Consider the following 57,671-nt stretch of genomic DNA (forward strand, 5'->3'; position numbering starts at 1 on the left):
GGCTGCACACTACATAAGGGGTATCACTGATGATATGAAATCAGTGCAAATGTAGAGAATTATTTTTGCTTACGAAAGACAGATGTAAACTCATCTTGTAATCTCCATCTATCAATAATTTTAGCATAGTGCTTTTCTGTCATTGCTATTGATTTATGTCCCATTAAACGAGACACCGTATGAATAGTAATCCCACTATTGAGAAAGAAAGCTCCTGCCGTAGTACGCCCTAAATGAGAGTGTAAATACTTATCTATCCCTGCACGATAAGCACAGATACGTAAGTTTCGGTTGTATCTATGATTTGGAGGTACTTCTAGCTTAAAATTATATTTCTCTAAAATTGATATAGGTTGAGGAAGTAACGGAATTTGTTGTAAAGCATTAGTCTTTCCTCTTGTTATACTTATCCAATCCCACTCTTCATTTTCATCAATTTCAATATTACTTTTAAAATCTAAGTTTTTGATTTCATTAAAGGCAAGAGTAGTATAACATTGTAGTAAGAATAAATCTCTGTCTCTTTCTAGTATTTTTTCTTTACTTGAAAAAGTTAGTTTTTCTAACTTATCTAGTTCTTCTATTTCTAAGTATATGTATTCTTTTTTCTGATTTGGACGATGAAATAACACATACCCAGCAAGGTAATTTTGTGGAATTTTACCTAGTGAAAATCCTAAGTTTAAAGCTGCTTTTACTTTAGAAGTTGATTTTCTTACAAACTCTTCTTTACAGCTTTGACGCATAAATGTACAAAGTTGTTCTAAATGTTTAGGTCTGAATAAGTCGGCATAAAATGGATTACCTATTTTTTGACAAAATGGAACTAACCATACATCACGAAATGATGTATAGCTTTTTATAGTACCTTCTGTCCAGTTTTCAGATTTTTTACGTGCTACTAAAGAATCATATAGTTCAATAACAGTAGGTCTATCTAAACCTTCATTATGAACTCTTGCTACTTCTTGAATATGAGTAATTGAATCCTTCATTTGATTAAAAACATCTGTCAAATCTGCTCTAATATCACTTAGTGCATCATTAATAGGCTTTGCATTCTTTCCAGTAGCATGGTTTCTTTTCCAAAATCTAGCATCTACACGTACACCAGTAGAGTATTTTTTGGAACGTTGTCCTTTATAAGAGACATACCAGTAAATTACGGCTAGTCTATTTGAGTTTTTTTGGTCTTTACGAATTGAAAAAACAACATTCATAAAACGATTTTTTTTGGCATATATCTAGTGTTTAGTTAAAAAAAATGAGCTACAAACTTAGTGTAAACTATATTTTAAAGAGTAAACTATACAGTAGATTACATACATAAATAATAAAAAAAGAAAAAAGGCTAATAGGATTATCCTACTAGCCTTTTTTTATATATTTGCTACTAAAAAGTATTTTTTATATTCTTTAAAAATGGACAGACACCTCACCTATGTGCCTGTCCGTAATGAAAGTGGGATTCGAACCCACGTCCCTCTATTTATCAGATAAATGCTCTACCGACTGAGCTATTTCATTGATTGTAATGGTTTTACTCATTACCCAAATTTTTATAATGACTAATTTTCTACTCAAATGATAACTCTTGCTCTGCCACTGAGCTACGTTCGCATAGTTAGAAAGAGTTATTGTGCGAACGAGGAGATTCGAACTCCTGCACTAAGTTATATATACCGAAAATCAGAATTATAAAAGTTTGTTTTAAAACTTACACTATGAACAAGACGCTTACGCTAAAGAAGCAAACCTATTAAGTCCTGCCTCCGAAATGTGTTGCTCGGGACTGTCTGCTTTTTCATACTGAAGCTAAGTCTTAGGCTGTGTTCATTTCTTTTATGTTGTCTCTATTAGTAACCATAAACGAGGTTCGAAACTGTTGTTTAGGGAATATAGAGAAAAATAATCTCTTTTATCTAAGTACTTCAACCCAAATGTTTTTAGAAAAGTTCGGACAGGAGAAAATAAATTTAATAATTCCCATCTCGTTTTTGAAGCTGAATAACAATTTTTTTCAACTCTTTTAAAGTGCGATGTAGTGCTACTCTAACAGCATTCACAGTAGCATAGTCTTGTTCTTTTGCAACTTCTGAATATGATTTGTTTTCCATAAAACATTCTGCTACAAGCATATAGCTTCTTGGGGGAAGTTTTGAAAGAGCTTCATTAAGTTGTTGAATCTGTAACTCTGAAAGCCATTCATCACCATCATCATCATATTCTATATTTTCTATTTCCTTTAAATTTTTATCTAAAGAAGAATGTAGATTGTTGTATTTTGATTGTTTTCTTCCTTGTTCTAAGATCATATTTCTACCAATGCCAAAAATCATAGTTTTGATGCTAGAAGTTATTTGTCGTATTGTAATTTTCTTAGCTTCAATTTTTTCATACATACAAATACAAGCATCATCAAAAATGGCTTGAATTTGGTGTTCACTAAGTAACTTTAATTTATCTTGTTTTTTACAAAAGAAATAAAACGATTCTGAAAAGCTATTGAAATATTTCAATACAGGACGATAGTTGCCATCATTGATATAATCGAAAATGTCTTGATTGGTCATTTTAGGAAAGGCTCAGGTAAGGGAAATAGGGGAATTAGAAGTAAGGGAATAATAGTTTTTTAAGAACAAGCAGAATATTTTATTTAAAAGTAACGAATTAGAATGTGTAATGATATTCCTACTAATTTTCTAAGACGATATAAAACTTGCTTTTTTTTATAATTTGAAGTTATATTGAGATATAGGTCAATAAAAATCTTGAATAAGTTCAATAAATGCGTTTGTATTCTAAAAAAAACACTTATGTTTTTTGTTGAAATATACTTTAATTAAGAAATAATTGTATGTAAAAAAATATTATGTTTTAATTTGTGTTTTAGTTATTATGTGTGAGGTTAAATATGTTTTAGTAGTAAATAAAAAAAACAGATAAGTTGTTTTTTTGTAGAACTATCTGTTTTAGAGTAAATTATAAAATTAATCTTAGTTTACCAAAGTTTTTGAATCAAATCTTCTACTGTAATATTTTCGGCTTCAGCTTTGAAGTTTCGCACAATTCTATGCCTCAAGACAGCAATCGCAATTGCTTTTACATCTTCAATATCTGGCGAATATTTTCCATTCAAAAGAGCATGACATTTTGCTCCCAAAACTAAATATTGTGAAGCTCTTGGTCCTGCTCCCCAATCTAAATAATTATTAGTATCATCTGTCGAACGTTCTGTTCTTGGACGAGTTTTATGAACCAAGTTTACAGCATACTCAATCACATTTTGAGCAACTGGTGCACGGCGAATAAGCTGCTGAAAATAGATAATCTGTTCTGCTGAAATGATTTTGTTGAGTGTAGGCTTTTCGCTCGTCGTAGTATTGGTAACAACCTGTACTTCTTCTTCAAAAGACGGATAACCCAAATAAACACTACACATAAAACGGTCTAACTGTGCTTCTGGTAGTGGATATGTTCCTTCTTGTTCGATAGGGTTTTGAGTTGCCAATACAAAAAATGGACGTGGCAAATCGTGTTTTACACCAGCAATCGTAACAGCATATTCTTGCATGGATTCTAAAAGAGCAGCCTGCGTTTTGGGAGGTGTACGATTTATCTCATCTGCTAAAATAATATTTGAAAAAATTGCTCCCTTTACAAACTTCAAATTACGGTCTTTGTCTAGCGTTTCTGCGCCTACAATATCAGAAGGCATAAGGTCTGGCGTAAACTGAATACGACTAAAATCTAAATCCAAAACTTGTGAAAGTGTACTGATAAGAAGGGTTTTGGCAAGCCCTGGCACACCAATCAAGAGACAATGCCCTTGTGAAAAAATACTGGTAAGGAGTAGCTCAACAGTTTCGTGTTGTCCGACAATTACTTTCGAAATTTCTTGTTTTAATTCTTTGTAATACTGGCTTAGTGCGTCGGCTGCTTCTTTGTCGGAATTATACATCTTTTTTATGAATGGTAAATGATAAATGAAGTTTAAACCCTAAGGGTCTCCGAAAACCCTTAGGGTTTGGATAGAACTACTAACTTACAAAGTTACTACGAAAAATGCACCTCTACAATCGTAAAGTTTGTGAAATGTTTTTATTACAAATCTATTCCTATATATTCAAAATAATTTTTAATCTTAACTTCCAATCATGTATTTTGCAAGACAAGAACCCCTGCAACCTATCTGCTCCGTAAATGAAACTGATAACTAACAAAATTATTGAAAATAATCTGAAATTCAAAGTAAATACTTTTTGTTTGTTGGGTTTTGTTTTGATGTTTTCTTGTGGGTGGCTAAAGGCACAGCCGTTTATAAAAGATGTAGATACAGAACGTTTGCTGGTTTTAGATTCGCTAGAGGAAAAATATGAACTAGAAAACTACTTTGATGTTTTTAAAGATAAAAACAGCAGTTTTACCTTTGAAGCTCTCAATCCTTACAACTTTTCGCCTTATCAACTCCATGATATTTCGGAGCAAGTGCCTACTTATTGGTTACGCCTTTCTATTAAAAACCCTCATTATTCTACTCAAAAACTCCTTGTTCCGACTGGGTTTATAGATTCGGTAATGCTTTTTTTTGAAGAGACAGAAGGTATTTTTTCTACACAACTGGGAGGTTCATTAGTGCCTCGCTCAAAACGCAATGTAAAGCGTGGTGGAATTTCCGTTTCTGCTTTAGAGATTCCTGCATTGAGTACAAAAACATTTTATTTTCGTTTGCATAGCAGTACCAAATTATCAGAACAAGACACTCGTTATTCGCTTCGTCGGTGGTTTACAGCCTATACGTTAGATGGTTATGAGAAGGAATTTCTGACAGCTCGTAGTTTTCATAACTTTTTTTATGGTGCAATTTGGGTGATGCTCATTTATAATTTGCTTGTCTTTATTGCGCTTCGTGATAGACAATATTTGTTTTATGTACTTTATAATTTCTTCATTTTTATCTACATTTTTAGCAATATTGGACAGCTAGGCGAACTTTTTTTGATGGAGTTTCCTCGTCTGGATGTAGGTGTACGACTTTTTAGTGGAATTTTGTCAGTTTTTGCACTTCTGATGTTTGGAAAAGACCATCTCAAAACAGTTATTTTTGCGCCTCGTTGGCACCGTTTTTTGCAAGTGTTGGTGTATCTGACATTAGGAATTACGATTATGTATTTCTTACGCTATTGGCATTTAGGGCGAGTCTTGACAACGATTATTTTGCCTGTTTCGCTAATTTCTCTCTTGATAGCTGCTTTTAAAAGTTTGAAAGAAGGACACCAAAATGTAAAATATTTCCTTTGGGCAAATTCATTTTTTGCTGTTGCCATTACCATTTATTCTTTAGAATTACTACTGATTATTGATGCTTCTCGCTATTTGGAAACCGTAGTTTTGGCAAGTATTACGCTACAAATGGCTCTTTTTTCTTATGGATTGGCTGCTACATTTAATCAAACAAGAAAACAACTTATTCATAACAAACTCAAACAAGAAAGAGAAAAACAAGCTCTCATAGAAGCAAAAAATAAAGAACTAGAAGAAAAAGTAGTGGAGCGAACCAATGATTTAACAGAAAAAACTATTCTCTTAGAAGAAAAACAAGTAGAGATTTTATCACAAAGTGAAAAGCTGCAAGAACAGGCTGACGAAATTTCACACCAGCATAAGCAAATGACAGATTCTATTCGTTATGCTGAAAAAATTCAACAAGCAATTTTACCCTCACAAGAAAAGCTACATCAAACTTTTGAAAAGCATTTTGTTATTTTTCGTCCGAAAGATATTGTGAGTGGCGATTTTTATTGGACGGCTACTATACAAACGGCTGCACCTTCTAACTTGCCTCGTCGTTCTCCGATTGAGTTGCAGCGTGGAGAGGTTACCAAGAAAATTATTGCTGCCGTAGATTGTACAGGACACGGCGTTCCGGGGGCATTTATGTCGGTGATTGGAATTATTTTGCTGAATGAAATTGTACATTTAAAGCATACTTACAATTCAGATAAAATATTAGAAATTCTGCATCAAGAAATCAAAAAAGCATTGCGCCAAGAAGAAAAAGCGAATGCTGATGGAATGGATGTGGCACTTTGTATCGTGGAAGAATCAACAGAAAATGAACAACGAACAGTCTATTTTACAGGAGCAAAACGTCCTTTGTATTATGCTGATAAAGATAATGTTTTGAAGTCTGTACAAGGCACACGAAAATCTATTGGAGGAATAAAAAAGAAAGAAAAAGATTTTGTTTGTGAGAAAATAGAACTTCAAAAAGGTGCAAAAATCTATCTTACTAGCGATGGATTGATAGACCAACCCAATGCAGGAGGTAAAAAAATAGGGTCAGTAAAATTTGAAGAGACATTACAAAAGATTACTGACCTTCCAATGAAAGAGCAATATGTAGAGCTTATAACGATGTTAGACCAACACCAACAAGACACTCCACAGCGAGACGACATTACTGTAATTGGAATTGAATTGTAGATGAAAAACGGTAGGGATAATACCTGCATTATCCCTACATATTATTTTACAAATTCTCTTTCTTGTGCCAAAAGGTTCAAAAGATATGAACCATATCCACTTTTTACCAATGGCTTGGCAAGTTCTTCTAGTTTTTCAGCCGAAATAAAACCTTCTCTATAGGCAATCTCTTCAATACAACCAATTTTCAAATCTTGCCTTGCTTCAATAACTTCTACAAACTGCCCTGCTTGCATCAGCGAACGGAATGTTCCTGTGTCTAACCACGCTGTGCCTCTGTCCATAATTTCAACAGATAGTTTTCCAGTCTTTAAATAATGTTTATTGACGTCAGTAATCTCATATTCCCCTCTTGCAGAAGGTGTAAGTCCTTTTGCAATTTCTATCACGTCATTATCATAAAAATAAAGCCCTGGAACGGCAAAGTTAGATTTTGGTTTGAGTGGTTTTTCTTCAATGGAAATTGCTTTTTTATTTGCATCAAACTCTACCACGCCATAACGTTCTGGGTCAGCTATGTGATAGGCAAAAACGATTCCTCCGTTTGGATTTTGGCTTTTCTTTAGTGTTTCTTGTAAGCCTGTACCATAAAAAATATTATCTCCCAAAATAAGAGCCACACTATCATCTCCAATAAATTCTTCTCCAATAACGAACGCCTGTGCCAGTCCATTTGGAACTTCTTGGATAGCATATTGAAAATTACACCCAAACTGTGAACCATCTCCCAAGAGATTGACAAAATTAGGGTTGTCGTGTGGTGTTGTGATGATTAGAATATCCTTAATTCCTGCTTGCATCAAGACAGAGAGTGGATAATAAATCATTGGTTTGTCATAAACAGGCAAAAGTTGCTTGCTCATGACAAGTGTTAGTGGATGAAGTCGTGTGCCAGAACCTCCAGCTAAAATTATTCCTTTCATATTTTCAGTTAGCAGTAAACAGTAATCAGTTACCAGTATTACAATTTTCGTTTCTTCGAATTGGAGTATAAAGGTAAAGTTACTCTCTGTTTTATAAATATTTTTTAGTTAGAGCTATCAATAAACACTACCTTCATAAAAAGCTGTTTTGTATTTAACTGATTACTGGTAACTGCATTACTGATAACTGATTTTTTACATATCGCTTATCAAAGAAAATGCTCTATCCCAACGAATACGACTAAAGAAACCTCCTTTATTGAAATCTGGGTCAATAGACATAAATACTAAGGTGGCTTTACCTACTACATGGTCTTCTGGAACAAATCCCCACGAACGAGAATCAGCAGAAGAATGACGGTTATCACCCATCATAAAGTAATAGTTTTGCTTAAATGTATATTCAGAAAGAGTATTACCATCTATTTTGAGTGTTCCATTTGATATTTCTACATTTTCATTTCCTTCATAATCTTGAATATACTTTCCATATAGAGCCATATTTTCAGCCGTTACAGGCATTTTCCAACCTTCTTTTGGTACTTTCAATGCTCCAAAATTATCGACCGTCCAGTTGAAAGCAGATTCTTTTACTCCTGCTTTTGTCAAGTTCCAGTTAGGGAAAAACATGTTATTGTGTGGAAATAAATTTCCTTGAGTACTTAATAGAGGAGTAACTTCTTTGAAGAGTTTTGGGTAGGTTTTCATTTTTTCGATTTCTCCTTGGCTCAAATCCATAACATAAGCAAAACCGTCTTGCTTGAGATATTCCTCTAAATTGTCATAGCTACCTAAATAACGTTGCTTTAAACGCATTTTCATATCCTCTTTCAATTCTTCTTGCTTTCCAAAAATATCTATATCTCTATAATGATACGGTGTTGGATAAACAGCACCTGTTTGGTCGTCTATTGGTATGCCTAATTGATAAAATGTTTTTTCTTCTAAGTATTGTGAAGTAATAACTAAATATTTATGTTGAGATTGTTTTGGAAACTCTACCTTGCTTCCATTGACATACACTACTCGGTCTTTTACTTCAATCTCATCGCCTGCAATAGCAATACATCGTTTTATATAATTGGTTCTTAAGTCGCTTGGATGTTGCTCTTCACTTGGGAAGTTGAAAACTACTACATCGTTGCGTTCAATATCTGAAAATCCAGGAAGGCGAAACTGAGGAAGTTGAATCCAGTCCAAATAAGATTTTGTAGATTCTGTACCCCAAATAGTCTGGTGTGTGAGTGGAATTTGTAAAGGCGTTTTTGTTGTTCTTGCACCATAATGAACCTTACTTACAAACAAAAAATCGCCTACCAAAAGTGAGTTTTCCATCGAAGAGGTAGGAATTTGAAAGGGTTCAAATAAGAGCCAACGTATTAAACTAGCTGCAATAACAGCAAAGAGAATAGAGTCAAACCACTCTCTAGCTGCACTTTTTTTCTTCTTAGGAGTTTTGTTTTTGTCTTCCTCTTCTACTTGATTTTTTTTAAAAAATGCCATAATCTATATTTTTAATTATTGTCTTTAGTTTTTTTAGGAAACGAAATTTCTAAAGGCTTAGATACATTATTGGTAGTTAAGAAAGAGTAATTATTACAGACCTATAGTTTTAATAAGTCTTTCATTCCAAAAACTCCTTTTTTATCTTTCAAAAATTCGGCTGCCAACACTGCACCTTTTGCAAAACCTTCTCTTGAATGCGCCTCATGCGTAAGTGAAATATCATCTACTTTTGAAGTATAAAGTGTAGTATGCGTTCCTTTAACATCTTCTTCTCTAACTGCAAAAATAGGAATAGTATTTTTAGAATCGCCTTTTGAAGCATTATTTTCTACAAGTTTCCACTTACTTTTGCCTTCGTAATTTTCTAAAATAGCTTCTGCTAATGTAATCGCTGTTCCACTTGGAGCATCTTTTTTTTCTGTATGATGAATTTCTGTAACTTCTAAATCGTATTCTTTATACTTACTCATCAGTTGGGCTGCATATTTATTTATTTCTAAAAAAATATTTACGCCAATGCTAAAGTTAGAAGCCCAAAAGAAGCCTATTTTTTGATTAGAACTTTCAACAAAACTTTCAATTTCTTTTTTCTGCTCATTCCAACCTGTTGAACCACATACTACCGAAACTCCTTTTTCTAAGCAATATTTTACATTTTCGAAGGCACTTTTTGGAGAGGTAAATTCAATAACAATATCTGTATTTTGAGTTGATATTTTATGAATGTCATCTTTATTTTCTTTTGAAATTTTGAAGGAAATAGAATGCCCTTTTTGAAGTGCGATTTTTTCTATTTCTTTTCCCATTTTGCCGTAGCCCAAGAGTGCAATTTTCATTTTCAGTAACCAGTTATCGGTTATCAGTAACCAGTTTTTAATGACCAGTTACCAATAAGGAGTTATAAAATTTTTAATTTATCACTAATCATTTATTAAAACGTCATGACTAAAGAAACACCACTTACTGTATTTCTATGCATTCCTACATTTTCAATGTGAGGCTTAAACTTAAATGAAATATCATCATCAATATCAAAATTATTGAAGTGTGCTGTGGTGGTGGCTTCTCCAATATTTAAAAGATACATAAGCCCAGTGATAATCATATAAAAATCTCGGTCTCTTCGGTAACTATCACGTTGGCGTTGTACTTGGTCTGCCGAACGATTTACAAAAGAAGGGTCTGGAACAGTTGCAGGATTTTCATCTTGCATATACAAATAATTTTCTCTAAAAAGACGATAATTGGCGTGATTGGTAATAGAAAGATAAGCAGGAACAGCTAACGCTGTATAAACCAATGGCACTTTTATAGCCCATGCTTTTTTATTGTAATATTGTCCAGCTCCAGGAAGAGCAGCCGAAAGAAGAGCTGCACGAGCAGGAGGACGAAGTTTGAACTTTGGCTCTAGCTTTACTTGTAGCTTTTCATTGTTTTTAGTAGAATCTTGTAGTGTTTCTTTGACAATTATTTTAGAAACAGAATCTGCTTTAGTATCTTGACCAAAAACAGAAAAAGATAAAAATACACAAAACACAGATAAGAAAAATAGCCTATTCATTAGAAATTATAGATTATCATTATTAAGTTATCTTGCAAAATAACGAAAAATAAGCCACTTTAAATTTGTACAGAAATGATTTTTAGATAAAATTCAGAATACTTTAACATAAAATACCAAATCACTTCCCTTCATGTTCTCTAGGTTTTTGTGGCAAGGTAGGCGCTGCCTGTCCTTCGGCAGGTTCTAGCTCTTTCATTTCTTTATCTAGTTGTTCTTTTGCTTTTTCAGAAAGCAGTAATTTGTTGAGGTCGGGCTGTCCTGCATCTATCCAACAGGTAAGCCAAAAGTCTCCAACTGTTTTGATAGATTGTCTCATTCTTCGCTCTACCTGTCCATCAAGCATATCGTGATACGCTTTTGAGAAAGGTCTGGAGTAGAGTTTTTGTGTGATTTTTCCACGAGTTTCATAACTCCATTTTTGGTCTGCTCCCATTTGTTCAGTAAGTTGTTTTTCAAAACGAAGAACAGAATCTAATGCTATGTGTGCTGTGATGACAGCCTCCCACGCTCTTTCTTGTGTATTTTCTATGTATTCAGCCTTTCCTACAAAAAAATCATATTGTAAGGCATACAGCTCTGGCAAACGAGATTCCCAAAAGCCGTGTATTCCATATTGCCCTGTAAGTTGTCCGTTATAATTTTCAGTAGTATGAAGTGGAACATGAGAGTCTCCAATGTAATGCCCTAAGTCTGCCGAAAGACGGATAATAGCCTCTGCATCGCCTCTTTCCATCGCATTTGTGAGCTTCCAGCGAAACTGTTCTACTGTCCAAGGAACAATTCCATACGCCATAAGTGTGTCTTCTGAATATTTTTCTACGGCATCTTTCCAACGATGAGGTAGTTTTGTCCAAGCACTATCTCCATAAATATCCATATCCAAATAATGACGAGGAGCTTCTCCTTCTACAGCATATCTACGACGGTCTGGATTGACGGCATTTTCTGTGATGTATTGAATATGAGCTTTATAAAACCCAAACATTTCTGGAGGTAACGTATAAACAGCCATTCTATTGATGATACGATGTCCATAAAATCCCCAAGAAAAGGCTTGTGTCGTACAAAAAACACACAATACAAAAGATAAAGAGAGGAAACAGATGAGTTTTTTCATAACTTATAAAATAGTAAACTCTTGTGTGTTTTGGTTATACTCTAACACGTGGGTCAAGCAAAGCATAAATTAAATCTACGGCAATAGTAATAACAACAAACACAGCAGCTACGACAATTATTGCTCCCATAATCACAGGGAAATCTCGTTCAGAAATGGCATTAATAGTTGTCAGACCTAATCCAGACCAACTAAAAACATATTCTACGAAAAAAGCTCCTGCAATAAGTGTTGCCAACCAGTTAGAAATAGCTGTTATGACAGGATTAATAGCATTTTTTAAAGTATGTTTGAAGATAACAATATACTGTGGCAATCCTTTAGCTCTTGCTGTTCTGACATAGTCTTTTGATAGTTCTTCTATCATAGCAGAGCGTGTAAGTTGTGTAATAATGGCTAGAGGACGCAAACCAAGTGTAAGAGCAGGCAATATTATATTCTTGAGGGCTATTTGTTTTCCATCATACACAGAGCTTGTCCAAAGAGAGCCTGTCATATTTAAGCCTGTATATTCACTTAAATAATAACCAAAAATTAGAGCAATAAAGATAGCTGCTACAAAAGAAGGTGTAGAAATGCCCAAAACGGAAATAGAGACAAGCGCATGGTCTAAGGCAGAGTGCTGTTTTAGAGCGCAGATAATTCCTAAAACTACGCCGAATAAGGTAGCGAAAATCATGGCAGAAACTGCTAAAACAATAGTGGCACTTACTTTGTCAAAAAGGATGCTATCTACGTCTTTATTTCTAAAATAAGAATAGCCTAAGTAGGGTTTCTTGAGGACAAGAGCAGTGTTGGAGATACTAAACAAACGCACATAATTATACCTAGCTTCATTTTTTGGAGTGTCTTTATGCACTGAAACAACAGACAAATCATTAATATAGTAGGCAAGTTGTGTAGCTACAGGCTTGTCTAAGCCTAACTCCTTTCTAATCATCTCTATCGTTTCAGGTGTTGCTCTAGGACCAGCAATGAGTTTGGCTGGGTCACCAGGTAGGGTGTATGTAATAAGAAACCCAACTATTGCTACTCCAAAGACAACTAAACAGCCATACCCTATCTTTTTTAATAAATATGCAACCATGGTTAATTTTCTGTAAGCTAAATTCCTAAAATGTTATATTGTATTTGTTTTCAAAACTAACAATGGAATATCAGTATGAAAACTTATTTCTTTAGCTTTGCTTCTATGCCACAGACTTTCAAAGAAACCTCTATGTTGTGTAAGCATTACCAAAACACTCGTCTCATAATCTTCTAAATAACTATCAATTCCGTCATCCAAATCATCATTTTCCCTAAATCTAAAATCTAACATAGAGACAGGAGTTTGTTTGAAAGCAGCTTTTAAATAGTGCAATCTTTCAATATCTTCTATATGCTCTTTTTCGTTGCTAATATGTAAATAATCTACTTTAGCATTGGAAAAGTAGCTTGCTAATTCCAAAAGAATCTCAATTACTGTTTTATCTTTTTCTGAAAAGTCTCCTGCATAGACAATACGCTCCCAAGGCGTAAATTGAGAATTGCTAGGAATTGCCAAAATAGCAGGCGTTTTTTCAGAAGCAATTACATCAGCCGTTACACTGCCAAGCAAAATTTCTTCTGCTCGTGTCATTCCATGCGTTCCCATAACGACCAAAAAAGCATTGTGTTGTTTGGCTGCTTTTTCTATCGAAGGCAGAATGCCATTCTCACTCTCCAAAATAGGCGTAATTTTGAGCTTCCCACTCCCATCTAAGTAATTTAATTCAGTATATTGATTGGTATAGTAAGTCAATTTTTCTTTGCCTTTTTCAATTTCTTCTTTCAATAAACCAATATGAAGATGGTAATTCGTAGCAGAAGGAAGAGGCGCACAGGCAACGTGAAGCAAAATAATTTCAGCTCCAATCACTTGAGCAAAATGTATAGCATATTTTAAAGCTGCCTCAGAAGGCTCAGAAAAATCAACAGGAACTAATATCTTTTGCATAGTGGAAATCTATCAGTGAAAAAATTACTAAAGTAAAAAAAATGGTTAGCTTTTATAAGGCAATATACTTTTTTTGAAGCAAAAATCTAAATAGAAAGTATAGATAGGTAGAGAAAAACAACATAGTTCTATGTAAACCTATTAAATAAATAGTTTCTTTTGTTAATTTTAGTTAGAAAATCCATAAAGTTCTTCCTCTTTTTTTTTATGAATATTTTTTATACAAATTTTGAATTAGAAAATTAGGAAACCTCTCCCTTATTCATTTTTAAATAAAAAAACAGAATCTATACTTTTATGATAAAGAATACTCTCCCCCTTATTGTATTTTTCCTTTTTAGTAGTTTGTTAGTCTGTTCTTGTACAACAGCCGAAGCTCCACCAAATTACAAAACAGAAAAAACGGATACCAAAAAAATTGAAATCCCAACTCCAGAAACAGTATTGCGCTCATTACACGATGATGCTTTGGTAGGTTCTCCTGCATATTCTCAGTTGCGTTATTTGTGCAAAGATATTGGCGCACGCCTTAGTGGCTCAGAAAATGCTCAAAAAGCTGTTGAATATATGCAAAGAGTTTTGGATTCTATGAACCTAGATAGCGTTTATTTACAGCCCGTTATGGTGCCTCATTGGGAGCGAGGCGAAAAAGAATTTTGTCAGATTATAGGTAGTCAAGATAAAAATATTGACCAAAAAGTACTTGATATTACGGCTTTGGGTGGCTCTGTCGGAACGAATGGAAAAGTAAAAGCCGAAGTAATTTCAGTAAATACGCTTTCAGACTTAGAAAAAATTTCTGAGAAAGAAGCCAAAAAATATAAAGACAAAATCATTTTCATAACCCAACCAATGGATGCAAAACTAATAAGTACGTTTTCAGCGTATGGAGGCTGTTCTTCTGTGCGAGTAGTTGGTGCAAATTACGCTGCAAAGGTAGGAGCAAAAGGCTTTTTGATGCGTTCGCTTACCCTACAAAACGACAACCATCCACATACAGGAGTTATGATTTATGAAGAAGGAACTAAACAAATTCCTGCTGCTGCACTTAGTACAAATTCTGCAAATTATTTAGAAAAAGCATTGAAAAAAGCAGACAAAGAGAATGCTTCTGTAGAAATTGAGTGGCAACTCAACTGCGAAACTCTCCCAGATGTTCTTTCTTATAATGTAGTTGGAGAACTACGAGGAAGAGAAAAACCAGAAGAAATTATTACAGTAGGTGGACATTTAGATTCTTGGGATTTGGGAGAAGGAGCACACGACGACGGAACTGGCTGTATTCAATCGGTGGAAGTAGTAAGACTTATCAAAAACTTAGAAACCAGACCTAAGAGAACGATTCGCTGTGTATTATTTATGAACGAAGAAAATGGAGCAAGAGGAGCAAAAAAATATGCAGAGATAGCCAAAGAAAACAATGAAAATCATCTTGCAGCTTTAGAATCGGATAGTGGAGGCTTTACACCACGAGGTTTTAGAGTACAAGACTCTACTCGCCTAAAAATTATTCAAAAATGGACACCACTTTTCAAACCTTATAACTTACACAAAGTAGAGTACGGTTTTGGAGGTGTGGATATTCGTCCGTTGGGAGAAACAGGAACACTTCTGATTGGTTTAGAACCTGATTCTCAACGTTATTTTGACCATCATCACGCCAAAACAGATGTTTTTGAAGCTGTACACGAAAGAGAATTTTTATTGGGTGCAGCAGCTATGGCAAGTCTGACCTATTTGATGGCTGAATATGGAGTAGAGTGATTTTTTTGTAGCTGACTTGGGTAGAGCTACTCAAGTCAGTTGTTTGTTTAGGATAGAAAAGGTATTTTGCAACTCTATTTTTATTATTTCATTTGAGTAAGATTATGAAAACCACCTACGGTCTGCCTGCCAAGCGAGAAGAAGTTATTGATGTTTTGAATACTGCTTTTGCAGAGCAAAATTTAGAAGAATACGAATATGAAAACCGTGTCAAGGAAGCTCTAAATGCCAAGTGTATTGAGGAATTAGAGGTAATAGTTTTCGATTTTCCAAAGGCAATAAAGAATAAATTATTTCCTAAAGAATCTGCTCCTTCATCTCTTAGAAAGCAAAACACAGATTTTCCTCCTGCTGCCTTTTCTACAAAAGCAACCACACATCAAAGCTCAATTCCAACAACAAGACAATATTTTGGACAGCCTTTAAGAGCTACTTTTGCTGCTGAAAAACAACTTATTCCTATTTTAGATGAAAATCCTGTGTCGTTTCAAGCTATTTTTGGAACACAAAAGGTAGATTTTAGAAGTTGCCGTTTTGAAGGAACTCATTTTAGACTAGATGTAGAAAGTATTTTTTCTGAAACTACAATAGACTTGAGAAATCAAGACTTGCACGGTAAACACATAGATATTTTTATAAAAGGAGCATTAAATGAGATTAAAATTTACATTCCTCGTGGTGGGTTTGTTCAGAAAAATACACAACTTATTTTGGGAGATTATTCACTAAGAGATAAGAAAAAAGGATTTTTAGGACAAATCAATAAGTTTTTAGGAAACGACACACCAGAAAGTAACGATATTTCTTTTACAGTAACACTACACGGAAATATTTTCTTAGGAAATATAAAGGTAGTCTATTAATTTTTGAGTCAAGCTAATAAAGTGAGCAATAAAATATGTATTTTAGCAAAAAAATAAAAATGCTGAAATAACATGGAAAACGCTCTACTTTGGGTCATCTTGATAGGAATAGGAATAATTATCTTTTTGCTTATAAAACTGATTCAAAACAAAGAAAATACAAACAACAATAAACTTCTTGAAAATCTTCAATTTATTGAAAGAGATTTACAAAAAATAGAACAGCAGTTCGTTTTTAACCGTCAAGAACTTGCCCAGCAATCTAAAGAAAGCCGAACAGAAAATAACCAAACTTTTGAGCAGTTTAGAGAAACTTTAGCAAGCGTTTCAGAAAAAAATCAAGACCAACTAGACAAAACCATTCGCCAAATAGCTGAAGCCTTCCGTCATTTCAAGACCCAACTAGATAGCAACAGACAAGAATCTTTACAAACGATATTGCAGTTTGAGAGTAAAATCAACGAAACAACGTCTTCCAACTTAGAAAATATTCGTAAGACATTGGAATTTAAGGTAAATGAATTGCAAAACCAAAATACTCAAAAACTGGATGAGATTCGTGTCATTGTAGATGAAAAACTACAATCTACACTAGAAAAACGCTTGGGAGAATCCTTCAAAATTGTGAGTGAAAGGTTAGAACTTGTCCATAAAGGTTTAGGGGAGATGCAACAACTTGCCAACGGTGTAGGCGATTTGAAAAAGATTTTGAATAACGTAAAAACAAGAGGTGTTTTTGGAGAGTTTCAGCTAGAAGCCATTTTAGAGCAGATTTTGAGCAATGAACAATATGCAAAAAATGTAAAACCCAATCCAAATAGCAATGCGATTGTAGAGTTTGTTTTGAAGATTCCTCATGCAAAAGATAAAAATCAAGTAGTTCTGATTCCGATTGATGCAAAATTTCCAGTAGAAGATTATCATTCCTTAATGGATGCCTATGATTTGGCAGATACTGTGCTTATTGAACAGAAAAGAAAATCTATGATAAACCGAATTAAATCATCAGCAAAAGATATTAGTCAGAAATATATTGTTCCACCTCATACTACTGATTTTGCTATTATGTTTTTGCCTTTTGAGAGTTTATATGCCGAAGTGATGCGCTGTGATGGTCTTTTTGAACAGATTCAAAGGGATTATAAAGTTACGATTACCAGCCCGACAACGCTTTCAGCCATCTTGAATAGCTTACAGATGGGATTTCGAACCCTTGCCATCGAACAGCGTAGTAGTGAAGTGTGGCAGCTCTTGGGAAGCATAAAAAATGAGTTCTCCAACTTTGGAACAGCCTTAGAAAAAATCCAAAAGAAATTAGGAGAAGCCAGTAACACATTAGACCAAGCCAATGTGCGCTCTCGTGCTATCGAAAAGCAACTTCAAAAAGTACAGGAAATTCGAATTGAAGAATAGATACAAATTATTGATTTATGACATCATTCTTAAAGCAGGGAAAAGCCATGACTTTTCCTTAACAATCAAATCTTAATCTTTCTCATTATTTCCATCAAAAAGCGAAATATGTTCGTTTAAAGACATGGCTTCTTGCAAGTCATCAGTAGAATCTATTTGGTGGGATAAATCCTCCAATTCATTTAACAAATGCAGTTCTATATCTTCCTCTGACTGAATAGGATTTGTATTTTTCTCAATGTCTTGGTAGGTATTTTCTTCTTGTAAATCATTCAGACGGTGCATAATTCCTTGTAATTTCAATCTATGCTCCTTCTGAAATTTTATATTTTTTAAGCGTTTATTTATTTTTTTGAAACTATTGGTACGCATTTGGGCTACTCTAATATTTTTCTCTGCTGCTGCAATGAGTTGTAAACCCATTTCAATATTATCTTCACCTAACTCCTTATGAAAATCATCCTCTAAGATATAAGAAGTCAGATTATTTGAATTCCTAAACTCATAAATAATGGTTGCATTTGGCATCTTAGCAATATCAAAAGCACTTCTGACATAATAAATAGACTTATAAATCTCCTCTAGGCTTTCCTCTAATTTTTTAGTAAGAATAATACCATTTTCTAGCATAGCACTATTTTTTGAAATCAGATTATCTAGTCTTGCAATCGTTTCATTGTGTGCATGCGTTTCTTCTGTGCTAGAAGTACTTGTCTTTGCTTTTCCTACTTGTTCAAAAGAAATAGGTTCAATTTTCTTTGTAGTGTCTTTTGTAGTAATGTGTTTGTTATAAATTTTTGAGTAAGTGTCCTCCAAAACACCTAAAAATTCTTCAAAATCGCCTTCCAAGAAAAAGCGATATTCTATCTCTACTCGGTTTCCTCTGGTGTCTGTAACCACACATTTTGTTTCGGGATGAAAGTCTTGTGTTTTAGTATTCGGACGTTCGAATAAAATAGTAGCGACTTCACCTCTTCTTCTACGATGTTTACGATGGTTTTGTCTTTCTATGAGTTCAATTTTTTTGATGTCTTTCAAATCTACCCTCACAGAATCATTATTTGCTCCCCTTCTTACCTCTAAGTATTTATTGGTTAGACGAATAGATTTAATTTGCTTTGTCCAATATTCTTTTACTAATGGAATCAGAATAGAAACAGAGACAAAACAAAGTAAGATTTTGAAAAAAAGAGGCATCCAAATCATACTGTATGCAAAGGTCAGTCCCATGACAAGCTTTCCTATAAAAATATTGCTCATTGGGCGCATCGTATCTAGCTCATAGATAGCATCTTTCGAATAAGTAGATGTGTAATGTGAGCTATAATCTGCCATGTATGGCTTTCTTTCGTGTCTAGAATTAAAGTCGTTTATAAAATCTTTCATACTCTATGGAACTGGATAGGAAATGACTAAAAAAAAAATGAGCCATTTGTCTTATAATCAATGAATTATGAGTTTGGTTTTTCAATTTTTTATTTTCCTAATGTTGCTCTATTAAACCAATTTTATTATTAAATTATTTTGATACTTAATATAGCAATTTATTTTGTAATTATAAAGCCAATACTAATCCTCTTTTTACCAAAAAAAACAGTAAAGTCTCTGTTAATCAGTACGCTACAAACTCTTTTTGAGTTACTTAAAATTAAGTATTATTGATAATTTAGTTCCAAAAAATAATGTTTTTTAGCGTTCTTAAAAGAGGATAAATCAGCCACAAAAAAGCAAGAGTATATTTCAAATGATTTTTTACATTTATTTTCTCTAAAATATATCCTAGAAAAAGGGCTAAAAAAGGATATAAAATAGCTAAATAACGCTCTGCATCTACTCTCATTCCTGTTCTTGTAATAAGCATTCCGATAAGGTAAAAACTTATAACCCAACTAAGGAAGCTGACAAATTGAAAATAATGATTTTTGTTTTCTGAATTACGAAAAACAGATACCAATACTGCTAAAGAAAGTATAAAAACAACAAAAAGTAAAAGCATACGAATTGTTAGAGGAATAGCAGGAGGAACAAACCAACGACTCAAAATATCGCTATAATTCATAATTTCTTCTGCTAAAGTTCGCTCTGCCAGACTGTACATAGTAGCAAATTTTCCTGCTGTGGTAGGCTTGGCACGAAACCACCAAAACCAAATAGAAATAGATGAAAAAAGGGTAAATAAAATAGAAATTCTAGTATAAGGGTTTTTATATATTGATAGAAAAAAGCTCTTTTGCTTTTTGATGGATGGGAATAAATAGAAAAACAAAATGCCTAAGTTGATGGCTGCGATAAAATAAAGACCTGCGTTGCGCATGCTCATAAAGAGAAAACCAAAAAGACAAAACAAAAAAGCATATTTCTTAGAGAAATTATTTTTAGCAAAAAAATAAAAACTCCAAACACATCCTACCAAAAAGAGTACAAAGGGAGCTTCAGACCAAACAAAATGATGAATAAGATACAGAGGTGTAGAAAAAGCAAAAACCAAGGTAAGCCACCATTTTGTAGCTGTTTTTTCAAATAGTTTTTCAGATAGGGAAAAGAAAAATGTATAAGTTCCTACAATGCAAAGTAGATTTAGCAAAACAGAATCTTTAAAAATAGTAAGTAGAAAAGGAAAACCTAATGCCCACGTTGTATAGGATTTGTCTTGAATAAATTCTTGATGTTGTACTAGATTTTGAGCAGCTTTCAAATAGTGCCAAGAATCAAAGGTTTTGCCTACTCCCTTCCAAGTACTCCAAATTTGAAAGAAAAACAGCAAGAAGAAACCAAAAAAATAGCGAAATAGTAAACTAGAAAAAAAATAAGTACAGGAAAATATAAAGGAGGGCATAAAGTACAACCAAATGTTAGATTATAAAAAATAATGGTGTAAAATACGTTGCTTTTTTGTAAATTGCCTAATAAAAATAGCAATATTAAAAGTAATACAGCATAATAGAAAAGCCTCTTTTTGTAAAAATTATGTCAGAAAAAACAACAGAAGCCTTAGACGAACTAGAACTCAAAAAAATTGAGTTAGATTCTCTTATCGACATCATAAAGTCTATCAATGGTAATATCCCAGAACAGGATTTATACCGTACTTTTATGTTCACATTGCGTTCTTATCCTTATATTTCTAAAATGACACTCTATGTTTTGGATGAAGACACAGAAGTAGATGCCAGTCGAAATAAGTGGTTTAATAAGGAAGGTTTTGGTACGATGGCTAATTATAGGGATGTGGTGTTGCCAAATGAAATACTAGAAATAGATAAAGTTTCTTCAACCGTTAATTTCAACCATTTAGCTCCCTTCAATGAGTTTTGTTTTCTTGTTCCTATTCATCACAAAAAGGAAGTTTTGGCATATTTATTTTTAGGAAGAGCCTACGAGTCACTGACCGAAGAAGATTTAGACTTACCTTTTATTCAAGCGCTTAGTGATATTATTATTGTAGCAGTAGAAAACAAAAAACTGGCGAGAAAACAAAAAATACAAGAAGCCTTCAATCGCCAACTAGAAATAGCAAGCGAAGTACAGTCATTGCTTTTGCCAAAGTGTTTGCCAAATGAAGAAAAGTTTAGTGTGGTAGCAAGTTATTATCCTCATCATAACGTAGGAGGAGATTATTACGATTATATACAAATCAATGAAGATGAATTTTTGCTTTGTGTAGCCGATGTTTCTGGAAAAGGCTTTCCTGCTGCTATCTTGATGTCTAATTTTCAAGCTGCTTTGCGTACTATGGCACGCCAAACTACAGATTTAAAAAGAATTGTAGAAGAACTCAATCATCTTATTATTCAAAATTCGGGTGGAGGACATTTCATAACAGCATTCTTTTTCATCTATAATAAGAAAACCAAATCAGCTGTTTATATCAATGCAGGACACAATGCACCTATTTTGATGCACAACGCAAGCCTTGTTCAGCACTTAGAGGAAGGAACAACTATTTTAGGTACGTTTGATACATTACCTTTTCTTACAGTAGCTACCATAAATGACCTAAGCGATTTTCTGATTTTCTGTTATACTGATGGCTTTACTGAAACGGCAGCCGAAAATGGAGAAGAGTTTGGCGAAGATAAATTATTAGAAGGTGTCAGAGAAAATTTCAGCCACTCACACCAAGAACTTCACGAACGATTGTTTGACAAACTTCACCTTTTTAAAGGAAATAATCCGTATCCAGATGATATTACTTTGCTTTCTTGTAGAGTGAAAAAATAATCTATTTTTTGTAATTTTGTAACACAGAACATCATTTCTATTCAAAAAAAAGAATACTTTGACTGAAAAAACATTAGCTCAATATCGCCAAATAATGTCTACGTGTAGGCAGTTATTTGACCAAAAAAATAAGGATTACGGTACTTCATGGCGCATTTTGCGTTTGCCTAGTATAACAGACCAAATCTATATTAAAGCACAGCGCATCCGAACGATTCAAGATAAAGGCAATCAACTCATAGAAGATGATATTGCTTCAGAGTTTATCGGAATTATCAATTATGCTTTGATGGCTCTCATTCAGATTCAGCTTCGCAATGATACTCGTCTAGAGATTCCATTGAGAGAAGTAGCTGATTTATATCAAAAACAATCTGAAATTACGCAACAACTTTTGAGTCGTAAAAACCACGATTATGGAGAGGCTTGGCGTGTGATGCGAATTAGCAGTATGACAGATATTATTCTGATGAAATTGCTTCGCATTAAGCGTATTGAAGACAATCAGGGCAAAACGCTAGTTTCAGAAGGCATTGATGCAGGCTATAAAGATATGATAAACTATTCTGTTTTTGCTCTTATCTTGATGATGGAACAAAATCAGAATCAAGTAAATTCGAATATCAAAGAACAACATTCTGCTAAAAAACTACAAGAACAATAGAAATTAAAACAAGTAAAGAAAAAAACAGCTATGAAATTTTTTAATCAAGTGGTATGCTTTATTGTAGGAGCATTATTTATTTTTTCAGGTCTCGTAAAAGCCATTGACCCCAAAGGAACAGCTATTAAGTTAGGAGAGTATTTTGAGGTTTTTGCTACAGACCTCCCCTCAATGAGTAGTTTTTTTCACTTCTTAAATCAGAATGCTCTTTATTTAGCTATAATTTTTGTGGTTTCAGAGGTAGTATTGGGAACAGCCCTCTTGGTGGGCTTTAAGCGAAAAATTACTGTTTGGTTACTTTTCCTAATGATTACCTTCTTTACCTTCCTCACATTTTATTCAGCTTACTTCAATAAGGTAACAGATTGTGGGTGTTTTGGAGATTTTCTTCCTCTTGAGCCGTGGGAATCTTTTACAAAAGATGTGGTACTTTCTGTTCTGATTATAATTTTATTGGTACAAGTAAAAAAACTAACTAATAAATCAAGTTTCTTTACTTTCGTAACGGTATCTTCAATCACTCTTTTGACAGGTTTTCTGACATTTTATGCAGTCTATTATGAACCTCCAGTAGATTTTAGAGCTTATGCTATTGGAAAAAATATTCCAAAGCAAATGGAAGCTCCAGAGCCTGCTCAATATCTCTATCTGATGAGTAAAGATGGACAACAGTATGAAATGGATTCTTATCCAACTGACCCAAGCTACAAATATGATAGTATGATTCTTTTAAATCCAAAAGAAATTGAACCTAAAATTACAGATTATAGCTTGTGGGATGATGAAGGAGACTTTACAAAAGAGTCGCTAACAGAAAAGCGTATTTTTATCTTAGTTCAGAATGTAGAAAAAGGAAACTTTAATGAGTTTGATAAGATAAAGAAAATGATAGATGAAGTAACCTCAAAAGATGCCACTATAAAAGTAGCTATTCTTACTTCTGATACGAAACAGGCGATTGAAATGCTCAAAAAAAATCAGAATATTGATTTTCCTTTTTACTATATTGATGGAACAGTTATCAAAACCATAGCACGTTCCAATCCTGCTTTGTGGATGCTCAATGAAGGTACTGTTGTTGGTAAATATTCACCTAATGACATTCCTAGTTCGGTAGAAGTTTTAGAGCTATTTAAATAAAATGTATTTGTTTGATTTTTAATTATGCAACCCCATATTTCTGTAGTAAGCCCAGTTTATAGAGCTGACAAAATAGTTGATAAACTTGTTGAGCGCATTACAATAGAAGTGTCTAAGATTACAGAGAGCTTCGAAATTATTTTGGTAGAAGATGGAAGCCCAGATGAATCTTGGGAAGCTATTGAAAGAAATTGTAAAAAGGACGAACGAGTAAAAGGAATAAAATTGAGCCGTAATTTTGGGCAGCACTATGCTATTACGGCAGGTTTGGACAATGCAAAAGGAGAATGGGTAGTAGTAATGGATTGTGATTTGCAAGACCGACCTGAGGAGATTGTTAATCTATACAATAAAGCTGTAGAAGGTTATGATGTAGTTCTAGCTCGTCGTTTTGAAAGGCAAGATACATTCTTTAAAAGATTATTTTCTAACCTGTTTTATAAAGTATTGTCTTATCTTACAGGCATCAAACATGATGCTTCTATTGCTAATTTTGGAATTTATCATAAACGAGTAGTGGATAGTGTATGTTTGATGAGAGAGAGTATTCGATATTTTCCTACAATGATTAAGTGGGTAGGCTACGAGCAGACAAGTATAAATGTACAACATGCTAGTAGAGAAGAGGGTACGACAAGTTATAATTACAAAAGACTTTTTAATCTCGCACTAGATATTATCTTGGCATATTCAGACCGTCCTGTACGCTTAACAATTAAATTAGGTTTCATCATATCTTTTATATCATTTCTTCTTGCTGTATTTGTTGTAATTCAATACTCATTAGGTGTTATTTCAGTTGCAGGTTACGCTAGTCTAATTATATCTATTTGGTTTTTCTCTGGACTGATTATGATTACATTGGGTGTTGTTGGTTTGTATATTGGAAAAACATTTGAAGGGGTAAAAAATAGACCGATTTATATTACTCAAAAAGTTATAAATTAATTTTATGATAGAACATTTGAACTGGGATTCTGATTTTTTTGGATATAAGATTGGAAGAATACATCTGACTACAACCACAAATATTCAAAAAGTATTTCATATAGTTCAACAGTCTGAATATAAACTAATTTATCTAGTAGTTTCTGAAAGTGTTCATAATGAAAAATTAAAAAAAGAATTAGAAAGTCATGAAATATATTTAGTAGATGAGAAAATTACTTTTTCTCAAAATGTGCCAATTACAACTAGCTGTAACGATAATTTAGATAATATTAGATTATTTTTGCAAAAACAAGTACATCCAAAACTAATTGACCTCTCTTTACAAAGTGGTATTTACTCTCGTTTCAAAATAGATAAAAATTTTATTAATCAAGAATATGAGAAGTTATATACAGCTTGGATAGAAAACTCTGTGGGTGGAAAAATTGCAGATAGAGTTATTGTAGCTTATCAAGAAAATGAAATAGTTGGACTGCTTACACTAGCATTTAAAGATAGTTTTTCAGATATAGGAGTTTTGGCTGTTGATGAGCATTGCAGAGGGCAGAAAATAGGACATAAACTTGTAAAAAAGGCTATCTTAGAGACACAAGAGCAAGCCATCAGAAAAGTAAAAGTAGTTACTCAAAAAGTAAATAAACAGGCCTGTAACTTTTATTTGAAGCAAAATTTTGATATAGAAAAAATAGATTATATTTATCATATTTGGAAATAATTATGACCTCTCTTCCTTTCAACAAACCTTATCTCTCAGGAAAAGAAACTGACTATATAAAAGAAGCAGTGGCTTCTGGTAAAATCTCTGGAGATGGTGTTTTTACAAAAAAATGCCATGAGTTTTTTGAATCTAAATATGGATTTAAAAAATGTCTGCTTACTACTTCTTGTACAGATGCTCTTGAAATGGCAGCACTTCTCATCGACATTAGAGAAGGAGATGAAGTGATTATGCCTTCCTACACTTTTGTTTCCACATCAAATGCTTTTGTACTTCGTGGTGCAAAAATTGTTTTTGCCGATAGCGAAGCCAATACGCCAAATATTGATGCTGATAAAATAGAAGAACTTATTACTGAGAATACAAAAGCGATTGTAGTAGTTCATTATGCAGGAATGGCTTGTGATATGGATAAAATAATGGCTGTTGCTAATAAATACAATCTTTTTGTTATTGAAGATGCTGCACAAGCTATTGATAGTTTTTACAAAGGAAAACCTCTCGGAAGTATTGGACATTTGGCAGCATTTTCATTTCACGAAACCAAAAATATTATTTCTGGAGAAGGAGGAATGCTTATTATTAATGATGAAAAATTTATTAAACGAGCCGAAATTATTAGAGAAAAAGGAACAAATCGTTCTGCTTTCTTTAGAGGAGAAATAGATAAGTATGGTTGGGTAGATGTAGGTTCTTCATTTTTACCTTCTGATATTATTGCAGCGTTTTTGTATGCTCAACTGGAAAATTTGGAAGACATACAAAGCCGTAGAAAATATATATGGAATACCTATTATGAAGGATTGAAAGAACTAGATGAAAAAGGCTTGGTAAAACTTCCAAAAGTGTCTAGCTATGCAACTAATAATGCTCATATGTTTTATTTAGTTTGTGAAAATGTAGAAGAGCGTTCTGCACTAATCCAAACCCTAAAGAAAAATAATATAAATGCAGTTTTTCATTATTTATCTCTTCATAAATCACCTTTTTATAAAGACAAGCATGATGGGAGAAAGTTGCAAAACTGTGATAAATATGCAGACTCTTTAGTGCGTTTGCCTTTTTATTACGAACTGACAGAAGTACAAATTCAAACTATAATTACACAAATAAATTTATTTTTTTCAACCTAAATCATTTATGACAAACATCCAAAGTTTTTACAAGGATAAAGTAATAGTAGGATTCGGTGTTGGGGTTTTTTTATTATGTCTAGGTTTTTTTCTATACATTTATATGTATATTCATACTGATATACAATTACACAGTGCTATATTAGAAGATAATTTAGAAAAAGGTTTATTTCCAGTTCCTCCTCTTTACTATTTTACTATTCATTCTTTGCGTCTTTTGTTAGGGCATTTAGGCAAAGCTAGTATAGTTGTTTTAAGTACTGCTGTAGCTCTTAAATATTTGATTTCCATAAAAATTAGCAGTGAGTTTCGCCTAAATAAGTTTGCAACTTTATTATTTTTGTTCTTTATTCTTTTTATTACTCCTATAAATATTAATATAGAGTCCAATTTTTTATTAGGTAAATTAGGAATAAATATTTGGCATAACTCAACTACAATATTTTTGATGCCATTTGCTTTGCTATTGTATTATGTTAGTTACTTGACAATAAAAAATGATATAATTAAGCCTAAGTATATATGGTTAATGTGTATTTTAATATTAGTAAATTCACTCAGTAAGCCAAGTTTTCTATTTGTTTTTATTCCTGTATTTCCTTTAATGACTATTCTGTTTTCTAAGAATGATTTGCAAAAGGTGGTGTTAGCTTTTTGTATGTCTTTTTACTCTGGTTTATTGGTAGTACTAGAGTATTTGTATATATACGTCAAAAAGCCTACTCAAGATGATGGAAGTGTTGCATTCAGTTTTATGTATATATTGAAATTGTACAGTAATAATATACCATTAGATATGCTTACCAGCATGCTATTGCCATTAGTCATTCTAATATTATTTTTTAAGAAGACAATAAAAAATAAGATGTATATCTATGCAGTGTTACTTTTTGTTGTCGCAGTATTAATTTTTCTCTTTGTACAAGAGACAGGCGATAGAGCCAATCACGGGAATTTTGTATGGCAAGTTATTGTGTGTAATTATATACTCTTTTTGATTTCTACATTTATTGGTTTAGAGCATATATCAGAAAAGGGATGGAAAGATTATAAATCAATACTATTTTTAGTTACTTTTCTTTTACATTTAGTAAGTGGAATATTATACCTTTTTAAAATAATAGCATATGGACAATGGGTTTAATTCCTATAAATGTTAAACGGAGGATTTCATGTAAGTCAGACCTTTTTTTCGTTAGAACAGACCAAAATTATATCTACTCTGTTTTAAACAAGTAAAACTCTTATTTTAATCCCAAGTTTAGGTTAAATAAAAAAGGTTCAAGTTTTTGCTTGAACCTTTTTTTATATTCTACCAAATCACAATTTGCTTTTCTCTACGCATTTTGTCGCCTTCTTTTACATCAAAGGCAGTAAAGAAAGGTTCAAAGTTACTGAGAGGTCCATTGGCACGGAACATACCTGGAGAGTGATAATCTGTTTCTATACGATTGCGAAGCTCATCATCTGTAAAGTTTACACGCCAAATTTGCGCCCAACTCACAAAGAAACGCTGTTCTGGAGTGAGTCCGTCTTGAGATTCTGGCTTCCCATCTCTTGCCCACGCTTTTTGAAGAGCATCATACGCTACTGCCATTCCACCCAAATCAGCAATATTTTCTCCAAGTGTAGCATCTCCTTTTACATTGATTCCATCTAAAACTGTATAATCACTATACTGATTCACAAGTGAAGTTGTGCGTTCTTGAAATTGTTTTTTATCTGTATCTGTCCACCAGTTATTCATATTTCCTTCTGCATCATACTGACTTCCTTGGTCGTCGAAACCGTGAGAAATTTCGTGTCCGATAACAGCACCAATGCCACCATAGTTTACAGCATCGTCTGCATATTCGCTAAAGAATGGAGGTTGAAGAATTCCAGCAGGAAATACAATTTCGTTGCTCGTTGGATTATAATACGCATTTACTGTTGAAGGTGTCATGTGCCACTCTGTTTTATCTACTGGCTGACCTACTTTGCTAAGGTTATCATTCATCCACCATTTGCTGGCATTCATGAAGTTTTGAGCATAGTTGTCTGCTGAAAGTTCAAGTCCTTCATACGTTTTCCAAGTATCTGGGTAGCCTATTTTTGTTGTGATGGCAGCAAGTTTTGTCAAGGCTTGTTTTTTAGTGTCTTCTCCCATCCATTCTAAATTTTTGATATGGTCTTCAAAGGCAGTACGTACATCTTTTATCATAATTTCTGCACGCTCTTTTGCTTTCGGACTAAATGCTTCTTTTACATAAAGCTGCCCTAAAGAATGTCCTACACCTCTATCAATGACACGCAATACTTTTTTCCAACGCTCTTGCATTTCGCTTTGTCCACGCATGGTTTTGTTGTAGAAGTCAAAAGATTCTTGTTCAAAGTCTTTATTCAAGAAGTCTGAAAAGTTACTTGCCAACTGATATTTTTGATAATCTTTAAGTGCATCTAAAGAGTTATTTTTTAACGTTTTGCTCAATGCTTCAAAAAATTCTGGCTCACCCAAAATTACATGTTCTACACTCTCAATATTTGGAACTCCAATAGCTGACAAATGTGCCTTCCAATCTACATTTGGAGAGAGTTTTTGAAGTTCAGCAAAAGTCATTTTATTATAATTCTTTTCTGTGTCTCTGCGTTCAGCTGGCGTGCGAGAAGCCTTAGCAAGTGCCGTTTCGATAGCGACTACATTTTTGGCTTTTTTAGTAGCATCTTCTTCACTTTCTCCCATCAAGACAAACATATTTGAAACGTGTTTTTCAAAGGCAGTTAGTTTATCTTTTAAATCTGCTGTTTCGTAATAGGCTTTTGGAAGTGAAGTTCCACCTTGATACATATAAAGTGCGTTGGTAGAGCTATTTTTTTCGTCTGCTGTTACATACGTTCCAAAAAGACCACCTGCTACAGCTTTCTGATTGGCTGAAACACTTAAAAATTCTTCTAGTGTTGTAGCATTATTGATAGCTTCCAAATACGGATTAAGTGGAGTCATTCCAAGTTCTTCACGCTTGGCTTCATTCATACCACTTTTATAAATCATGGCTACGTGTCCTTCAGCAGAATTTGGATCTACAGAATTGTTGTTAGCAGCATTTTCTGCCACACGCTTCAAGATTTCTCTGTTTCTTTCCAAAATCTCACTAAAACTTGTCCAACGAGTTTCAGAAGCTGGAATCGGATTGTTTTTAAGCCAACTTCCATTTACATACATAAAGAAATCGTCTTGTGGACGAAAGGTAGTGTCAAAGTTAGCCAAGTCTATAGCTAAATAATCAGTAGGTTTGTTGTCTTCTGTTGTTGCTACTTCTTCTGTGGTTTCGTTAGCTGTGGACTTTTTAGGTTCGTTGCAAGAAGTCAGTCCTAAGCCGAATGTAAGACCAAGGGCAAGCGTACCTACTTTGTAGATAGAATATTTCATAAAACTTAAATAAAAGGATGAATTATTAAGATGTGTGAGTGTAAATTATTTATCTCATAGCAAGATACATAAATCATAATCTGTCTTAAAAAATGAAGAAATGATTTAAAGAATATTAGTAAAATAATGTATCTCCTTTTATTTTTTTAGGGAAATAAAGTGCTATTTACTGTTATGAAACAACTTGGAAAATTTAGTAGGCAGGCGTAAACCATTTATTTTATCAGTAACAGAAACTAACTCATCTGTAAACGGATGAGAAAAAAGCAGTTTGGAAGCGTGTAGATAAATTCCTTTTCCAGTCAAAATTAATCCTTCTTTTCCATATTCTTTATCTCCCAAAATTGGGTTTCCAATGCTTGCTAGATGCTTTCGGAGCTGATGCCTTCTGCCTGTTTTTGGTCTGAGTATTACTATGTTTAGAAATCCAAATCGCTCTGAAACTACGGACTTAAAAACTTTGTATTCTGTGATGGCTTCTTTTCCATCTATTTCTGAATCAATTATTCTTTCCTGTTTCAACGGTGCTTCCATTTTCCCTATCGTCACAGCAAAATATTTCTTTTGTATTTCTTTATCTTCAAAAAGTTTGTTCAACGCACGAATACTACTAGCTGTTTTTCCAACAAGCAAAACTCCTGTTGTACCGTAATCTAGGCGATGTACAGGCTGTGGTGTAGTAACGTCTGGCTGTGTGCTTTTTTTGAGGTTTTGAGGAAGTGCATTAGCAATCGTTTTGAAGCTATTTCCACTTACCAAAATACCAGCAGGCTTGTGAATAATAGCCAAATAATCATCTTCAAAAAGGACTTTCAAGGGAAATACAAACTCTTTTTTAGCCTTTTTTTCTTCTTTTGGAACAGACAAGACAATCGTCTCTCCTCCTGTTATGAAAGTTGCTGTGGTAGCAGACTTTCCATTGACGGTTACATAATTTTTCTTTAATGCCTTTTTCCAAGCCGATTTGGTAGGAACAAGTGAAAAAATACCTACTCCATATTCTTGAAGACGAATAGGAGAAGGGAGGTTTTGGGGGACGATATGAGTTTTTGTGTAGTAAATATTAATCTTTTGATTATTGAATTATGTGCTAATATCTAAAAAATAAATTTGCTAAAAGTAGTTTTTGCTTTTTTTATTAGCAATTTTAATTTATTTTTGTAACCATTGTGTAATCTTATTTAACTTGGTTATGAAAAAACATTATTCACTTTCGGAGGCTGCCCAAATATTAGGAAAAAGTAAAGAAACATTGAGAAGATGGGATAAAAATGGAAAGTTAGAGGCTATCCGTGAACCAATGAGTAATTACAGAGTATATAAAAAATCTCAATTAGATTTATTTTCAGAGTTTGTAGAGATAGAAACAGAAGAAGAGACAGACAATTTTGTCGCTCCAAATAAAGAATATAAAGTTTTGGAGCTTTTTGCTGGTGCTGGTGGCTTGGCGATTGGACTAGAAAAGGCAGGGGTAAAATGTGCTGCATTAAATGAAATGGATAAATGGGCTTGCCAGACATTGAGAGAAAACAGACCCAACTGGAATATTTTGGAAGGAGATATAAAAAACTTTGACTTTACAGAATATAAAAATAGCGTTGATATTGTTACAGGAGGGTTTCCTTGCCAAGCCTTTAGCTACGCAGGAAAAAAATTAGGGCTTCAAGATGCAAGAGGAACACTATTCTATGAGTTTGCAAGAGTAGTACAAGAAGTTAATCCTCTTATTTGTATTGGAGAAAATGTCAGAGGACTTCTTTCACACGACAAAGGCAAGACGTTAGAAGGTATGATTTCTATTTTGGATGAAATAGGCTACAACGTAGTACCAGTACAGGTTTTGAAAGCTATTCATTATAAAGTCCCACAAAAAAGAGAGCGCTTAATTTTGGTAGGAGTTAGAAAGGATATTGACATAAAATATGAATATCCAAAACCATATAAAAAAATCTATAATTTGTCTGATGCTTTAAAAAAAGGAGAATTATTTGACACAGATGTTCCAAATTCAGAAGGAGCAAGCTATCCACAACATAAAAAAGAAGTCTTAGATTTAGTTCCACCAAAGGGATATTGGAGAGATTTACCTATTGAGGTTCAAAAAGAATTTATGGGAAAGAGTTTTTATTTGGGAGGTGGAAAAACAGGAATGGCTCGTAGAATTGGTTGGGACGAACCTTGTCTTACTCTTACTTGTAGTCCAGCACAAAAACAAACCGAACGTTGCCACCCAGACGAAACCAGACCTTTTACCGTTAGAGAATACGCTAGAATACAGACTTTTCCTGACGATTGGAAGTTCATGGGTTCAGTCTCGCAGCAGTATAAGCAAATAGGTAATGCTGTTCCTTGTAATTTGGGGGAAGAAATTGGTTATTCTGTGATAAGATTTTTAAATGAATATTACAGCTTATCAAAACCTAAGTAATAACCAAAATTCTCAAAGGTAATCTCATCTAAAATACTTCTTCCAGATTCTTGAGAAGATTTCTTTATTTCATCAAATGCAGAATTTTGAGTTTTCTTACTACTTTTTTCTATACTTTGTAAATAATCTTCAATTGCTTTAGGTAAGACTTTGTATAGTTCAAATAAAGCATTTTGTTTACCTGTAAGGAGTGCATAAAACTTATCTCCAGAGATTTTATAAACTCTATCGTGATTGTAGTTGCTTCCATTTATTTTTCCAAACCACCTCTGATTAAAACTACCTTTTGCCCAAATCTGAACCCAATAACATTTTGAATTAGGGTACACGTCTGCAAACTTCTGTAGCTTTTGATATAGACTTTCAGCAGAACTGCTATTCATTGTGTTATGCTTGTTTTTGATGTCAGCAAAAAGAGAATCATCAGTAGCTTTGATATCATAACCACTTGAGTTCCCTCGCTGATAGCCATTAATCCCTCCCAAAATTTCCTCGTGAAATGTTCCTATGGCGTTATTTATAGACTTATCTATTTGTCTTGCAATTTCTGCTTTTATCAAGGTTTCTTCATCCATTTCATTAAATTTCGAATCAAAGGTTAGCTTGATTGTATCTATCTTCTGACTGTAGAATTTCTTTTTAGAAATATTATTTTTTGCAGCTAAATATGCAGTATGAAGATTTCCAATACAATTCAAAAGATGTTCGTCAGAAATATATGATAAATATTTGTTTGCCATTTTGGGTCGGTTTTTTCATAAATATACCAAAGAATAATCTACTTCTCCCTCTCAATCGCATACTTGACAAGTTCCATAAGTGAAGTTTTGTGTGCTGAAGTTGGAAAAGCATCTAGCATTTTGATAGCGTCTTGATAATAACTTTGCATTACGTTTTTGGTGTAATCTATTCCCCCTGACTGTCTTACAAATTCTATGACTTCGTTTATTTTGTCTGCTTTGTTATTTTTATTCTTTACTAAATAAATAATATGTTTTCTATCAGAAACAGACGCATTTTTGAGAGCATAAATCAAAGGCAATGTCATTTTTCTTTCTTTGATGTCTATTCCTAAAGGCTTTCCTACTTCGGCAGTTCCATAATCAAACAAATCATCTTTTATCTGAAAGGCAATGCCTATTTTTTCACCAAAGTCTTTCATTAAGTTGATAATTTCTGTATCTGCACCAGACGAAGCTGCACCCACACCACAACACGCAGAAATCAGTGTAGCCGTTTTTTGTCTAATAATTTCAAAATAAACTTCTTCTGTAATGTCTAGCTTTCTTGATTTTTCAATTTGTAGCAGTTCGCCCTCACTCATTTCCCTAACAGCATTTGAAACGATACGTAAAAGCTCAAAATCTCCATTATCGATAGAGAGTAGCAAACCACGAGAAAGTAAATAATCTCCCACCAAAACGGCAACTTTGTTTTTCCAAAGTGCATTGATAGAGAAAAAACCTCGTCTATAATTCGACTCATCTACTACATCGTCGTGTACGAGAGTTGCTGTGTGTAAAAGTTCTACCAAAGAAGCACCACGATATGTAGTTTCGCCTATTGTTCCACATATTCCTGCGGAAAGAAAGACAAACATCGGACGCATTTGCTTTCCCTTACTCTTGACAATATAATTGGTTATTTTGTCTAAAAGCATAACGTCGGAACGCATAAAGTCTCTAAATTTTTGTTCGAAGACTTTCATTTCTGATGCAATGGGAGCTTGTATGCGTTTAAGACTCATAGAAGATAGAGGATAGAGTTGGAAAAAATGGCTATTTTGTACTCGCTACAAAGGTAGGAATTTGTAATTTTATGAGCTAATCGTATTTTTATAAAAACAGTCATCATAAACCATGAAAATAGAATATACACTCAAAGAAGAAGATTTTTTAGAATATCAGCTTTATATTACCTCACTCTCTAAGTCTATTACAAAAAAACGCCTCATTGCACAGTTTGGTGTTCCTATTTTATATATTGTATTGGCAATTGGCTTTTATTTTTACAACAACAATCAAGATGCTATTTTGATTTGTGTTTTTTTAGGTGCGTTGTGGCTTTTTATATATCCTTTCTATTCAAAATATAGGTATAAGCGTTTTTACTTGAATTACATCAAAAAGAATTACGCAGATAGGTTAGACCACGTCGATTCACTACGATTAGGAAATAAAAAATATTTCTACATTACCGAACAAGGAAATGAGGGAAAAGTTGAAGTAACAGAAACAGAAAAACTGATAGAACTTAAAAATCATTTTTTTATTCAAATGAAAGCAGGAGGAGCAATTATACTCCCAAAAAGTTATATCTTGAATATAGAAACCTTCAAGAAAGAAATAGCCAACTTAAATATTGAGTATCTTGACGATACAAAATGGAGATGGAGCTAATGGTTTGGCAAGTTTTGTGAACCAAGTATTTTTAAAAAATTATAAAACTAAGTAAATAAATGAAAAATACAATCTTATATGTTTTGCTCTTTTGTAGTAGCGTTTTTGTCTTTACATCTTGTAAAGACGAAGCTCCAGAAACTCCAAAAGATATTACTTTCGGACAATCTTTTTATCCTATTGAGAAAGGACGATTTCAAACTTTTCTTGTAACACAAACTATTTATGCACTCAACGAAAATCCCGTTAGAACAACATATCAGTTGAAAGAAGTTATTGGTGATGAGTTTGAAGGAGAAAATGGCGAAATACTCAATGAAGTGTTGCGTTATGTACGTCCGAATGGCTTAGAAGTATTTCGTTTGGATTCTGTCTTTTCTGTGAGAAAAGATGAAAATGTGGTGGTCAAGATGGAACACAATATTCCTTATGTGAAGATGGATTTTCCAATAGAAGAAGGCAAGGTGTGGAATGGAAATCTTTTTAATGCACGTCCAGCTAAAGATTTTTTAGCAGAAGCTGTTTCGGTTTCAAAGTCGGTAGGAGGAAATACTTTCTCAAATACGTTTACAGTAATTGAAAGTCAAGATTCTAGTTTGGTAGATAAAAATTTGCGCTATGAAATTTATGCAGAAGATGTAGGACTAATCTATAGAAGAACCGAAGATTTGATTTATTGTAATCAACCTGAATGTTTTGGACAAAAAATTATAGAACGAGGAATTATTTCAGAACTTACCATTTTTGATTGGGGAGTAGAATGAGGAGGGGTTCATACAGCTAAGTACATTACAAATTTATAAATAGCAATTTATTATTTAGCAAAACAAAAAGCCTAAGAGTGAAAACTCTTAGGCTTTTGAATTTTATTTTGTGTCATATTTTTATTTATATGGCGCACCAGACTGCTCTCCTACTACATTTCCTTTGAAAGAAATTAGCGTTTGTCCTCCTTCAATATTAGCTTTTACAGTAGCAGTTTTGTTTACGTTTCCTGGCTTACCTTTAGAATCAAAAGTAAGTGAAATAGTACCTTCTGCTCCTGGAGCAACAGGGTCTTTTGTATAGTCTGATGCAGTACAACCACAAGATGGTTGAACGGCTGTAAGGATAAGAGGCACATCTCCAGTATTTTTGAATTTGAAAATATGTTCTACTTTTTCGCCTTCTTGGATAGTTCCAAAATCGTGTACAGTTTCTTCAAACTCAATAGCAGCTAAATTAGCAACCACTTCTGTATTTGTAACTTCTGCTGTAGTAGCATCATCAGTTACTGTGTTTGCAATTTCTGTACTTGCAGTAGCGTCTTCTGTACTTGCTTCTGATTTCTTTTCACCCGAACAAGCTACAAAAAGACTGCTCATTCCGAAGATAAGAAACGTTCCTATGATTTTATTCATTTTCATATATGACTGATTTTTAATGAGATAATTTGTTTTGTTGTCTTACAAAGATACTACAAATTGTCTTTTAGCGATACAATTTTTATTATTTTTATAGGTCGCCACTATTTTTGAGTACGGATTTGAGAGATGAGCGCATCTATTTCAGAACTCAAATCTTCAGTACGTTCGCTAAGTTCAGCAATTATTTTTTTGCCTTCTTCTTGTGCTTCTTTCGAAAATACATTTTCGTCTGTCGAATTAATTTTCTCTAAAAGTGAATTTACTCTATCACGAGTACGATACAAGCGATAGTTGAGGCGACTACGAGTATTCTTGCCCTTGTCTGGGGCATATAAAACTCCAAAAAATGTTCCGATAGCTGCTGCTCCCACTACGCCAGCGAGCCAGCCGATATGCGATGACTTCATAATATGATATTGTTTTTTAAAAGTAATTTGGCTTTACTGATAAAGATTACCAATTACTTTGTTTTATGTTTTGAGTAATAAGTATGTTTTTGGTTAGTGCTACATGAACGTATTTCTCTGTGCATTAGTTTAATAAAAAATATTTTTCTATTTCTACTTATTTTGCCTTCCTCTATTTCCTACTGATTATCTAAAAGACCACGACCACTTTTCTTTATTTTGCCCTCGCTCAATAAATATTCTGAAATAGTGTCTAAAATACCATTGACAAACTCCTTACTTTTTGGAGTACTGTAATTTTTGGCAAGTTCTACATATTCATTTATTGTAACTTTTACTGGAATACTTGGGCAATGCAACATTTCACTAATTGCCATTTTCAAGATAAGTACATCTGTTATGGCTACTCTATTGATGTCCCAGTTTTTTAGTCTGTTGCCAATAAGTTCTTCATTTTCTAGGCTTTCGTTTACTGTATTTTGAAAAAGTTCTTCAAAAAATTCTCTATCGTCTTCCCAATTACGAGAAAGCAAGTAAAGTTCTACAGGTTTGTTTTCTTCAATATTTTCTTTCTCTATATTCTTAACTGTCTTGAGTAGCATATTGCGAAGCACAGTACGGTTTTCTGACCAGTAAATATCGTTTTCATCAAAATAACTATCCAAGATTTCATTTTTCATAACAAAATCTCTTGCCAATGTTACGACAAACTCTTGCTCTTGTGGAAAAGTAGGGTTTTCTAATGAGGTATAAGTTTTGTAAAACTCTTCTTCTTTCAATATTTTGAACCAATGTTTTATGGTTTCGGTAGTCCAAGATGTTCCTATCAAGAGTTCTTTGAGTTCCTCATGCTTTCTCAAATGATTGATAAGAGAATTATTGGTAAAGTTTAACTCTGAATCAAATACAACTTCTTTAGCATATTGCCTTGCCTTACGAGAGTTATAGTCAGCTTCTGAAAGATTGGCAAGCTCTATTAAAAGTTTTAGAAGTTTTAAGTAATCGTCGTGAATGCCTTCTGTTTTGATAAGCATTTCTTGTTTTTGATGTCTTCTTTCTTTCTGTATTTGAGTATTGTACATACGCATAGCTTCACTTACAGCTACATCTACTTCTGAATTTTGACTCTCCGATTTCAGACTTTCGTTCTGATAATTTTCTTCAAAAAGTTTTTTGCCCAATGCTCGTTTTTCAGCTACTTCTTCGGCTGTTGGAATGACCATCGAATTGAGATTAGGTTCAAATTTTTGATGGATATAGTCCAAAGCTAACTGGTAGTTGGAACGTTGTGCTTGCTCTAAAGCATACAATGCCTGCATAGCTTTCAGGCGTAAAATACGACGATTTAACATTTTTATATAGAAAGTATCAAAGCGAGTGAATAAAAAGAATAACCATTTGTTACTCCTGTCATTTTAACTAGACTGCAAAAGTACGAAAAAATGTTTGAGTAAAGCAGAATTACTGCCTAGATTTATTTCTACATTCTTATTCCAGCCAAAATTACATCATCAGTTTGTGTATAATCTCCTTTCCATTTCAAAAATTCTCTATCTAAAATTTCTTTTTGTGTTTTCATGGGTAGATTAGAAATTTCAATAAGTTTTTTCCTAAATATTTTACTCATATACTTCATTCCCTTTTCTCCTCCAAATTGGTCTTGAAAGCCATCAGAATACATATAAAAAATATCTCCTTTTTGGTAGGTAATCTCGTGCATAGAGAATGATTTTTCCTTTCTTGATGTTCCTCCAATAGGCGACATAGAACCTTTTGTGAGCAGATGTTCGTTTCCTCGTATATGAAAAAGTGGGTTTTTTGCCCCAGCAAAATAGGCTTTATTTGTTCCTTCTTCAAAAACTAAAATGACGATGTCCATTCCATCCCTAATTTTTGAACCTTTATTTTGTCGTTGTGTGGTAGCTGTTGTAATTCGCTCATCTAGTTTATACAAAATCTGATGAGGTTGCCATGTTTTCTGATTATTGACAATTTCATCTAAAGAATCCACTCCCATAACGGTCATAAATGCCCCTGGAACACCATGTCCTGTACAGTCTGCCACAACAAATATTTTATAGGTTGTCTCCTCTATCGTTATTTTCCTAAGCCAATAAAAATCTCCACTCACAATATCACGAGGATGAAAAAGAATGAAAGCATCTCCTAATTCTTTTTCTATGGCTTCGGTATCGCCCAAGATTGCACCTTGTATGCGTGCTGCATACGTAATGCTGTCTGTCATTTTTTTATTGGTTTCAGTAAGCTGCTCATTTTTCTTATTGATTTGTTCTTTTTGCGCTTCAATTTCTTGTGTGCGTTCTATTACTTTTTCTTCAAGCTCTTGATTAAGTGTGTTTTGTAGAGCTTGGTTTGCTTTGAGTTGAGCAATGAGTCTGCTTTGTGTTTTTTGTTTTTCTCTCTCATTGAGTTTCATTCGGTAGCCCAAACCCATAGAAAAAAGTAGAATTTCTGCAACAATTCCGATTTGTATTACTGCTCCTCCGACAGCTCTAGGAACAAGGTCTAAGAAGTTGAGAATATTTCCAGTAGCTGCTCCAAAAATGAGAGCCAATGAACCAGCCAAGAAAAAATAGATAAGTTTTTTATTTACCTTTTTTCTATTTCTTTTACGATTAATGACGAACAAAAGACAAATTAGTAGCACCAAAATAAATAAAGACTGTACTCCAATAGAAATGAAATATAGAATTGCAATTAGCTTTATATTATAAGTAAAATGATATAGCATCACAAAAGCCACCACACCAAATTGTATATAAATGGCTGCTTTGATAGCTTTGTCTAATTTTGGAACAAGTATTTTTGTCTTTAAAAAAGAACGCATGAATAAGAAGTAAAATGCTACACAAAGCCCTGCAAAATACCATATAAAATGAAATAGCTCTCCATTGATACCATCAAGAGCTAAACTGCTCATGACCATCAAAAACAAGCCTGTTCCTAAAAGATAAAAAGAGTAGTAGAGATATACTTTTTCCTTGTTCAAGATAAAAATTAAGAAGTTATAAAAGACCATTATCCAAATAAAGCCTTGAAAAACGCCTTGTGTTAGGTTTCTATATTTTACATCTTGCTCAAACTTGTCTTTCTTTATGAGTTTCAAATCTGCCTTCATCGGACGGTTATTGATATTTTCATAACGAATAAAGAGGGTTTTTTGAGACTTTGGTAAAAAACTAATTTTTACTTTGGTTTGAGATACCATCTCATCAATATCTCTTTCAGAAGGAGAAACAAAAATGCCATTGCGTTTGTGTCTGTATTCATTTAGGGCTGGCATAGGGTCAAATACATCTACAAAATTCAAATCTTTTCCTAAGTGCAATACCCACTCGTGTTCGTGAGGAAGTGTATTTTTGATAGTAATTTTTACCCAATAGGTACAGTTAGGATTCCAGTTTACTGTATCAGAATACTGAAAAAAGTCATTTTGTAGCCTAACAATTTCTTCAAAGCGTTTCTCTTGATTACAATCTACATACACATACGCCTTTTTGAGCAGACTATCTTGAACAACATTTTCATTCTTTATATCAAAAATAGTATTTGAATAAGTTTCGACAGGTGTATCTATACTCACTTTACCTGTTTTGTTAGTCTTTTGAGACAGAGCAGGAGAAAATATGAGTACAAGACAAAGAAATAATAATAGTTTGGAGAACTTCATTAGGGGAAAATGCTTCGTTATAGTAGAAATATACGAATACTTATTTGTTACTGCAAAAACCAAAAAAATTTATAGTTTTGTACTTAATTTATAATCTTGTGTCCCATCTTTTAGTTTTCTCTCGTTGAGTACGTTCTTGATAGCTTTTATTTTATGACTCATTTCTCATTTATTATTCTTACTTTCAATGAAGAAGTACATCTACCTCGCTTATTAGAATCCATTAAAGATTTGAATGCACCTATTTTTATACTAGATTCGGGCAGTACAGATGCTACTTTATCGATTGCAGAGGACTATCAAGCAAATATACTTTACAATAAATTTGAAAATCATCCTAAGCAATGGGACTTTGCTCTAAATAATTTTGATATTCAGACAGAGTGGATTATTGGGTTAGATGCCGACCAAATAGTTACTTCCGAATTGAGAAATAAATTAGCATTATTCGATGAAAATACTGTTTCAAAAGATATAAATGGAATCTATTTTAATCGAAAAAATTATTTTAGAGGGCGTTGGATAAAACATGGTGGTTATTTTCCAAAATATTTACTCAAAATGTTTCGTAAAGGATATGGGAAATCTGACCTCAACGAAAATATGGATCATCGTTTTGTAGTAGAAGGTAGAACACAGGTTTGGAAAAAAGGATTTTTGATAGAAGAAAATACAAAGGAAAACGATATTTCATTTTGGCTTTCTAAGCACAATAAATATAGCGACCTTGTGGCGCAAGAAGAAGTAGAGCGCATACAAAAACTTCGTTCCCAACACAATACACGAAAGTTTTCTGGAAACCCTGATGAAAGAATTGCATTTCTAAAAAATATTTGGTGGAAATTGCCTCTCTATTGGCGACCTTGTATGTATTTTATATATCGTTTCTTTTTTCAGTTAGGCTTTTTAGATGGGAAAGAAGGACGGATTTTTCACTTCTTACAGGGGTTTTGGTTCAGAGTTATCATTGATATAAAAATAGAAGAACAATTAAAAGCAAAGGAAAAATAATAACTTCAATGCAAAAAGAAAAACACATTATCGGGTTGGATTCTATGAGAGGACTTGCCATTCTCATGGTTTGTCTCTATCACATGTTTGAATCTTTCTTTAGAGGGTATCCAGCATTTGATACTAATGGAGTTTTGCAGTTTCCCCCTGTATATCCAGAAACAGCCAAATACTTTTTTAGCTTTAATCTGCGCTTATCTATTCACTTATTTTTTGTAGTTAGTGGATACATTATACATGCTTTATACAGTAGCAAAACATTTGATATTCAAGCAACTAAAACATTTGTCTTGAAAAGGTATTTCAGAATGGCGCCTGCCTATTATGTATCTATGGTTGTAGCAATTATTGGAGCAATTCTTTTTGGTAGATTTGTCTCTGATTATAAAGACATACTGGCTCACGTACTTTTTATTCATAACTTTTTTGACCAGTATAGCTATTCTATACAGTCTTTGTATTGGACAATGGGTATTGAGTTCCAATTTTATTTGCTTTATGCCCTGCTACGATTCGTTTTGAAAGATAAGTTTAATATAACTTATATTTTTATTGCCTCTTTGCTACTTTCTTTTGGACTACGCCTGTTTTACTATGAACCTGCTTTGGCAGAAGAATTAAGATGGCAATTTATGGACAATACACTAATACGTTTTTCAGATTGGGTAATGGGAGCTTTATTATATGAGCATCGTAAAATTATTTTCCAAATACCTTATAAGATAGTATTATTTATTGCTCTTATTTTAATAGCGTCCTATATGGATAATTTTGGGTTGGCGAGTAGTGTATTTTTAGATGCCACAGCTGCTCTAGGAATGATGTTATTGGTGGCTCATGTTCTTCAGTATAAAATAGAACCAAAATCATTGAAGTTTGTAGGAGTAATGTCGTATAGTTTTTATCTCTATCATTTTATTAGCTACTCTGTTTTTGATGTTCTGTGTAGCAAACTATTTGGTTATGAAAGAGAGCCTTCTTGGGAGCGATTGTGTGTGTTTGTTATAGGTTTTTGTATAACTTTAGGAGTCGGATATATTATGTATAAGGTAATAGAAGAACTCGCTGTAAAATACTTTAAGAAAAAACTCAAATAGATATGTGTGGAATAAATGGAATTATAGATTTTTCGTTGCAAAATAATGTTCATAGAGTTGCTTCTATGAATAAGGCAATGGCACATAGAGGCAGAAACAATGAAGGCATTTGGAAAGATGAACAAACAAATAGCATAACATTAGGGCATCGTCGCCTTTCCATTATTGACCTTTCTAGTGCAGGAAACCAACCTATGCACTCTCACGATGGACGCTATGTTTTGGTTTTTAATGGAGAAATTTACAATTATAAAAGCCTTCAAAAGCAATTAGATTATCCTTTCAAATCAGATTCAGATTCAGAAGTGATTTTGGCTGCTTTTGCAAAGTGGGGAATAGATTGTGTAAAGCAGTTGGAGGGAATGTTTGCCTTTGCTTTATGGGACAACTTTGATAAAAAGCTATTTTTAGTTAGAGATAGATTAGGAATAAAACCTTTGTATTATTACAGAGACGAAAATAAGTATATTTTCTCATCAGAAATGCGTTCTATGTTAGCTTCTGGTCTGATTCCCAAACATTTAGACCAACATGGGTTAGAAGATTTTTTGCGCTACCAAACGGTACACGCTCCTCGCACCATGATTGAAAATGTCCGAATGCTCCTACCTGCGCATTATGTAGAGATTTCAGAGACAGAATGGATAGAAAAGTGTTACTGGCAAGCGCATCATACGGAGCAGGAAATAGGAAAAGATTATAAAACCATTAAGAAAGATATTTACCAACGGCTAAACGAAGCTGTAGAGAAACGTTTGGTAGCAGATGTTCCGTTTGGAGCATTTCTTTCTGGGGGAATAGATTCTAGTATTGTGGTAGGGCTGATGAGTAAGATGTCTAATACGAAAGTCAAAACTTTTTGTGTTTCTTTTGATGAAGAAGAATTTAGTGAAGCCAAGTATGCTAAGTTGATTGCTAACAGGTTTGGGACAGAACACCACGATATTCGTTTGCACCCTAAAGATTTTTTAGAAGTGATTCCAAACGCTCTCTCTGCGATGGATCATCCGAGTGGAGATGGAATAAATACATACATTGTCTCTAAAGTAACCAAAGAAAAAGGCATCGATATGGTGCTTTCGGGTTTAGGTGGAGATGAGCTTTTTGCTGGGTACGACCTTTTTAAAATGCTCAATAAGTTTAATAACAACAAATGGATAGGAAAACTTCCTGTTTTTTTGAAGTCAAATGTAGGCAAACTAAGACAAAAATATCGTCCTTCGGTGGCTTCTGACAAACTCTTTGGTTTGCTTTCTCAAAAAGACTGGAAACTAGATTATACTTACCCACTTATCAGACAAGTTTTTTTAGATGAGCGTATCAAATCGTTCTTGAAAAAAAATGAGTTGAGTGAAAACCGAGTAAGTGCTGCCTTCAAGAGTTTGGCAAGGCAAAAAGATTTTAGAAAAATGCCATTTTTATCTCAAATTTCGGTAGCCGAGCTTTTTACTTATTTGCAAAATGTTCTTCTGCGTGACTCTGACCAAATGAGTATGGCGCATACCTTAGAAATTCGTGTGCCATTTTTAGATTACAAACTAATTGAGTATGTTTTGCAAGTGCCTGATAGTTTCAAATACCCTCATTCTCCAAAAAAACTTTTGGTAGATTCAGTAGGCGAATTGCTTCCTTCTGAAATAGTCAATCGCCAAAAAATGGGTTTTACACTGCCTTGGCAAATTTGGCTTAAAAATGAATTGTTTCGTTTCTGTGATGAACGAATAGAAAGTTTAGCTAGTCGTCCAGAATTTAACTATGAAAGTATTACAAAGGTATGGAGACAATTCCTAGACAACGACCCTAGAGTTTCGTGGGCTAGAGTATGGAATTTAGTAGTATTGGAAAATTGGTTGCAAGAACATGGAATTTCTACTTTTTCTTCTCTTGCAATTCCTTCTTTAGATTCTAAATTAGTGTAAACATTGAAAGTCGTTTATCTACATAGAAAGCCACGGCAGTTTGGAAATTTTAGTATTGAATCTTATTTTGAAGATATTCGCTCTTATATTCCTTCTATTGCTGAAAATATAGAACCTATTGTCTATCAGTCTCCTTTTTTTAGTGATGGAATTATGCCACGCATTAAAAATATTTTGGATGCCAAAAAACAGACAAAAAAGTTAGAAAGCGACATCAATCATATTACAGGAGATGTACATTTCCTAACGATGGGCTTGAATCTTAAAAAAACAATCCTTACCGTCCACGACTGTGCTTTTTTAGAACAACACGATAATTCTTTCAAAGGAAAACTCAAAAGACAGTTTCTTAAAACCTTTTGGCTAGATATTCCTGTCAAGCAAGCTAGATTCATAACAGCTGTTTCGGAAGCTACAAAAAATGAGATTGTAAAACATACAGATTGTAATCCAGAAAAAATTGTAGTTATTCCCACTACCATCTCGCCAAAATTTGCAGAAGCTACTCAAAACTATAATCCTAAAAAATTTAACACAGAAAAACCTGTCATTTTACAACTTGGAGCAGCTTTTAATAAAAACTTAGAACGTCTTTTTGAAGCCTTAGAAGGAATAAACTGTACGCTTCATATCATTGCACCCCTTTCAGAACATCATTTTGAGTTATTGAAAAGACACAACATTGACTACAAACACGAAGACAAAGTAAGTTTTGACGAGCTTATTTTGGCATATAAAAATTGTGATTTGGTTTCTTTTGTTTCTACCATTGAAGGTTTTGGAATGCCAATTATTGAAGCACAGACGTTGCAAAAGCCAGTCATTACAAGCAATGTTTCTTCTATGCCGTGGGTGGCTGGAGAGGAGGCTTGTTTGGTAAATCCTTATTCAGTAGAGGAAATCAGAAACGGCATTTTGAAGATTATAAATGATGAAGAATATAGAAACAATTTGATAGAAAAAGGGCAAGAAAATATTAAAAGATTTGACCCACAAACAGTTGCTAGACAATATGTAGCATTGTATCAAAAAGTAGCAAAAGAGCGTTAGGATAATAAAAACCAAATTTTACTCTAAAAAACACAAATGAAAAAAATAATCATCTTATTATTCGCCACTTTACTTTTTGGCTGTATCAAATATAAAAATGGAAAAACTTTTGATGAAGATGTCAAAATAGAATCTCTAGGCGAACCTATCAAGATAGAATACTATCAACGAATGAGAACACAGAATAGCAATGAGTTAGAGAAAAATCCAGCCTTCCAAATTACAGAAAAAGCTAAAATTAGTGGAGCGATGAGTGAAATCAAGACAGCAAAAGATGCTGGACTTTGGAAAGGAATTTGGGATAAAGTAATTATCACTTATCCAGACACAATTTTACAACTTAGTGTTTCTGAGAAGAAGATAGGATATTACGACCACTTGTATTACTTGAAAGAAAATAATTTTATAGAAAGACATTTGAAGCAACAAGAATAGTGATTTTGTTTTAACCATCGTGTAAGGAAAAGGCATGCCTTTTCCCTAACAACAAAAAATATTTTTGCCATAGTTGGTGTCTCCACCAACAACACGATTACACCACACCACTTTTGAGTTGATTGTACAAATATGCCTTTGCAACTGTCCAATCTCGTTTTACAGTGGCAGGAGAAATTTCTAGTGCATCAGCAGTTTCTTCGATAGAAAGACCTGCAAAAAAACGACATTCGACTACTTTTCCTTGTCTTTCGTTAAGGTTTTCTAAGGTTATTAAGGCTTCGTGTAGGCTCAAAATATGCTCTCCTACTTGCTCATCTGGAATAATATTTTCTACTTTCTGAATATCAACATCGTGTTCTTTTCCTCCACGCTTTTCGGCTGTTTTCATTTTGGCATAATTAACCAAAATATGGCGCATTGCCTTAGCAGCCACAGCAAAAAAATGTCCTCTACTGACATAGCTCTGATTGTCTTGGTCGGAGAGCTTGAGATAGGCTTCGTGTACGAGAGCAGTTGTATTGAGTGTGTAATTTGCCTGCCAGCGCACTCTTAGGCTGTGTGCTACCTTAACAAGTTCATCATAAACTAAAGGAAAAAGTTTTTCCATTGCTTGTGTATCGCCAGACTGTGCTGCTGAAAGAAGCTGCGTGATAGGTGGTATATTTGTCATAATTTTGTTTTGTGTCGTACTTTGTTGGTTATGTAACGGCAATAATACGTCCAATATTGATTTTGTTATATTTTCATCATACCCTCTTTATAAAAAAGTTGTTTAAGAATGTATTTTTGTATTCTTATCGGTACTGAACTATCGGTCTGACCTTGGTTTATTAGGTCAGTCTCGCCAGAACAGACCTTCAATAATTTGTTTTTTCTCTATTCTTAAACAACTTTAAAATGAAATTTCATATTGTCCATCTTTCCACTCCTAAAAATTGGCGAGGAGGCGAACAGCAAATCGCTTATTTAGCTACTGAATTAGATAAAAAACAGATACAGCAAACTGTTTTGACTCCTCAAAATTCTTCTCTTTCTAATTTTATTCGAAAATATAGAAATGAAAATTCAGATTCTGTATTGCAAGTAAAAGATTTACAAGGAAGTTCGAAATTTGGACAGGCTCGTTTTTTAGCTCGTTTTTGTAAAGAAAATAAGGCAGATATAGTTCACTTACACGATGCACACGCCCATACGATAGCCGTTCTTTCAGCCGTTTTTTTTCAAAACAAAACAGACTTTACATTGAGTAGAAGGGTAGATTTTCCTGTAAAGGATAATTTTTTTTCAAAGTATAAATACAATCATCATTCTATCAAGAAAATTGTCTGTGTATCGGATAAAATTAAGGAAATTACAGCTCCAAGCATAAAAAACAAGACAAAACTCACAACAGTTCATAGTGGAATAGATTTGAGTAAATTTGAAAAAAATAATGCTCAAACCGAAGTTTTAAAACAAGAATATAATTTAGAAAAAGACACTATTTTGATAGGCAATGTAGCTGCACTTGCTCCACATAAAGATTATATTACTTTTCTAGAAACAGCCAAACAGCTCATTCCAAACCTAGAAAATATAAACAAGAGGGTTCGTTTTTTCTTAATAGGAAAAGAAGATGGTTCGGAAAACGATATTCAAAATTGGCTTCATCAGAACAAAGAAATCAAAGATTATTTTATCTTGACAGGCTTTAGAACTGATATTCCAATTATTTTAAAAGAGTTAGATATATTTCTATTTACTAGCGAAACAGAAGGCTTAGGAACAAGCATTTTAGATGCTTTTGCCAGCCGAGTTCCAGTTGTGGCGACGGCAGCAGGAGGAGTTCCTGAATCTGTCATTAATGAAAAAACAGGGTTACTTTCCCCCATCAAAGATACTACCTCTTTGGCTGAAAATGTAGAGAGAATGTTGCAAAATGATGAGTTAAGACAGAAGTTAGTAGAAGGGGCAACAAAGCATTTACAACACTTTACCAAAGAAAATACAGCTAAGAAAACCCTAGAAATATACAAGGAAATAAGAAATTAGAAGGCATAAAAAAATCCTTTCTTTTACTAAAAAATGGAAAGGACTTTGTCTTTATATTTTAAAAAGTGTAACCGAATAGTTAAAAAATAAGTAGTTGTAAAAAATTGACTTCTTTCACTTTAGAAATCTCAACCTACCTACTATTCAATCTTGACTTTCTATTTGAATAAACTTCTAAAAAATAATGTTCTGTTAAAAATGTTGAGAGCAATTCTCCCAAAGCAGAAGCAGTTGAAAAGTTTACATCAAAATTATTTTCTGTATTTGATCTACATAGTTCAAAGCCTTTGCCAATACAGAAAAATTATAGTTTTTATGAAGAAAAATATATAAAAGGCGATTTTAAGACAATGAAGGGTGTTTTTTTATTTTTAGGAAAAAAATTGGATGAACCATTTTTTTCAAAATGAAAAGGTGTTTTTCCATTATGAAAATTGAATGGGGAAATTATTCTTTGTTTTTAGCTTCTTCTGTCTTTAGATTTCTAAAAGATTTATTCATAAATTTTTCAAATTCCTCAAAGCCTTTGTATTCTTGTTTGCTAATCCCTATTTTTTTAAGTTTTTGAGAATTTTTATCTTTGAGAAAACTAAGTTCAATGATTTTATATACATCATTGAAGGTCTTTATTTCTACTGAGCTCCAAACTTTCAAGTCTTGAAAAGCCCATTTTTTCTTAGGTAAAAATAAATATGAAACTATCAGTTCTTGTTTAGAAAACACAAAAGAAGTTGGCATAAAGGCAATTTTGAGAAAAAGTAAGAATACAATCACTCCTGCCACTCCTAGTATTAAAAACTTCCAGTTGGTTTCCAAAGAAAGCGACCAAGCAGCAATTCCTACTATGCCCACACAAAAAACAGTAAGGGAAAAAAGTGTTTGAAACTTAAATGAAAGTTTGTTTTTCATAATCAGATACTAATTTAATTATTCTTCTTCGTCCTCTTCTTCCTTTAAATCTTCTACCAAATTGGAAACAGATGTTATTGATTTTTGAGGAGAAATAGCTAAGAGTTTATCTACATATAAAAGTAAAATATCAAGATGTTCGAACATCTCTTCTGCGTGAGGCAAAAGTCTTTCTGCATGAGGAAGCAAAATTTCACTATGAGGAACTAACTTTTCAACGTGAGGCAGAAGAATATCTTTATACTTTAAGAGCAAGTCAGTGTAAGGTAAAAGAATATCCAAATATGGCTCAAAGATATGGAAATAAGGCAACAACTCTTCAGAATGTGGTAGCAGTTGGTCGGCGTAGGGCAACAATTTTTCTGCATGAGGAGCTATTTGGTTGGCATAAGGTAAAAGTTCATCTTTATAAGGCAAAAGTTTTTCTATATGAGGCGCAAGCAAAGAAGATTGGGGCAGTAGATTATTTGCATGTGGCATCAGTTCGTCTGCGTGAAAAAGCAAACGAAAGCTATGGGGCAGTAAAGAAGGCGCATTCCGAAAAAGTTCGGGTGCATTCTTCGCAAATCCTTTTATTAAATTTCTATATTTTTTGTTAGCCACCTTTTTCTGAATTGTAAAGACTGATAGTATAGATTTTTTGAACCCAGTTTTTCAATGCTATGGGTTATTTAACTTAGTTTCAACTTGTTTGAAGAAAAATTAGTTTATGAAAAAGGATAGGAAAGTGAAAATTTTAAAACCCTAAATCTAATTTTTTAGATTTAGGGTTTAGAATATTGCAAAAGTACAAAAATTATCCTTTTGCTGCTATACAAGAAATTTCTACACGAACATCTTTAGGCAAACGAGAGACCTCAACAGTTTCTCTAGCAGGAGGATTTTCCTTAAAATATTCTCCATACGCTCCATTGATAGCTCCAAAATCATTCATATCCTTCACAAAAATTCCACATTTCACAACATCAGAAAAAGATAAGCCAGCAGCCTCTAAAATCTGTTTCATATTGTGCATTACTTTGTGAGTTTCTTCTTCTATGCTTTCGCCATTTTGCCCTGTAATTTTTCCAGTTTTGGCATCCATAGCAATCTGTCCAGAGACAAACAAGGTATTGCCATGCCAAACAGCTTGACTGTAAGGACCAATCGGAGCAGGAGCATTTTCTGTAAATACGATTTTTGACATTTTTATATTCAATTACGAATTGAAAACCAGCAAAGCTAAATAATTATTCAGCGTAGCTAATTATCCATTCTTCATTATTAATTAAAAAACTATTTCTTCAAGTTTTCAATGATAAGAGCCGATGCTCCACCACCTCCGTTACAGATAGCAGCCAAACCGTATTTTCCATTATTTTGGCTCAAAACATTAGTAAGTGTTGTAACGATTCTTGAACCCGAACAGCCAAGTGGGTGTCCTAAAGAAACTGCACCACCATTTACATTTACAATTTTAGGGTCAATATCTAACTCTTTGTTGAATGCCATTGTTACAGCCGAAAATGCTTCATTTACTTCAAAGAAATCAATGTCATTTTTTGTAAGTCCTGCACGTTTTAAGGCTTTTGGTGCTGCAATAGTTGGAGCAGTTGTAAACCATTGTGGTTCTTGTTCTGCATCTGCAAAATCTACAATACGAGCGATAGGTGTAAGTCCAAGTTCTTTTACTTTCTCCCCACTCATCAAGATAGCAGCCGAAGCACCATCATTTATAGTAGAAGCATTAGCCGCCGTAACTGTTCCATTTGGTGTAAAGACAGCTCTTAGACTAGGGATTTTGTCAAATTTCACTTTTTTGTACTCTTCATCTTCACTCACTACCACTGGGTCGCCTTTTCTCTGTGGAATCTCTACTGGCACAATCTCATCTTTGAATTTTCCTGCATCAGTTGCATTCTTAGAGCGAGTATAAGATTCAATAGCATACGCATCTTGTGCTTCACGAGTAAGACCATATTTTTCAGCCGTTTTATCAGCACTCACACCCATAGCAGAGTTGTCATACGCATCAGCCAAGCCATCACGCATAAGTCCGTCTATGAGAGTTCCGTGTCCGTAGCCATAACCACCAAAGCGAGCTTTATCTAAGTAGAAAGGTATATTTGACATACTCTCCATACCACCAGCCACAACAACATCAGAATGACCTAGCATAATGCTTTGAGCAGCAAACATAATTGACTTCATACCAGAAGCACATACTTTATTTACTGTCGTACACTGTACAGAATAAGGAAGACCTGCCAAAACAGCAGCTTGGCGAGCAGGAGCTTGTCCAAGATTAGCTGAAATCACGTTACCCATATATACTTCTTGTACTTCCTTAGGGTCAAGATTTATTTTTTCTAATGCTCCTTTTATTGCTGTTGCTCCTAGTTGAGTTGCTGCTATTGCTGCTAAAGAACCATTAAAACTGCCTATTGGAGTACGTACTGTCGAAACTAAATAAACTTCTTTGAGTGTCATATAAATATATTTTTATTTATGTAAATGTTGTATTGAAAAAATACTGATTGTGCAGTAATTGAGTAGTCTGCAAGTTACGAAAAATGCCTCACTTTTGCTCAATAAAATGATTAGCCAAAGGGTTTTGAGAGAGTAATAAAAGTAATGTTAATTTTTTTAGCAAAGCTATTTTTGTTAGCAATTTTAGGTAAATAATTCTTATATTGTTGAAAAATTCTACCAGCTATATTTTTTAGTATATCATTTTACCAAACACTATTTAATCATGACAACAGAACAAATCGCCAACCGTTTAGTAGAACTTTGCAGAGTAGGTAATTACGAGCAGGCTCAAAAAGAACTCTATCATCAAAATGCTATTAGTGTAGAGCCTGAAGGAATACCTAACAATAGAGTAGAAGGCATGGAGGCTATTAGCAGAAAAGGAGAAGAATGGGCTAAAAATGTAGTAGAAGTACACGGAGGTTCAGTTTCAGACCCTATTATATCTAAAGACCATTTTTCTGTTATTATGGGGTATGATGCTACTTTTAAAGATAGAGGAAGACTTAAAGAAGATCAAGTAGCTGTCTATAAAGTAGAAGATGGCAAAATTACAGAAGAACGCTTTTTTTATTCTATGGGTTAAAATAACCTTATAAGCCATCTAATTCTTGCTAATCCTCATGCAATCACATTACAAAAAGTAATTCTGATTTAGAGGATTAGCATTTTTTTTTATTGCTTTTCAAGTCTTATCTTTGAAGTATTAAAAATTAGAAAACCTTAATCCAATCAATACATTTTATGGCAACTTATGATTTAATAGTAATCGGTTCAGGACCGGGAGGTTATGTAGCTGCAATTCGTGCTTCTCAACTTGGAATGAAAGTAGGCGTAGTAGAAAAAGAATCTCTAGGAGGAATCTGTCTGAACTGGGGCTGTATTCCTACAAAAGCACTTTTAAAGTCGGCACAAGTATTTGAATATGTACAGCATGCAAAAGATTATGGCATTGAAGTAGGCGACTCAAAAGTAAATTTTGGCGATATGATTGGTCGTAGCCGAAATGTAGCTGGTGGAATGAGTAAAGGAATTGAATTTTTATTCAAAAAGAATAAAATTGATAAAATAATGGGCTTCGGCAAATTAGCTGGAAAAGGCAAAGTTGAAGTAACAGCAGAAGACGGCAAAAAACAAACATACGAAGCCAAAAATATAATCGTTGCAACAGGTGGACGTGCAAGAGAGCTTCCAAACCTTCCTATCGATGGAAAGAAAATTATTGAATATCGTAAGGCAATGTCATTAGAGAAGCAGCCTAAAAGTATGGTAGTTGTAGGTTCTGGAGCAATTGGGGTTGAGTTTGCTTACCTTTATAACTCTATTGGAACAGAAGTAACGATTGTAGAGTTTATGGACAGAATTGTTCCTGTTGAAGACAAAGATGTTTCAAAAGAATTGGAAAGACAGTATAAGAAAAAAGGAATGAAAATCATGACTTCTTCGGAAGTAACAAAAGTAGATACTTCGGGTAGTGGCTGTAAAGTAACTGTCAAAACAAAAAAAGGAGAAGAAGTTTTAGAGTGTGATGTAGTGCTTTCTGCTGTTGGAGTAGCTACAAACTTAGAAGGTATCGGACTAGAAGAAACTGGCGTAAAGACAGAAAAAGGAAAAGTAATTGTAGATGATTACTACAAAACTTCTGTCGATGGTGTATATGCTATCGGAGACATCGTACACGGTCCTGCTCTAGCACACGTAGCGAGTGCAGAGGGAATTATCTGTGTGGAAAAAATTGCTGGACACCACCCAGAGCCACTAAACTATGGAAATATCCCAGGGTGTACGTATTGTGTTCCTGAAATTGCTTCTGTTGGAATGACAGAAGAAAAGGCAAAAGAAGCTGGTTATGAAGTGAAAGTAGGTAAATTTCCGTTTTCTGCTTCTGGAAAAGCAAGTGCAGCAGGTGCAAAAGAAGGTTTTGTAAAAGTTATCTTTGATGCAAAATATGGAGAGTGGCTTGGAGCGCACATGATTGGTGCAAACGTAACAGAAATGATTGCAGAAGCTGTTGTAGCAAGAAAATTAGAAACAACAGGAATGGAAATCATCAAATCAGTTCACCCACATCCAACAATGTCAGAAGCTGTAATGGAAGCAGCAGCAGCAGCGTATGATGAGGTAATTCATATTTAAAATGTAACATTTTTGTGATACATATTTAAACCCTAAGGAGCTTTATAAACCCTTAGGGTTTTTCTATTCTATAAAGAATTTATTTCTATTTTTATAGGCTTTCTTTAGTGCCTCATTTGGCTCACGAAGATTTTCAATGGTTTCAAAAAATAGTTTTTTATCATGTTCTGTTGCTAAGATTTGATTATGCTTTGCAATATCTCTTTTAGATTCTACACTAGAGGGCGAATTATTTTCGTAATCTGACATAAAAAAGTGATTATGGTAGTGATAAGGCTTGCCTTATCATATAGTAAAACAAAATCACAGTATTTCGTTCCTTTTTAAAAAAATGAGATTGTAGAGATAAGAAAAAGTTTTGATTTCATAAAAAAAGCCCCTTAAAAACAATATTGTTTTTGAGGGGCTTTTTTATAGTTTTCTAGGAATAATTTATAGATTTGCCTTTATCAGTTTCCAAATATCATTTCCAAAAATGAAAATCATAAGACAAAGAATCAAGACCATTCCTACTTTTTGAGCAATTTCTAAGAATTTATCCGAAGGAGGACGACCTGTAATCATCTCATATAAAAGGAACATTACGTGTCCACCATCAAGGGCTGGAATTGGAAGCAAGTTCATAAGAGCCAATACCATTGATAAAAATCCTGTAATTCTCCAAAAACGATAGGCTTCAAATTCTGTCCCAAAAATCATTACCATTCCGATAGGTCCACTCAAAGAATCGGAAGCGTTGATGTCTCCTTTTGCCATTTTCTTATAGGCTTTTGCTTGTACGCCTATCACGCCAAAGGCTGTTTCAGTTCCTACTTTTAAAGATTCTACAAAAGTATAAGGACGTTCTACATAATCTATATCATAGGCAATTCCTACTCCGATAGTACTGTCTGCTGCTACGCTTACAGGCAAAGTAATCGTTTTACCATCTCTTTCCACTACAAAAGAAAGTTCTTTCCCTGCATTCTGATGAAGCATTTTTTGGAAAGAGGCAAAATCTGTAATTGTAGTTTCATTTACTTTAACAACTTTGTCTTTGCTCTTTAAACCTGCCTTACCTGCATTTCTGTCTGGAGCAACTGCACCAATAGCAAAAGAATATTTGTCTTCACGAATTGTTATAAATCTTTTCTCTTCATCTTTTAAATCAGAAGAACTATATTTTTGTAAAAACTCGCTTGTGATGTCAATTTTTTTCTGCTCTCCATTTCTTTCAATCGTATAATATGAATCGTCATTCAAAATGAAAGATGGGTCTAAAAGGTCTTTAAAGGCTTTTGGTTTTTCTCCATTGATATTGATGATTTTATCGCCTGTTTCAAGTCCAATACTTCTACCCAAATCATTTACTTCAATACCGTATTTGTTTACTTCTTCTATCGGAATATATTTTTCGCCATACGTAAAAGCAATGGCAATCATTATCAAAACGCCTAAAATAACGTTGAAAATAATTCCTCCCAACATAATAATCAGACGTTGCCACGCTGGTTTGGTACGAAACTCCCATGGTTCTGGGTCTTTGCTCATTTGTTCTGTGTCCAATGACTCATCTATCATTCCAGCAATTTTGACATAGCCACCAAGTGGAATCGCACTTAGGCAATATTCTGTTTCTCCATATTTAAAACCAAATATTTTTGGGGGAAAACCAATCGAAAACTTTTCTACTTTTACACCAAAATACTTTGCAGCCAGTAAGTGTCCTAACTCGTGCAGACCTACCAAAATAGAAAGAGAAGCCAAAAGCTGCAAAATGCCAATAATTATGCCTTGTATATCCAAAATTTATGATTTAATTGTTGATTTATCTTTGATTATTTTTATTCTGTGAGTTACAGAACAAGGAAAAAATACCTTTGTTGGTGCTTTAGTGAAAGCAACACCAACAAACAGTAGAAACTGTTTCTAAAACCATACAAAAGTAGATTTTAACAATTTACAAAGGTAGTTCTTTTAATTTTTTTTACCAATTTCAGACAAGATGACACTTTTTAATATTTAGCGATTAATTATAAATCATTAATGGTAGCTTTTTGTATTTCATAAGACTTTGTTACTTCCGTTTAGGATTTTTAGTTAATTTTATGCCTGTTTTTTCCTGTTCCCATTCGGCTTCAATCTCTTCTATGCTTTCTTGAGCAGGAGGACTAAAACCAAACTCTTTTTCTTCTAGTTCTCTTACTTTCCACTGTTTGATAGCAACTTGTTTTTTGATAAGTTCTAAGGCTTCACTTATCATTCCTTTCGTTATTTGTCCAAATTGTTGTTGCGATTTTGTATCTATAAGTAGGGCTTCTACTAAAATATCAGTTACTTCTTTCAAAATTCGGTTGTCTTTCGTGGTGGTAGCATCTTCCACTAACTGATTGACAACATTAAAAACAATGTCTGCAATGGCTCGTTCTAGGTTTTGTGCTATAAACTCGCCCATAATAGGAACATTTCCAATAGTTTTTATTTCTGCATTATTTTCTACGGCTTCATTAATGAGAGCTTCTACATAACGTCGGAGTTCGTATTTGTAGTTCGGATAATTCTGTGCTGCAACAACTTGCACACGTTTGGTTACCCAAGTAGTTAGCAGATTGGAGCGAGGCTGAATTACATCTTCTACTATTTTTTCAACAATAGGACTTCCTTTCATTACTTCTCCCTGTACTTCATTCAAAACATTTATCACTACCCTGTCTGAAACTTCTTCTACAAAAATGGAAAAATACTTTCCTGCTGTCTTGTAAATATACGTATCTGATAAGTTGATAACTTTCATCAAATGTAGTTTGTATAAAATTGCTGCTAGACGCAACACACGAAGCGAGCGAAATGAAGGTAAACAACCTAAAACATCGTACCAATGGATAAAAGGATAGAAAAACCAACGATGATATGTATTCAAGTAAATAGCAATCGCCCAACGAACAATAATATCTGTAATAAAAATTCCGACAAAGACTAAGTCTATAAGGGCAAAATTCTTAAAAACATAATCGTGATAAAAATGATAAAATGAATTGAGATATTCTTTCAAAAAATCTTGAACCAAATGGGCAGAAAACAGAAAATTGAAAACTATAAGGGTAAGGTTTATCAAAACCAATATCAAGACACCAATATCTGCCACTACTTGTGCTGTAGAAACTTTATCTTTTTGTAAATTAGAGAGATTTATCATTTTTTTTCATTTAGACCCTAAGGGTTTTCGAAAACCCTTAGGGTCTTGAAATTAACCTTTTACCAAATTTACTTTAAACTTTATGAAAACCACAACAATTCAATCTTTGCTTACAGTTTTTGTTTTGATTTTTTTAAACAGTACAGGCTTTGCTCAAAATAGAGCTAATTATAATTATGGTAATTCTAATTACGATAATTACAGCGACGAACGTCCGACTCAAGTGCTTCCACAAGCGACAATTTTGGGAACGAATCTACAAGAACTAGACGCAACTGTTTTGATGAACGTAACAGCAGACGAATATGTGGCTATGTTTCATATCGAACAAAAAGGAAAAGTTTTAAAAGATGTCCAAGAAAATATGGACAAACGTATTGCTGATTTTCAGAAAGGTTTGTTGGCTCTAGGTATTAAAGAAAACGAAATAATCATTGATTTTCTTTCTCTTGTTCCAGAGTATGAATATGATATTGAGAAAAAACTCTTTAGTAGAACATATAATGAAGTTCCAGTAGGTTTTGAGCTTAAAAAAAATGTACATATTCGTTTTAAAGATAATAAAATCTTAGACCAAATTATTGCTAAAGCTGCTGAAAATGAGATTTATGATTTGTCTAAGGTAGAATATTTTATCAAAGATACTGACAAACTCTATCAGACCTTGCGCCAAAAGGCAGCCCAAATTATCAAGAAAAAAGAGCAAGTATATGATAGCTTAAACATCAAACTTTCAACAGCCAATAAAGTGGCAGATGAGAGTTTTCAAACTTACTTTCCATTCGACAGATACCGTTCGTATAGTGCTATTTCAAAGGGAAAAACATCTTTTTCAAAAAACTCAAAAATCAATAATCAAAACCGTTCGCCAAGTGCATTTTATGAAAAGTTGGATTATGATAATATTGAGTGTATCATCAATCCAACAATTTTAGAGCCTGCTGTTCAACTTGTCTTTACGCTGAAGGTGCGTTATGTACTCGCAAAAGAAAAAGAAGATAAGACTATTTATATTCTGACTGAAACAGGCGACTTGAAAAAAGTACATTTGAAGGAGTAGAATACTAAATACTACTTCAATAAAGTAAGTTAAAGTTGTTTTTTAGAATACTAGACATCCATAGATATTTGTTGTTCTGTAAGTCACAGAGCATGGAAAAAGTACCGTTCATTGGTATTTTAGTGTAGCGATACCTACAATTTTTTTTATCTC

General features: G+C 33.6%; 51 protein-coding genes and 1 tRNA gene. 23 read left to right on the top strand and 29 right to left on the bottom strand.

From position 1 onward, the window contains the following. Positions 1–59: 59 nt before the first annotated feature. The 4 genes from QZ659_RS06065 to QZ659_RS06080 form a co-directional block, all read right to left on the bottom strand. Positions 60–1,220, bottom strand: coding sequence for a site-specific integrase (locus tag QZ659_RS06065; protein WP_291723480.1), 1,161 nt, complete (start codon positions 1,218–1,220; stop codon positions 60–62). A 234-nt stretch (positions 1,221–1,454) separates the two neighbouring features. Beyond that, positions 1,455–1,527, bottom strand: a tRNA-Ile gene (locus QZ659_RS06070). A gap of 449 nt (positions 1,528–1,976) precedes the next feature. After that, complete coding sequence (locus QZ659_RS06075; RefSeq protein ID WP_291723483.1) at positions 1,977–2,573, bottom strand: RNA polymerase sigma factor; 597 nt, start codon at positions 2,571–2,573, stop codon at positions 1,977–1,979. A 428-nt stretch (positions 2,574–3,001) separates the two neighbouring features. Continuing rightward, the gene (locus QZ659_RS06080) at positions 3,002–3,961 is read right to left on the bottom strand and encodes an AAA family ATPase (RefSeq protein WP_291723486.1); all 960 of its coding nucleotides are present in this window, start codon (positions 3,959–3,961) and stop codon (positions 3,002–3,004) included. Positions 3,962–4,203: 242 nt separating this feature from the next. On the opposite strand from QZ659_RS06080, the gene QZ659_RS06085 reads away from it, so the two are divergent. Next, positions 4,204–6,486 carry a 7TM diverse intracellular signaling domain-containing protein gene (locus QZ659_RS06085; RefSeq protein ID WP_291723488.1) on the top strand — a complete coding sequence of 761 codons (2,283 nt, stop codon included), beginning with the start codon at positions 4,204–4,206 and terminating at the stop codon, positions 6,484–6,486. A 41-nt stretch (positions 6,487–6,527) separates the two neighbouring features. Here QZ659_RS06085 and rfbA read toward each other — a convergent pair whose 3' ends face one another. The 7 genes from rfbA to QZ659_RS06120 form a co-directional block, all read right to left on the bottom strand. After that, complete coding sequence (gene rfbA, locus QZ659_RS06090; RefSeq protein ID WP_291723491.1) at positions 6,528–7,409, bottom strand: glucose-1-phosphate thymidylyltransferase RfbA; 882 nt, start codon at positions 7,407–7,409, stop codon at positions 6,528–6,530. 195 nt (positions 7,410–7,604) lie between these two features. Then, positions 7,605–8,912: a signal peptidase I gene (lepB, locus tag QZ659_RS06095; RefSeq protein ID WP_291723493.1), complete on the bottom strand. Its 1,308-nt coding sequence runs from the start codon at positions 8,910–8,912 to the stop codon at positions 7,605–7,607. A gap of 101 nt (positions 8,913–9,013) precedes the next feature. Beyond that, complete coding sequence (gene dapB / locus QZ659_RS06100; RefSeq protein WP_291723496.1) at positions 9,014–9,751, bottom strand: 4-hydroxy-tetrahydrodipicolinate reductase; 738 nt, start codon at positions 9,749–9,751, stop codon at positions 9,014–9,016. A 95-nt stretch (positions 9,752–9,846) separates the two neighbouring features. Beyond that, positions 9,847–10,476, bottom strand: coding sequence for a DUF5683 domain-containing protein (locus QZ659_RS06105; RefSeq protein WP_291723499.1), 630 nt, complete (start codon positions 10,474–10,476; stop codon positions 9,847–9,849). A 121-nt stretch (positions 10,477–10,597) separates the two neighbouring features. After that, positions 10,598–11,596, bottom strand: coding sequence for a zinc dependent phospholipase C family protein (locus QZ659_RS06110; RefSeq protein WP_291723502.1), 999 nt, complete (start codon positions 11,594–11,596; stop codon positions 10,598–10,600). A 34-nt stretch (positions 11,597–11,630) separates the two neighbouring features. Further along, the gene (locus QZ659_RS06115) at positions 11,631–12,683 is read right to left on the bottom strand and encodes an ABC transporter permease (RefSeq protein ID WP_291723505.1); all 1,053 of its coding nucleotides are present in this window, start codon (positions 12,681–12,683) and stop codon (positions 11,631–11,633) included. Between the two features lie 33 nt (positions 12,684–12,716). After that, positions 12,717–13,574, bottom strand: coding sequence for a universal stress protein (locus QZ659_RS06120; protein WP_291723508.1), 858 nt, complete (start codon positions 13,572–13,574; stop codon positions 12,717–12,719). Between the two features lie 297 nt (positions 13,575–13,871). Here QZ659_RS06120 and QZ659_RS06125 point away from each other — a divergent pair, with 297 nt between their 5' ends. From QZ659_RS06125 to QZ659_RS06135, 3 genes are all read left to right on the top strand, one after another. Next, positions 13,872–15,338 (top strand): M28 family peptidase, encoded by a 1,467-nt coding sequence (locus QZ659_RS06125; RefSeq protein WP_291723511.1) that lies wholly within the window; start codon positions 13,872–13,874, stop codon positions 15,336–15,338. A gap of 104 nt (positions 15,339–15,442) precedes the next feature. Then, on the top strand, positions 15,443–16,201 hold the full coding sequence (locus QZ659_RS06130; RefSeq protein WP_291723514.1) for a LiaF domain-containing protein: 759 nt from the start codon (positions 15,443–15,445) through the stop codon (positions 16,199–16,201). Positions 16,202–16,273: 72 nt separating this feature from the next. Then, complete coding sequence (locus QZ659_RS06135; protein ID WP_291723517.1) at positions 16,274–17,614, top strand: DNA recombination protein RmuC; 1,341 nt, start codon at positions 16,274–16,276, stop codon at positions 17,612–17,614. A gap of 72 nt (positions 17,615–17,686) precedes the next feature. Here the strand turns inward: QZ659_RS06135 and QZ659_RS06140 are convergent, their stop codons facing one another. Together QZ659_RS06140 and QZ659_RS06145 are read right to left on the bottom strand one after the other, a co-directional pair. After that, positions 17,687–19,000: a hypothetical protein gene (locus QZ659_RS06140; RefSeq protein ID WP_291723520.1), complete on the bottom strand. Its 1,314-nt coding sequence runs from the start codon at positions 18,998–19,000 to the stop codon at positions 17,687–17,689. A gap of 280 nt (positions 19,001–19,280) precedes the next feature. Continuing rightward, positions 19,281–20,450, bottom strand: a complete 1,170-nt coding sequence (locus QZ659_RS06145; protein WP_291723523.1) for a hypothetical protein — start codon at positions 20,448–20,450, stop codon at positions 19,281–19,283. Positions 20,451–20,581: 131 nt separating this feature from the next. On the opposite strand from QZ659_RS06145, the gene QZ659_RS06150 reads away from it, so the two are divergent. From QZ659_RS06150 to QZ659_RS06180, 7 genes are read left to right on the top strand one after another with little or no spacing between them, the layout of a single operon-like run. Then, positions 20,582–21,835, top strand: coding sequence for a PP2C family protein-serine/threonine phosphatase (locus QZ659_RS06150; protein WP_291723526.1), 1,254 nt, complete (start codon positions 20,582–20,584; stop codon positions 21,833–21,835). Between the two features lie 58 nt (positions 21,836–21,893). Further along, positions 21,894–22,499 carry a DUF1599 domain-containing protein gene (locus QZ659_RS06155; protein ID WP_291723529.1) on the top strand — a complete coding sequence of 202 codons (606 nt, stop codon included), beginning with the start codon at positions 21,894–21,896 and terminating at the stop codon, positions 22,497–22,499. A 30-nt stretch (positions 22,500–22,529) separates the two neighbouring features. Then, positions 22,530–23,639 carry a BT_3928 family protein gene (locus QZ659_RS06160; protein ID WP_291723532.1) on the top strand — a complete coding sequence of 370 codons (1,110 nt, stop codon included), beginning with the start codon at positions 22,530–22,532 and terminating at the stop codon, positions 23,637–23,639. A 24-nt stretch (positions 23,640–23,663) separates the two neighbouring features. Further along, positions 23,664–24,587 carry a glycosyltransferase family 2 protein gene (locus QZ659_RS06165; protein WP_291723535.1) on the top strand — a complete coding sequence of 308 codons (924 nt, stop codon included), beginning with the start codon at positions 23,664–23,666 and terminating at the stop codon, positions 24,585–24,587. 4 nt (positions 24,588–24,591) lie between these two features. Further along, a complete protein-coding gene (locus tag QZ659_RS06170; protein WP_291723538.1) occupies positions 24,592–25,305 on the top strand; it encodes a GNAT family N-acetyltransferase in 714 nt (237 codons plus the stop codon). Positions 25,306–25,307: 2 nt separating this feature from the next. Continuing rightward, entirely contained in the window at positions 25,308–26,441 is a 1,134-nt protein-coding gene (rffA, locus tag QZ659_RS06175) for a dTDP-4-amino-4,6-dideoxygalactose transaminase (protein WP_291723541.1), read from the top strand. Positions 26,442–26,448: 7 nt separating this feature from the next. Beyond that, on the top strand, positions 26,449–27,585 hold the full coding sequence (locus tag QZ659_RS06180) for a hypothetical protein (RefSeq protein ID WP_291723544.1): 1,137 nt from the start codon (positions 26,449–26,451) through the stop codon (positions 27,583–27,585). Between the two features lie 168 nt (positions 27,586–27,753). On the opposite strand, the gene QZ659_RS06185 is transcribed toward QZ659_RS06180, so the two are convergent. Both QZ659_RS06185 and QZ659_RS06190 read right to left on the bottom strand, forming a co-directional pair. Continuing rightward, a complete protein-coding gene (locus QZ659_RS06185; protein WP_291723549.1) occupies positions 27,754–29,850 on the bottom strand; it encodes a M13 family metallopeptidase in 2,097 nt (698 codons plus the stop codon). A gap of 162 nt (positions 29,851–30,012) precedes the next feature. After that, positions 30,013–30,717 carry an RluA family pseudouridine synthase gene (locus QZ659_RS06190; RefSeq protein WP_291723552.1) on the bottom strand — a complete coding sequence of 235 codons (705 nt, stop codon included), beginning with the start codon at positions 30,715–30,717 and terminating at the stop codon, positions 30,013–30,015. 325 nt (positions 30,718–31,042) lie between these two features. Between QZ659_RS06190 and dcm the strand changes: the two genes are divergently transcribed. Further along, positions 31,043–32,278 carry a DNA (cytosine-5-)-methyltransferase gene (dcm, locus tag QZ659_RS06195; protein ID WP_291723555.1) on the top strand — a complete coding sequence of 412 codons (1,236 nt, stop codon included), beginning with the start codon at positions 31,043–31,045 and terminating at the stop codon, positions 32,276–32,278. Here the strand turns inward: dcm and QZ659_RS06200 are convergent. Further along, positions 32,254–33,018 (bottom strand): Eco47II family restriction endonuclease, encoded by a 765-nt coding sequence (locus QZ659_RS06200; RefSeq protein ID WP_291723558.1) that lies wholly within the window; start codon positions 33,016–33,018, stop codon positions 32,254–32,256. The genes dcm and QZ659_RS06200 overlap by 25 nt on opposite strands. Positions 33,019–33,056: 38 nt before the next feature. Next, complete coding sequence (locus QZ659_RS06205; protein WP_291723561.1) at positions 33,057–34,025, bottom strand: polyprenyl synthetase family protein; 969 nt, start codon at positions 34,023–34,025, stop codon at positions 33,057–33,059. 112 nt (positions 34,026–34,137) lie between these two features. Between QZ659_RS06205 and QZ659_RS06210 the strand changes: the two genes are divergently transcribed. Beyond that, the gene (locus QZ659_RS06210) at positions 34,138–34,677 is read left to right on the top strand and encodes a hypothetical protein (RefSeq protein WP_291723564.1); all 540 of its coding nucleotides are present in this window, start codon (positions 34,138–34,140) and stop codon (positions 34,675–34,677) included. Between the two features lie 59 nt (positions 34,678–34,736). Further along, on the top strand, positions 34,737–35,441 hold the full coding sequence (locus tag QZ659_RS06215; RefSeq protein WP_291723567.1) for a hypothetical protein: 705 nt from the start codon (positions 34,737–34,739) through the stop codon (positions 35,439–35,441). Between the two features lie 120 nt (positions 35,442–35,561). On the opposite strand, the gene QZ659_RS06220 is transcribed toward QZ659_RS06215, so the two are convergent. The 4 genes from QZ659_RS06220 to QZ659_RS06235 all read right to left on the bottom strand — a co-directional run bounded on the left by QZ659_RS06220 (position 35,562) and on the right by QZ659_RS06235 (position 40,181). Next, on the bottom strand, positions 35,562–36,077 hold the full coding sequence (locus QZ659_RS06220) for a DUF1573 domain-containing protein (RefSeq protein ID WP_291723571.1): 516 nt from the start codon (positions 36,075–36,077) through the stop codon (positions 35,562–35,564). Positions 36,078–36,184: 107 nt separating this feature from the next. Then, on the bottom strand, positions 36,185–36,490 hold the full coding sequence (locus QZ659_RS06225; protein ID WP_291723574.1) for a YtxH domain-containing protein: 306 nt from the start codon (positions 36,488–36,490) through the stop codon (positions 36,185–36,187). Positions 36,491–36,669: 179 nt separating this feature from the next. Next, the gene (gene nusB, locus QZ659_RS06230; RefSeq protein WP_291723577.1) at positions 36,670–37,842 is read right to left on the bottom strand and encodes a transcription antitermination factor NusB; all 1,173 of its coding nucleotides are present in this window, start codon (positions 37,840–37,842) and stop codon (positions 36,670–36,672) included. Positions 37,843–37,970: 128 nt separating this feature from the next. Beyond that, positions 37,971–40,181, bottom strand: a complete 2,211-nt coding sequence (locus tag QZ659_RS06235) for a 7TM diverse intracellular signaling domain-containing protein (RefSeq protein WP_291723580.1) — start codon at positions 40,179–40,181, stop codon at positions 37,971–37,973. A gap of 153 nt (positions 40,182–40,334) precedes the next feature. Between QZ659_RS06235 and QZ659_RS06240 the strand changes: the two genes are divergently transcribed. From QZ659_RS06240 to QZ659_RS06260, 5 genes are read left to right on the top strand one after another with little or no spacing between them, the layout of a single operon-like run. Then, entirely contained in the window at positions 40,335–41,192 is an 858-nt protein-coding gene (locus tag QZ659_RS06240; RefSeq protein ID WP_291723583.1) for a glycosyltransferase family 2 protein, read from the top strand. A gap of 8 nt (positions 41,193–41,200) precedes the next feature. Then, positions 41,201–42,289, top strand: coding sequence for an acyltransferase family protein (locus QZ659_RS06245; RefSeq protein WP_291723586.1), 1,089 nt, complete (start codon positions 41,201–41,203; stop codon positions 42,287–42,289). Between the two features lie 2 nt (positions 42,290–42,291). Further along, entirely contained in the window at positions 42,292–44,208 is a 1,917-nt protein-coding gene (gene asnB / locus QZ659_RS06250) for an asparagine synthase (glutamine-hydrolyzing) (protein ID WP_291723589.1), read from the top strand. Positions 44,209–44,211: 3 nt separating this feature from the next. Next, positions 44,212–45,258: a glycosyltransferase family 4 protein gene (locus tag QZ659_RS06255; RefSeq protein ID WP_291723592.1), complete on the top strand. Its 1,047-nt coding sequence runs from the start codon at positions 44,212–44,214 to the stop codon at positions 45,256–45,258. Positions 45,259–45,294: 36 nt separating this feature from the next. Continuing rightward, positions 45,295–45,693: a hypothetical protein gene (locus QZ659_RS06260; protein WP_291723595.1), complete on the top strand. Its 399-nt coding sequence runs from the start codon at positions 45,295–45,297 to the stop codon at positions 45,691–45,693. Between the two features lie 97 nt (positions 45,694–45,790). Here the strand turns inward: QZ659_RS06260 and QZ659_RS06265 are convergent, their stop codons facing one another. Further along, complete coding sequence (locus tag QZ659_RS06265; RefSeq protein ID WP_291723598.1) at positions 45,791–46,366, bottom strand: sigma-70 family RNA polymerase sigma factor; 576 nt, start codon at positions 46,364–46,366, stop codon at positions 45,791–45,793. Between the two features lie 227 nt (positions 46,367–46,593). On the opposite strand from QZ659_RS06265, the gene QZ659_RS06270 reads away from it, so the two are divergent. Beyond that, complete coding sequence (locus QZ659_RS06270; protein WP_291723601.1) at positions 46,594–47,727, top strand: glycosyltransferase family 4 protein; 1,134 nt, start codon at positions 46,594–46,596, stop codon at positions 47,725–47,727. 447 nt (positions 47,728–48,174) lie between these two features. Here QZ659_RS06270 and QZ659_RS06275 read toward each other — a convergent pair whose 3' ends face one another. The 4 genes from QZ659_RS06275 to QZ659_RS06290 all read right to left on the bottom strand — a co-directional run bounded on the left by QZ659_RS06275 (position 48,175) and on the right by QZ659_RS06290 (position 51,105). Beyond that, the gene (locus QZ659_RS06275) at positions 48,175–48,636 is read right to left on the bottom strand and encodes a hypothetical protein (protein WP_291723604.1); all 462 of its coding nucleotides are present in this window, start codon (positions 48,634–48,636) and stop codon (positions 48,175–48,177) included. An 18-nt stretch (positions 48,637–48,654) separates the two neighbouring features. Then, on the bottom strand, positions 48,655–49,239 hold the full coding sequence (locus QZ659_RS06280) for a hypothetical protein (protein ID WP_291723608.1): 585 nt from the start codon (positions 49,237–49,239) through the stop codon (positions 48,655–48,657). A gap of 193 nt (positions 49,240–49,432) precedes the next feature. Beyond that, positions 49,433–49,822 (bottom strand): RidA family protein, encoded by a 390-nt coding sequence (locus tag QZ659_RS06285; RefSeq protein ID WP_291723613.1) that lies wholly within the window; start codon positions 49,820–49,822, stop codon positions 49,433–49,435. Positions 49,823–49,911: 89 nt separating this feature from the next. Next, a complete protein-coding gene (locus QZ659_RS06290) occupies positions 49,912–51,105 on the bottom strand; it encodes an acetyl-CoA C-acyltransferase (protein WP_291723615.1) in 1,194 nt (397 codons plus the stop codon). A gap of 265 nt (positions 51,106–51,370) precedes the next feature. On the opposite strand from QZ659_RS06290, the gene QZ659_RS06295 reads away from it, so the two are divergent. Next, on the top strand, positions 51,371–51,733 hold the full coding sequence (locus tag QZ659_RS06295) for a SnoaL-like domain-containing protein (protein WP_291723618.1): 363 nt from the start codon (positions 51,371–51,373) through the stop codon (positions 51,731–51,733). Positions 51,734–51,891: 158 nt separating this feature from the next. Then, positions 51,892–53,283, top strand: a complete 1,392-nt coding sequence (lpdA, locus tag QZ659_RS06300) for a dihydrolipoyl dehydrogenase (RefSeq protein ID WP_291723620.1) — start codon at positions 51,892–51,894, stop codon at positions 53,281–53,283. Between the two features lie 63 nt (positions 53,284–53,346). On the opposite strand, the gene QZ659_RS06305 is transcribed toward lpdA, so the two are convergent. The 3 genes from QZ659_RS06305 to QZ659_RS06315 all read right to left on the bottom strand — a co-directional run bounded on the left by QZ659_RS06305 (position 53,347) and on the right by QZ659_RS06315 (position 56,458). Next, entirely contained in the window at positions 53,347–53,532 is a 186-nt protein-coding gene (locus QZ659_RS06305) for a hypothetical protein (RefSeq protein WP_291723623.1), read from the bottom strand. Between the two features lie 183 nt (positions 53,533–53,715). Next, positions 53,716–55,068, bottom strand: a complete 1,353-nt coding sequence (gene rseP / locus QZ659_RS06310; RefSeq protein ID WP_291723626.1) for an RIP metalloprotease RseP — start codon at positions 55,066–55,068, stop codon at positions 53,716–53,718. A 271-nt stretch (positions 55,069–55,339) separates the two neighbouring features. Further along, positions 55,340–56,458 carry a hypothetical protein gene (locus tag QZ659_RS06315; protein WP_291723628.1) on the bottom strand — a complete coding sequence of 373 codons (1,119 nt, stop codon included), beginning with the start codon at positions 56,456–56,458 and terminating at the stop codon, positions 55,340–55,342. A gap of 82 nt (positions 56,459–56,540) precedes the next feature. On the opposite strand from QZ659_RS06315, the gene QZ659_RS06320 reads away from it, so the two are divergent. Then, positions 56,541–57,518, top strand: a complete 978-nt coding sequence (locus QZ659_RS06320) for an SIMPL domain-containing protein (protein WP_291723631.1) — start codon at positions 56,541–56,543, stop codon at positions 57,516–57,518. The last annotated feature ends 153 nt before the right edge of the window (positions 57,519–57,671 follow it).

This window comes from Bernardetia sp., assembly GCF_020630935.1.
GTDB lineage: Bacteria > Bacteroidota > Bacteroidia > Cytophagales > Bernardetiaceae > Bernardetia.

Bases quoted from the DNA above. Each gene is read 5' to 3' on its own strand.
- QZ659_RS06065 (WP_291723480.1), bottom strand. From the start codon at position 1,220: ATGAATGTTGTTTTTTCAATTCGTAAAGACCAAAAAAACTCAAATAGA.
- QZ659_RS06075 (WP_291723483.1), bottom strand. From the start codon at position 2,573: ATGACCAATCAAGACATTTTCGATTATATCAATGATGGCAACTATCGT.
- QZ659_RS06080 (WP_291723486.1), bottom strand. From the start codon at position 3,961: ATGTATAATTCCGACAAAGAAGCAGCCGACGCACTAAGCCAGTATTAC.
- QZ659_RS06085 (WP_291723488.1), top strand. From the start codon at position 4,204: ATGAAACTGATAACTAACAAAATTATTGAAAATAATCTGAAATTCAAA.
- rfbA (WP_291723491.1), bottom strand. From the start codon at position 7,409: ATGAAAGGAATAATTTTAGCTGGAGGTTCTGGCACACGACTTCATCCA.
- lepB (WP_291723493.1), bottom strand. From the start codon at position 8,912: ATGGCATTTTTTAAAAAAAATCAAGTAGAAGAGGAAGACAAAAACAAA.
- dapB (WP_291723496.1), bottom strand. From the start codon at position 9,751: ATGAAAATTGCACTCTTGGGCTACGGCAAAATGGGAAAAGAAATAGAA.
- QZ659_RS06105 (WP_291723499.1), bottom strand. From the start codon at position 10,476: ATGAATAGGCTATTTTTCTTATCTGTGTTTTGTGTATTTTTATCTTTT.
- QZ659_RS06110 (WP_291723502.1), bottom strand. From the start codon at position 11,596: ATGAAAAAACTCATCTGTTTCCTCTCTTTATCTTTTGTATTGTGTGTT.
- QZ659_RS06115 (WP_291723505.1), bottom strand. From the start codon at position 12,683: ATGGTTGCATATTTATTAAAAAAGATAGGGTATGGCTGTTTAGTTGTC.
- QZ659_RS06120 (WP_291723508.1), bottom strand. From the start codon at position 13,574: ATGCAAAAGATATTAGTTCCTGTTGATTTTTCTGAGCCTTCTGAGGCA.
- QZ659_RS06125 (WP_291723511.1), top strand. From the start codon at position 13,872: ATGATAAAGAATACTCTCCCCCTTATTGTATTTTTCCTTTTTAGTAGT.
- QZ659_RS06130 (WP_291723514.1), top strand. From the start codon at position 15,443: ATGAAAACCACCTACGGTCTGCCTGCCAAGCGAGAAGAAGTTATTGAT.
- QZ659_RS06135 (WP_291723517.1), top strand. From the start codon at position 16,274: ATGGAAAACGCTCTACTTTGGGTCATCTTGATAGGAATAGGAATAATT.
- QZ659_RS06140 (WP_291723520.1), bottom strand. From the start codon at position 19,000: ATGAAAGATTTTATAAACGACTTTAATTCTAGACACGAAAGAAAGCCA.
- QZ659_RS06145 (WP_291723523.1), bottom strand. From the start codon at position 20,450: ATGCCCTCCTTTATATTTTCCTGTACTTATTTTTTTTCTAGTTTACTA.
- QZ659_RS06150 (WP_291723526.1), top strand. From the start codon at position 20,582: ATGTCAGAAAAAACAACAGAAGCCTTAGACGAACTAGAACTCAAAAAA.
- QZ659_RS06160 (WP_291723532.1), top strand. From the start codon at position 22,530: ATGAAATTTTTTAATCAAGTGGTATGCTTTATTGTAGGAGCATTATTT.
- QZ659_RS06165 (WP_291723535.1), top strand. From the start codon at position 23,664: ATGCAACCCCATATTTCTGTAGTAAGCCCAGTTTATAGAGCTGACAAA.
- QZ659_RS06170 (WP_291723538.1), top strand. From the start codon at position 24,592: ATGATAGAACATTTGAACTGGGATTCTGATTTTTTTGGATATAAGATT.
- rffA (WP_291723541.1), top strand. From the start codon at position 25,308: ATGACCTCTCTTCCTTTCAACAAACCTTATCTCTCAGGAAAAGAAACT.
- QZ659_RS06180 (WP_291723544.1), top strand. From the start codon at position 26,449: ATGACAAACATCCAAAGTTTTTACAAGGATAAAGTAATAGTAGGATTC.
- QZ659_RS06185 (WP_291723549.1), bottom strand. From the start codon at position 29,850: ATGAAATATTCTATCTACAAAGTAGGTACGCTTGCCCTTGGTCTTACA.
- dcm (WP_291723555.1), top strand. From the start codon at position 31,043: ATGAAAAAACATTATTCACTTTCGGAGGCTGCCCAAATATTAGGAAAA.
- QZ659_RS06200 (WP_291723558.1), bottom strand. From the start codon at position 33,018: ATGGCAAACAAATATTTATCATATATTTCTGACGAACATCTTTTGAAT.
- QZ659_RS06205 (WP_291723561.1), bottom strand. From the start codon at position 34,025: ATGAGTCTTAAACGCATACAAGCTCCCATTGCATCAGAAATGAAAGTC.
- QZ659_RS06210 (WP_291723564.1), top strand. From the start codon at position 34,138: ATGAAAATAGAATATACACTCAAAGAAGAAGATTTTTTAGAATATCAG.
- QZ659_RS06215 (WP_291723567.1), top strand. From the start codon at position 34,737: ATGAAAAATACAATCTTATATGTTTTGCTCTTTTGTAGTAGCGTTTTT.
- QZ659_RS06220 (WP_291723571.1), bottom strand. From the start codon at position 36,077: ATGAATAAAATCATAGGAACGTTTCTTATCTTCGGAATGAGCAGTCTT.
- QZ659_RS06225 (WP_291723574.1), bottom strand. From the start codon at position 36,490: ATGAAGTCATCGCATATCGGCTGGCTCGCTGGCGTAGTGGGAGCAGCA.
- nusB (WP_291723577.1), bottom strand. From the start codon at position 37,842: ATGTTAAATCGTCGTATTTTACGCCTGAAAGCTATGCAGGCATTGTAT.
- QZ659_RS06235 (WP_291723580.1), bottom strand. From the start codon at position 40,181: ATGAAGTTCTCCAAACTATTATTATTTCTTTGTCTTGTACTCATATTT.
- QZ659_RS06240 (WP_291723583.1), top strand. From the start codon at position 40,335: ATGACTCATTTCTCATTTATTATTCTTACTTTCAATGAAGAAGTACAT.
- QZ659_RS06245 (WP_291723586.1), top strand. From the start codon at position 41,201: ATGCAAAAAGAAAAACACATTATCGGGTTGGATTCTATGAGAGGACTT.
- asnB (WP_291723589.1), top strand. From the start codon at position 42,292: ATGTGTGGAATAAATGGAATTATAGATTTTTCGTTGCAAAATAATGTT.
- QZ659_RS06260 (WP_291723595.1), top strand. From the start codon at position 45,295: ATGAAAAAAATAATCATCTTATTATTCGCCACTTTACTTTTTGGCTGT.
- QZ659_RS06265 (WP_291723598.1), bottom strand. From the start codon at position 46,366: ATGACAAATATACCACCTATCACGCAGCTTCTTTCAGCAGCACAGTCT.
- QZ659_RS06270 (WP_291723601.1), top strand. From the start codon at position 46,594: ATGAAATTTCATATTGTCCATCTTTCCACTCCTAAAAATTGGCGAGGA.
- QZ659_RS06275 (WP_291723604.1), bottom strand. From the start codon at position 48,636: ATGAAAAACAAACTTTCATTTAAGTTTCAAACACTTTTTTCCCTTACT.
- QZ659_RS06285 (WP_291723613.1), bottom strand. From the start codon at position 49,822: ATGTCAAAAATCGTATTTACAGAAAATGCTCCTGCTCCGATTGGTCCT.
- QZ659_RS06290 (WP_291723615.1), bottom strand. From the start codon at position 51,105: ATGACACTCAAAGAAGTTTATTTAGTTTCGACAGTACGTACTCCAATA.
- QZ659_RS06295 (WP_291723618.1), top strand. From the start codon at position 51,371: ATGACAACAGAACAAATCGCCAACCGTTTAGTAGAACTTTGCAGAGTA.
- lpdA (WP_291723620.1), top strand. From the start codon at position 51,892: ATGGCAACTTATGATTTAATAGTAATCGGTTCAGGACCGGGAGGTTAT.
- QZ659_RS06305 (WP_291723623.1), bottom strand. From the start codon at position 53,532: ATGTCAGATTACGAAAATAATTCGCCCTCTAGTGTAGAATCTAAAAGA.
- QZ659_RS06315 (WP_291723628.1), bottom strand. From the start codon at position 56,458: ATGATAAATCTCTCTAATTTACAAAAAGATAAAGTTTCTACAGCACAA.
- QZ659_RS06320 (WP_291723631.1), top strand. From the start codon at position 56,541: ATGAAAACCACAACAATTCAATCTTTGCTTACAGTTTTTGTTTTGATT.